Annotated in this window: 50 protein-coding genes (2 of these 50 only partly in view); 22 read left to right on the plus strand and 28 right to left on the minus strand. The window is 68.9% G+C overall.

From position 1 onward, the window contains the following. From LK996_RS08460 to LK996_RS08470, 3 genes are all read left to right on the plus strand, one after another. On the plus strand, positions 1-320 hold the 3' portion of the coding sequence (locus tag LK996_RS08460) for a hypothetical protein (RefSeq protein WP_230526660.1). It extends 508 nt beyond the left edge of the window; 320 of the gene's 828 nt are visible here — the last part of the coding sequence; its start codon lies off the left edge, out of view; it ends in the stop codon at positions 318-320. A gap of 76 nt (positions 321-396) precedes the next feature. Then, the gene (locus tag LK996_RS08465) at positions 397-1,170 is read left to right on the plus strand and encodes an NIPSNAP family protein (RefSeq protein ID WP_230526661.1); all 774 of its coding nucleotides are present in this window, start codon (positions 397-399) and stop codon (positions 1,168-1,170) included. A 27-nt stretch (positions 1,171-1,197) separates the two neighbouring features. Continuing rightward, complete coding sequence (locus LK996_RS08470; RefSeq protein WP_230526662.1) at positions 1,198-1,878, plus strand: helix-turn-helix transcriptional regulator; 681 nt, start codon at positions 1,198-1,200, stop codon at positions 1,876-1,878. 40 nt (positions 1,879-1,918) lie between these two features. Here LK996_RS08470 and phhA read toward each other — a convergent pair whose 3' ends face one another. Beyond that, positions 1,919-2,818: a phenylalanine 4-monooxygenase gene (phhA, locus tag LK996_RS08475; RefSeq protein WP_230526663.1), complete on the minus strand. Its 900-nt coding sequence runs from the start codon at positions 2,816-2,818 to the stop codon at positions 1,919-1,921. 104 nt (positions 2,819-2,922) lie between these two features. Here phhA and LK996_RS08480 point away from each other — a divergent pair, with 104 nt between their 5' ends. Beyond that, positions 2,923-3,591 carry a DUF2238 domain-containing protein gene (locus LK996_RS08480; protein WP_230526664.1) on the plus strand — a complete coding sequence of 223 codons (669 nt, stop codon included), beginning with the start codon at positions 2,923-2,925 and terminating at the stop codon, positions 3,589-3,591. A gap of 48 nt (positions 3,592-3,639) precedes the next feature. After that, a complete protein-coding gene (locus LK996_RS08485) occupies positions 3,640-4,866 on the plus strand; it encodes a hypothetical protein (protein ID WP_230526665.1) in 1,227 nt (408 codons plus the stop codon). Here the strand turns inward: LK996_RS08485 and LK996_RS08490 are convergent. Then, the gene (locus tag LK996_RS08490; protein WP_230526666.1) at positions 4,803-5,483 is read right to left on the minus strand and encodes a rhomboid family intramembrane serine protease; all 681 of its coding nucleotides are present in this window, start codon (positions 5,481-5,483) and stop codon (positions 4,803-4,805) included. The genes LK996_RS08485 and LK996_RS08490 overlap by 64 nt on opposite strands. 56 nt (positions 5,484-5,539) lie before the next feature. On the opposite strand from LK996_RS08490, the gene LK996_RS08495 reads away from it, so the two are divergent. Beyond that, on the plus strand, positions 5,540-6,712 hold the full coding sequence (locus LK996_RS08495; RefSeq protein WP_230526667.1) for a class I SAM-dependent rRNA methyltransferase: 1,173 nt from the start codon (positions 5,540-5,542) through the stop codon (positions 6,710-6,712). Positions 6,713-6,789: 77 nt separating this feature from the next. Then, on the plus strand, positions 6,790-8,154 hold the full coding sequence (locus LK996_RS08500; protein ID WP_230526668.1) for a DNA recombination protein RmuC: 1,365 nt from the start codon (positions 6,790-6,792) through the stop codon (positions 8,152-8,154). A gap of 3 nt (positions 8,155-8,157) precedes the next feature. Here LK996_RS08500 and LK996_RS08505 read toward each other — a convergent pair whose 3' ends face one another. Genes LK996_RS08505 through LK996_RS08530 form a run of 6 tightly spaced genes read right to left on the minus strand, consistent with a single transcriptional unit; the run spans position 8,158 to position 12,387 of the window. Then, positions 8,158-9,258, minus strand: a complete 1,101-nt coding sequence (locus tag LK996_RS08505) for an MlaA family lipoprotein (RefSeq protein ID WP_230526669.1) — start codon at positions 9,256-9,258, stop codon at positions 8,158-8,160. A gap of 60 nt (positions 9,259-9,318) precedes the next feature. Continuing rightward, positions 9,319-9,627: an STAS domain-containing protein gene (locus LK996_RS08510; protein WP_230526670.1), complete on the minus strand. Its 309-nt coding sequence runs from the start codon at positions 9,625-9,627 to the stop codon at positions 9,319-9,321. An 18-nt stretch (positions 9,628-9,645) separates the two neighbouring features. Further along, positions 9,646-10,317, minus strand: coding sequence for an MlaC/ttg2D family ABC transporter substrate-binding protein (locus LK996_RS08515; protein ID WP_230526884.1), 672 nt, complete (start codon positions 10,315-10,317; stop codon positions 9,646-9,648). A 38-nt stretch (positions 10,318-10,355) separates the two neighbouring features. Then, positions 10,356-10,874 carry an outer membrane lipid asymmetry maintenance protein MlaD gene (gene mlaD, locus LK996_RS08520; RefSeq protein ID WP_230526671.1) on the minus strand — a complete coding sequence of 173 codons (519 nt, stop codon included), beginning with the start codon at positions 10,872-10,874 and terminating at the stop codon, positions 10,356-10,358. Continuing rightward, complete coding sequence (locus LK996_RS08525) at positions 10,874-11,626, minus strand: MlaE family lipid ABC transporter permease subunit (RefSeq protein WP_230526672.1); 753 nt, start codon at positions 11,624-11,626, stop codon at positions 10,874-10,876. Before LK996_RS08525 ends, mlaD begins: the two co-directional genes overlap by 1 nt. Next, a complete protein-coding gene (locus LK996_RS08530) occupies positions 11,626-12,387 on the minus strand; it encodes an ABC transporter ATP-binding protein (RefSeq protein WP_230526885.1) in 762 nt (253 codons plus the stop codon). The genes LK996_RS08525 and LK996_RS08530 overlap by 1 nt, the downstream gene beginning before the upstream one ends. Before the next feature lie 222 nt (positions 12,388-12,609). Here LK996_RS08530 and recC point away from each other — a divergent pair, with 222 nt between their 5' ends. The 7 genes from recC (at position 12,610) to LK996_RS08565 (ending at position 24,121) form a co-directional block, all read left to right on the plus strand. Beyond that, complete coding sequence (gene recC, locus LK996_RS08535) at positions 12,610-15,978, plus strand: exodeoxyribonuclease V subunit gamma (RefSeq protein ID WP_230526673.1); 3,369 nt, start codon at positions 12,610-12,612, stop codon at positions 15,976-15,978. Beyond that, entirely contained in the window at positions 15,975-19,511 is a 3,537-nt protein-coding gene (locus LK996_RS08540; RefSeq protein WP_230526674.1) for a UvrD-helicase domain-containing protein, read from the plus strand. Before recC ends, LK996_RS08540 begins: the two co-directional genes overlap by 4 nt. After that, the gene (recD, locus tag LK996_RS08545; protein WP_230526675.1) at positions 19,508-21,262 is read left to right on the plus strand and encodes an exodeoxyribonuclease V subunit alpha; all 1,755 of its coding nucleotides are present in this window, start codon (positions 19,508-19,510) and stop codon (positions 21,260-21,262) included. The genes LK996_RS08540 and recD overlap by 4 nt, the downstream gene beginning before the upstream one ends. Before the next feature lie 181 nt (positions 21,263-21,443). Continuing rightward, on the plus strand, positions 21,444-21,905 hold the full coding sequence (locus tag LK996_RS08550) for a glycine zipper domain-containing protein (RefSeq protein ID WP_230526676.1): 462 nt from the start codon (positions 21,444-21,446) through the stop codon (positions 21,903-21,905). A 158-nt stretch (positions 21,906-22,063) separates the two neighbouring features. Further along, on the plus strand, positions 22,064-22,534 hold the full coding sequence (locus tag LK996_RS08555; RefSeq protein ID WP_230526677.1) for a hypothetical protein: 471 nt from the start codon (positions 22,064-22,066) through the stop codon (positions 22,532-22,534). Between the two features lie 44 nt (positions 22,535-22,578). After that, entirely contained in the window at positions 22,579-23,175 is a 597-nt protein-coding gene (gene folE, locus LK996_RS08560; protein ID WP_230526678.1) for a GTP cyclohydrolase I FolE, read from the plus strand. After that, on the plus strand, positions 23,111-24,121 hold the full coding sequence (locus tag LK996_RS08565) for an NAD(P)/FAD-dependent oxidoreductase (RefSeq protein ID WP_230526679.1): 1,011 nt from the start codon (positions 23,111-23,113) through the stop codon (positions 24,119-24,121). Before folE (LK996_RS08560) ends, LK996_RS08565 begins: the two co-directional genes overlap by 65 nt. Before the next feature lie 27 nt (positions 24,122-24,148). On the opposite strand, the gene LK996_RS08570 is transcribed toward LK996_RS08565, so the two are convergent. Genes LK996_RS08570 through LK996_RS08580 form a run of 3 tightly spaced genes read right to left on the minus strand, consistent with a single transcriptional unit; the run spans position 24,149 to position 26,957 of the window. Then, complete coding sequence (locus LK996_RS08570) at positions 24,149-24,583, minus strand: hypothetical protein (RefSeq protein WP_230526680.1); 435 nt, start codon at positions 24,581-24,583, stop codon at positions 24,149-24,151. Between the two features lie 32 nt (positions 24,584-24,615). Next, complete coding sequence (locus tag LK996_RS08575; RefSeq protein WP_230526681.1) at positions 24,616-25,017, minus strand: hypothetical protein; 402 nt, start codon at positions 25,015-25,017, stop codon at positions 24,616-24,618. Beyond that, positions 25,014-26,957: a TIR domain-containing protein gene (locus tag LK996_RS08580; RefSeq protein WP_343225860.1), complete on the minus strand. Its 1,944-nt coding sequence runs from the start codon at positions 26,955-26,957 to the stop codon at positions 25,014-25,016. Before LK996_RS08580 ends, LK996_RS08575 begins: the two co-directional genes overlap by 4 nt. Here LK996_RS08580 and LK996_RS08585 point away from each other — a divergent pair. Further along, complete coding sequence (locus LK996_RS08585; protein WP_230526683.1) at positions 26,847-28,127, plus strand: TCR/Tet family MFS transporter; 1,281 nt, start codon at positions 26,847-26,849, stop codon at positions 28,125-28,127. The two genes, LK996_RS08580 and LK996_RS08585, sit on opposite strands and share 111 nt — an antisense overlap. A 24-nt stretch (positions 28,128-28,151) precedes the next feature. Here LK996_RS08585 and LK996_RS08590 read toward each other — a convergent pair whose 3' ends face one another. Further along, positions 28,152-29,429, minus strand: a complete 1,278-nt coding sequence (locus LK996_RS08590) for an acetyl-CoA C-acetyltransferase (RefSeq protein ID WP_230526684.1) — start codon at positions 29,427-29,429, stop codon at positions 28,152-28,154. 106 nt (positions 29,430-29,535) lie between these two features. Between LK996_RS08590 and LK996_RS08595 the strand changes: the two genes are divergently transcribed. Continuing rightward, entirely contained in the window at positions 29,536-30,426 is an 891-nt protein-coding gene (locus LK996_RS08595; protein WP_230526685.1) for a hypothetical protein, read from the plus strand. Positions 30,427-30,452: 26 nt separating this feature from the next. Here the strand turns inward: LK996_RS08595 and LK996_RS08600 are convergent, their stop codons facing one another. From LK996_RS08600 to LK996_RS08620, 5 genes are all read right to left on the minus strand, one after another. Continuing rightward, the gene (locus LK996_RS08600) at positions 30,453-30,974 is read right to left on the minus strand and encodes a GNAT family N-acetyltransferase (protein WP_230526686.1); all 522 of its coding nucleotides are present in this window, start codon (positions 30,972-30,974) and stop codon (positions 30,453-30,455) included. After that, on the minus strand, positions 30,971-31,537 hold the full coding sequence (locus tag LK996_RS08605) for a superoxide dismutase family protein (RefSeq protein ID WP_230526687.1): 567 nt from the start codon (positions 31,535-31,537) through the stop codon (positions 30,971-30,973). Before LK996_RS08605 ends, LK996_RS08600 begins: the two co-directional genes overlap by 4 nt. Positions 31,538-31,551: 14 nt before the next feature. Continuing rightward, a complete protein-coding gene (ntrC, locus tag LK996_RS08610; RefSeq protein WP_230526688.1) occupies positions 31,552-32,964 on the minus strand; it encodes a nitrogen regulation protein NR(I) in 1,413 nt (470 codons plus the stop codon). Continuing rightward, a complete protein-coding gene (locus LK996_RS08615) occupies positions 32,957-33,997 on the minus strand; it encodes a two-component system sensor histidine kinase NtrB (RefSeq protein ID WP_230526689.1) in 1,041 nt (346 codons plus the stop codon). Before LK996_RS08615 ends, ntrC begins: the two co-directional genes overlap by 8 nt. 288 nt (positions 33,998-34,285) lie before the next feature. Further along, on the minus strand, positions 34,286-35,818 hold the full coding sequence (locus LK996_RS08620) for an FAD-dependent oxidoreductase (RefSeq protein WP_230526690.1): 1,533 nt from the start codon (positions 35,816-35,818) through the stop codon (positions 34,286-34,288). 153 nt (positions 35,819-35,971) lie between these two features. On the opposite strand from LK996_RS08620, the gene folE (LK996_RS08625) reads away from it, so the two are divergent. Then, positions 35,972-36,589, plus strand: a complete 618-nt coding sequence (gene folE / locus LK996_RS08625; protein ID WP_230526691.1) for a GTP cyclohydrolase I — start codon at positions 35,972-35,974, stop codon at positions 36,587-36,589. Here the strand turns inward: folE (LK996_RS08625) and ung are convergent. The 5 genes from ung to rhlB form a co-directional block, all read right to left on the minus strand. Continuing rightward, complete coding sequence (gene ung, locus LK996_RS08630) at positions 36,582-37,295, minus strand: uracil-DNA glycosylase (RefSeq protein WP_230526692.1); 714 nt, start codon at positions 37,293-37,295, stop codon at positions 36,582-36,584. The two genes, folE (LK996_RS08625) and ung, sit on opposite strands and share 8 nt — an antisense overlap. Beyond that, complete coding sequence (locus tag LK996_RS08635; protein ID WP_230526693.1) at positions 37,292-38,134, minus strand: response regulator; 843 nt, start codon at positions 38,132-38,134, stop codon at positions 37,292-37,294. The genes ung and LK996_RS08635 overlap by 4 nt, the downstream gene beginning before the upstream one ends. A gap of 8 nt (positions 38,135-38,142) precedes the next feature. Further along, entirely contained in the window at positions 38,143-39,108 is a 966-nt protein-coding gene (gene ftsX, locus LK996_RS08640; protein WP_230526694.1) for a permease-like cell division protein FtsX, read from the minus strand. Beyond that, the gene (locus LK996_RS08645; RefSeq protein ID WP_230526695.1) at positions 39,101-39,790 is read right to left on the minus strand and encodes a cell division ATP-binding protein FtsE; all 690 of its coding nucleotides are present in this window, start codon (positions 39,788-39,790) and stop codon (positions 39,101-39,103) included. The genes ftsX and LK996_RS08645 overlap by 8 nt, the downstream gene beginning before the upstream one ends. A 95-nt stretch (positions 39,791-39,885) precedes the next feature. Then, entirely contained in the window at positions 39,886-41,628 is a 1,743-nt protein-coding gene (gene rhlB / locus LK996_RS08650; protein WP_230526696.1) for an ATP-dependent RNA helicase RhlB, read from the minus strand. A gap of 174 nt (positions 41,629-41,802) precedes the next feature. Here rhlB and trxA point away from each other — a divergent pair, with 174 nt between their 5' ends. Continuing rightward, positions 41,803-42,129, plus strand: coding sequence for a thioredoxin TrxA (trxA, locus tag LK996_RS08655; RefSeq protein ID WP_230526697.1), 327 nt, complete (start codon positions 41,803-41,805; stop codon positions 42,127-42,129). Between the two features lie 241 nt (positions 42,130-42,370). Next, entirely contained in the window at positions 42,371-44,038 is a 1,668-nt protein-coding gene (rho, locus tag LK996_RS08660) for a transcription termination factor Rho (RefSeq protein WP_230526698.1), read from the plus strand. A gap of 99 nt (positions 44,039-44,137) precedes the next feature. Here rho and LK996_RS08665 read toward each other — a convergent pair whose 3' ends face one another. Further along, positions 44,138-44,866 carry a DUF3800 domain-containing protein gene (locus LK996_RS08665; protein WP_230526699.1) on the minus strand — a complete coding sequence of 243 codons (729 nt, stop codon included), beginning with the start codon at positions 44,864-44,866 and terminating at the stop codon, positions 44,138-44,140. A gap of 94 nt (positions 44,867-44,960) precedes the next feature. Continuing rightward, positions 44,961-45,767 (minus strand): energy transducer TonB, encoded by an 807-nt coding sequence (locus LK996_RS08670; protein ID WP_230526700.1) that lies wholly within the window; start codon positions 45,765-45,767, stop codon positions 44,961-44,963. A gap of 67 nt (positions 45,768-45,834) precedes the next feature. Between LK996_RS08670 and LK996_RS08675 the strand changes: the two genes are divergently transcribed. Further along, positions 45,835-47,715 carry a monovalent cation:proton antiporter-2 (CPA2) family protein gene (locus LK996_RS08675; protein WP_425493722.1) on the plus strand — a complete coding sequence of 627 codons (1,881 nt, stop codon included), beginning with the start codon at positions 45,835-45,837 and terminating at the stop codon, positions 47,713-47,715. A 133-nt stretch (positions 47,716-47,848) separates the two neighbouring features. Here LK996_RS08675 and LK996_RS08680 read toward each other — a convergent pair whose 3' ends face one another. From LK996_RS08680 to LK996_RS08695, 4 genes are all read right to left on the minus strand, one after another. Further along, entirely contained in the window at positions 47,849-51,145 is a 3,297-nt protein-coding gene (locus LK996_RS08680; RefSeq protein ID WP_230526701.1) for an ankyrin repeat domain-containing protein, read from the minus strand. Next, the gene (locus tag LK996_RS08685) at positions 51,138-51,407 is read right to left on the minus strand and encodes a YcgL domain-containing protein (RefSeq protein WP_230526702.1); all 270 of its coding nucleotides are present in this window, start codon (positions 51,405-51,407) and stop codon (positions 51,138-51,140) included. Before LK996_RS08685 ends, LK996_RS08680 begins: the two co-directional genes overlap by 8 nt. Before the next feature lie 62 nt (positions 51,408-51,469). Beyond that, positions 51,470-52,480, minus strand: a complete 1,011-nt coding sequence (gene cydB, locus LK996_RS08690) for a cytochrome d ubiquinol oxidase subunit II (protein ID WP_230526703.1) — start codon at positions 52,478-52,480, stop codon at positions 51,470-51,472. Beyond that, positions 52,480-53,871: a cytochrome ubiquinol oxidase subunit I gene (locus LK996_RS08695; RefSeq protein ID WP_230526704.1), complete on the minus strand. Its 1,392-nt coding sequence runs from the start codon at positions 53,869-53,871 to the stop codon at positions 52,480-52,482. The genes cydB and LK996_RS08695 overlap by 1 nt, the downstream gene beginning before the upstream one ends. Positions 53,872-54,012: 141 nt before the next feature. On the opposite strand from LK996_RS08695, the gene LK996_RS08700 reads away from it, so the two are divergent. Together LK996_RS08700 and LK996_RS08705 are read left to right on the plus strand one after the other, a co-directional pair. After that, entirely contained in the window at positions 54,013-55,599 is a 1,587-nt protein-coding gene (locus tag LK996_RS08700; RefSeq protein ID WP_230526705.1) for an FAD-dependent oxidoreductase, read from the plus strand. A gap of 85 nt (positions 55,600-55,684) precedes the next feature. Further along, positions 55,685-57,439 carry the 5' portion of a S9 family peptidase gene (locus LK996_RS08705; protein WP_230526706.1) on the plus strand. The gene runs 645 nt beyond the window's last position, so the window shows 1,755 of its 2,400 coding nt (coding positions 1-1,755); its start codon is at positions 55,685-55,687; the stop codon falls past the right edge of the window.

The raw sequence follows: 57,439 nt of genomic DNA on the forward strand, positions 1-57,439 counted from the left end.
ATCCGTCGGCATCGGTCCGCGTATGCGCGTTCGAACTCGCCGAAGGCATGCCGACGTGCATCCGCACCGCGCAAGGCGAGCGCACCTTCCGCCTCGAAGTGCCGCGCGGCGATTACCTCGTGTTCGCGATCCCGGGCGACGTGCCGGAATCGCGCGTGGGTTTCACCGATTGCGAAGGCGACGCCACGGATGCGCCGTGTGCGCATGAGTTGAAGGTCGTCGTCGTGCGCGCGGGCGAAACCACCGAAGGCATCGATCCTTCGGACCTGCGCTCGCGCGACGAAGCGAGCGACTGGCCGCAACCGCCGCCGTCGGACTGAACCACGCCCCCTGCTGACAGCAGGCTGGCAGCAGCCCCCGCGCACGCTGGCGACCTTCCCCGCGAGGAGCGCCGTCGTGATCGTCGAATCGCCCGCAGTCGCAGTCGCATTGCCCCCGGTGTCCCGCCACGAGGCCACCTGCTGCCCCGTCGTCGAGTTGCGCCAGTACACGCTGCATCCGAACCAGCGCGATGTGCTCGTGTCGCTGTTCGAGCGTGAGTTCCTCGAAACCCAGGAAGCGGCCGGCATCCGCGTTCTGGGCCAGTTCCGCGACCTCGATGCGCCGGATCGCTTCGTGTGGCTGCGCGGTTTTCCCGACATGGCCCAGCGTCGCGATGCACTCGCACACTTCTACGAAGGCCCAACGTGGCACGCGCATCGCGATGCCGCGAACGCGACGATGGTCGACAGCGACGACGTGTTGCTGCTGCGTCCGGTCGCGCCCGCGTCGGGGTTCGCGCTCGACCTGTCCGCGCCGTTCGAAGCGCGCGACGACGGCGGGCTCATCGTCGCGACGTTGTATGCGTTCGATGCGCCGGTCGACATGGACTTCCTCGAGTTCTTTGCCGCCGACCTGCAGCCCGCGGTGGCCGCTGCCGGCGCGCGCGTGATCGCGAGCTTCTCGACCGAGTACGCGCGCAACACCTTCCCGCGGTTGCCGGTGCGCGAAGGCGAGCACGTGTTCGCGTGGTTCGCGCGGTTCGAGGACATGGCGGCATATGCGCGCTATCGCGAAAACCTGCTCGGCGCGCCGGGTTGGCGCGCACTCGCGGTCTCGCTGGCGCGCCGACTGCAGGGGCCGCCGCAGGTGCTGCGCCTCGCCCCGACCGCGCATTCCCGCTTGCGCTGAGGGAATCAGCAGGCACGATATGCGCGCATGCGCCGCGCCGACCGTCTCTTCCTCCTCATCCACGCCCTGCGCGGACGCCGCGTTGCGGTGCCCGCGCGCGCGCTCGCGGAGACGCTCGGCGTGTCGCTGCGCACCGTGTATCGCGACGTCGCCGACCTGCAGGTCTCCGGCGTGCCGATCGAAGGCGAAGCGGGCGTCGGCTACATGCTGCGCAAGGGCGCGGACATTCCGCCGCTGATGTTCAACGCCGACGAACTCGAAGCCCTGGTGGTCGGCACGCGCTTCGTGCGCGCGTTCGGCGGTGCGCGGCTCGGAGCGTCGGCAAAGACGGCGTTGCTGAAGATCGAAGCGGTGCTGCCGCCGGAACTGCGCGCGCGCAGCGATCGCAGCCGCATCTTCGCGCCGGAAGTCGCACGCATGGAATCGAGTGGACTGATCGATCGCCTGCATGCGGCGATCGACACAAGGCACGTGCTGCGGCTCGACTATCGCGACCAGGACGGCCGCACGAGCGCGCGCGAGATCGAACCGTTGTGCCTCGCCTTCTGGGGCGGCAGCTGGACGATCGGCGCCTGGTGCCGGTTGCGCGAAGATTTCCGCAGCTTCCGCCCCGATCGCATCGATGCGATCGACGAAACGGGCGAAGTGTTCGACGACGACCCGGCGCGCGGGCTCGACGCGTATTTCCGCAGCGTCGGCGGCGGTTGATCCGACGCCGCTTCAACGTCGCCGCGTCAGCGACGACGCATCAAACGTCGCCGTCGTTGAGCCAGCCTTCGCCCGTGCCGCGGTTGTACACCGTGTCGTTCGGCAACACGTCGCCGGCGGGAATCGAGCCTTCCTTTTCGATCCGCGCGTAGATCGGCGTGAAGTCCGGTCGCGTTTCCTCCATCAACTGCTCGTAGCTGTCGATGACGAAATACGTCTTCTGGAAGGTATCGATGCGATAGCGCGTGCGCATGATCCGCTCGAGGTCGAAGCCGATGCGATTCGGCGCGGCGCTTTCGAGGCAATGGATCGACTCGCCCTTCGAGCTGACGATGCCGCTGCCGTAGATGCGCAGGCCGTCGCTCTGCTTGATGAGCCCGAATTCGACCGTGTACCAGTACAGGCGCGTGAGATTCACCAGCGCCTCGGGGCCGATGCCGTGCGCCTTCACGCCGCCGCGGCCGTAGGCCTCCATGTAGTCGGCGAACACCGGGTTCATCAGCAGCGGCACGTGGCCGAACAGATCGTGGAAAAGATCCGGCTCGCTCAGGTAATCCATCTGCTCGGGCTTGCGGATCCACCAGGTCACCGGGAAGCGGCGATTGGCGAGATGGTCGAAGAAGGTGAGCTCGGGCAGCAGCCCTTCGACACCGACGAGCTCCCAACCGGTCGTCTTGCGCAGCACCCGGTTGAGGTCTTCGAACTTCGGGATGCGGTCGGGCGTCATGCCCATCGCGCGCTGGTTGCGCAGGAATTCGTCGCTCGCGCGGCCGACCAGCACTTGCTGCTGGCGCGCGAAAAGCGTCTCCCACACGTCGTGGTCGGTGGGCGAGTAGCTCGACCAGGGCTGGTCGACGACCGCCGTCGTGTACACCGGCACGTAGCCCTTGTCGGTGAGCTGGTGTTCGACGCGGTTCGGGGTGGCGGTGGTCGAGTTCATGAGGTCATCCTAGTGCGCGGCGGCGCAAGCCGCTTGCGTTGTTGCGTCGATCCTCCGGCCCGCCCGATGATTCCGGCGCGAAAAACCGGTGAAGAAGGGGCGGCATGGACAGCATTGCGAGGGTTTCCCCGGTCAACAACGTCAGGCGGCCGCCGACCCGGGCAGAGGCCTGGGCCCTCGTGACCGTGGTCGCCGGCGCCCTGCTGGCCTCGGCGCTGAACCCCACCGACCGCATGACCTGGTTCATGGAGGTCGTGTGGGTCTTCATCGGCCTGCCGCTCGTCGCGTGGAAGTGGAAGACCTTCCCCCTCACGCTCCTGCTGTCGTGCCTGCTCGCGCTGCATGCGCTCGTGCTCATCCATGGCGGCGCATACACGTACTCGGAGACGCCGATCGGTTTCGCGTTGCGCGACGGTGCGCAAGCGCTCGGGTTCGATGTGGTGCGCAATCCGTGGGATCGGGTCGGCCACTTCATGCAGGGCTTCGTGCCTGCGCTGCTCGCGCGCGAACTGCTCCTGCGCCTCACTCCGCTGCGTCCCGGCGGATGGCTGACCTACCTGTGCATCGCGGCCGCGCTGAGCTTCAGCGCGTTCTTCGAGATGCTCGAATGGTGGGCGGCGCTCGTCTACGGCGCCGACGCCGATGCGTTCCTCGCCACGCAAGGCGACGTGTGGGACACGCAGTGGGACATGTTCCTGTGCCTGTGCGGGGCGATCGTGTCGCTGCTGCTGTTCTCGCGCCAACACGACCGCCAGCTGCGTTCGGGTAACTGAACGACGCATTTCACGAAACGGCAGCGAACGCGACGCGATCATCCGCGCATGGCTCCGCATCCGGCACGCAAACCGCCCACCTCGTCGCGCGACGACGCCACCCGCACCGCCGCTGCACTGATGCACGACTTCGCATTGCGCACGGGCGTCATCGGCAACGCGCCACCGCAGCGCTACCTGTGGACCGACGCCTTCGCGGTTTGCAACTTCCTCGCGCTCGGCGACATCGAGTGCGCCGAACGCCTGGTCGAACAAGTGCACGCGATTCTCGGCAAACATCGCCCCGACGACGCGCGCACCGGCTGGATCGGCGGCATGGACGACCAGACCGCGCGCGAACATCCCACGCGCGGCGGCCTGCGCATCGGCAAGCCGTTGCCGGAGCGCGCGCCCGATGCGCTCGTCGACGCCGAACTCGAATGGGAACGCGACGGCCAGTACTTCCATTACCTCACCCGTTGGATGCACGCGCTCGACCAGTTCTCGCGTTGCACCGGGCAGGCCGACGCCGGTCGCTGGGCGCGCGAACTCGCGCAGTCCGCGCATCGCGCCTTCACCTACGCCCCCGCGCCCGGCGCGCCGATGCGCATGTACTGGAAGATGCGCATCGATCTGTCCGCGCCGCTGGTCGCGTCGATGGGCCAGCACGATCCGCTCGACGGGCTGATCACCGACCTGCAGTTGCGCGCGCATCGCCCGCAGGGCCGGGTCGGATTCGGCCCCGAACTCGACGTCGAATTGCGCGAGATGGCGGCGATCGTCGCGGGCACCAACCTCGCGACCGACGATCCGCTCGGCATCGGCGGCCTGCTCGTCGATGCGTATCGCGTCGCGCAGTTGCTGCGCGTGCGGCCCGGCGACAATCCGTTGCTCGGCCTCGTGGTCGGTGCGGCGGCGAGCGGACTGTCGCGTTACCTGGCGACGCAACCGTTCGCGCGGCCGCTCGCGCATCGCCTCGCGTTCCGCGAACTGGGCCTGGCGATCGGCCTGCAAGCGGTGACGCGCCTGTGGTGCGTGCTCGAACGCGACGCCGCGTCGCTCGACGCGCAACCCGGTTTGCGCAAGGCGCTCGACCATCTCGTTGCGCAGGTGCCGCTCGCGCGCAAGCTGATCGACACCTGGAGCGATGTCGAACGCAGCGGCGACCCGCATTGGCGCGCGCACGAAGACATCAACGCAGTGATGCTGGCGACCGCGCTCGTGCCGTCGGGTTACATCGAATTGGAGGCGTCGTCGATGTCGTCGGCCGCTTCTTCCTCGAGCTCCCAGCTGTAACGGTGCCGCGGGGCGGGCGGGTCGCTGTAGCGGAACGCGAATGCGGAGATCACGCCGCCGATCGCGCCGCCGAGGTGCGATTGCCACGACACCGTCGGATCGTGCGGCAACACCGCCGCGAGCATGCCGCCGGAGAAGGTGAACGCGATCATCGCCGCGGCGACCGACGCGCGATCGCGACGCAGCACGCCGAGCGTCGCGACGAGATACGCCAGGCCCTGCAGCACGCCGCTCGCGCCGAGGTGATGCGAACCCGCATCGCCGAGCAACCAAGCCGCCAGGCCCGAGGTCAGCCATGCGATCGGCAGCATGCGCACCGTCGCGCGCGGATAGACCGCGCCGGCGAGCGTGCCGAGCAGGGCGAGCGCGAGCAGGTTCGACACCAGGTGGTCGGGCGAACCATGCAGCAACGGCGCGGTGAGCACGCCCCACAGGCCCGCGGCCGACCACGGCGTCACCGCCAGCGCATCGACCGGCAACCACTGCTGGCACGCGAAGACGATGCACAGCGCGAGCGCCGACCCGATCGACCACAGCACGGCCCGCTGCAGTCGGCGCTTGTCGCGCAGGCGTTGTGAGGGCAGGTCGTCGGGGAGCGCGTCGGTCGGCAGGTGCATGCACGCGTGATGGCGCCGGCCGGCCGCCGGCACAAGGGGGCGGGTAAAATGCGCGGATGGACGCCCCCGCACCCACCACCGTCCGCCTGCGCAACGCCTGGCGGTCGTCGCATCCCTGGATCTTCCAGAAACTCGTCGAAAAGCCCGCCGTGCGGCCCAAGCCCGGGAGCATCGTCGATGTGATCGGCGTGGAAGGCGACTGGATCGGCCGCGGCTTCTACAACGGCCATTCGCGCATCGCGGTGCGTCTGCTCGAGTCGAATCCGGACATCGCCGTCGACGCCGCATGGTTCGCGCGCAAGATCGCCGCGGCCGTGCACCTGCGCCGCGACGTCCTGCAGCTCGACAAGGTCAGCGACGCCTGGCGCGTGGTGCATTCGGAAGGCGACGGCCTGAGCGGCCTCGTCGTCGATCGCTACGCGGATTTGCTCGTCGTCGAGTTCTTCAGCGCCGGCATGTTCCGCCATCGCGAGTGGATCTACGACGCGCTGCGCGAACAGTTCCCCGGCTGCCGCTTCCATTCCTTCGCCGACGAACACGTGCAAAAGCAGGAGTCGTTCGACTTCCGCGGCAGCGAGCCGGCGGCGCCGGCGATCATCACCGAACACGGCATCCGCTTCCGCGCCGACCCCGCGGGCGCGCACAAGACCGGCTTCTTCGCCGACCAGCGCGACAACCGCGAGTGGCTCTCGCACCTGTGCCAGGGCCAGCGCGTGCTCGACCTGTGCTGCAACACCGGCGGCTTCGCCGTGTATGCGGCGGCGCGCGGCGCGAGCGAAGTCGTCGGCATCGACATAGACAACGACGTCATCGAGATCGCCAAGGGCAACGCGAAACTGAATAACGTGCGCCCGCGCTTCGTGCAGGCCGACATCTTCCCGTGGCTGCGCGATGCGTCGAACAACGGCGAGCAGTTCGACGTCGTGATCCTCGACCCGGCCAAGATGACGCGCGACCGCGAGCAGGTGATCCCCGCGCTCAAGAAGTACCTCGACATGAACAAGCTCGCGCTCGGCGTGGTGAAGCCGGGCGGTCTGTTCGCGACGTTCTCGTGCACGGGCCTGGTGAGCGAGGAACAGTTCCTCGACATGCTGCGGCGCGCGGCGTTCTACGCGAACCGCACGGTGCAGGTGCTGAAAATCTCCGGTGCGGGTCCCGACCATCCGTTCCTCGCGCAGGCGCACGAGTCGCGTTACCTCAAGGCGGTGTTCTGCCGCGTGCTCGACTGAGGTTTTTCCCGGCGGTCGCAGCCATTGAGATGCGCGCGGCGCATTACACTGGCCACGCCTGACCGGAGGACCTTCGCATGACCGCCACCCTGATCCTGAGCTGCGTGCTCGCACTGGCGGTGGGGCTCGCGATCGGCGCGCTGGTCCTGCGGCGCAAGCCCGCCGCCGACATCGACGGCCAGGTTCGCGCCGCGGGCCTGGAAGGCGAGCTCGCCGCGCGCACCAGCGAACGCGACACCCTGCGCTCCGAAGTCGAGCGCCTGCGCGAACGCACGCGCGAGGACGCCGTCGCCATCGAGCGCGCCCGCGCCGAGGCCGACCAGGCCCAGCGCGCGCGCGCCGACACCGAAGCCTTCGTGCGCAACGCGCAGGAACAACTCTCCGCGAAGTTCACCGAACTCGCCGGCAAGGCCTTCACCGAACGCGGCCAGCAATTCGAACACAACGTCCGTCAGGCGACGGGCCAATCCAAGTCGGACATCGAGCTGCTGCTCAAACCGTTCTCCGACCAGCTCGGCGCCTTCCGCCAGCGCATCGACACCGTGTACGGCGACGAAGCGAAGGAACGCGCGTCGCTGCTCGGCGCCGTGCAGGAACTCAAGACGCTCAACCAGGACATGGCCATGAAGGCCGATTCGCTCACGCGCGCGCTGAAGGGCAATGCCAAGGTGCGCGGCGACTGGGGCGAGCTGATGCTCGAGAGCGTCCTGCGCAGCTCCGGCCTGGAAGAAGGCGTGCACTTCGACCGGCAGCAGTCGAGCACCGACGAAGAAGGCCGCCGCCTGCGCCCCGACGTGATCGTGCGCCTGCCCGACGACCGCCGCATCGTCGTCGACAGCAAGGTCAACCTGATCGCATGGCAGGAGGCGGTGAACGCCGACACGCCCGAGGCCCAGCAGGAGGCGATGCGTCGCCACGCGATCGCGCTGCGCCAGCACGTGCGCGACCTCGCCGACCGCAACTACCCGCGCGCGGTCGGCGCGAGTGCATTGGAAGTCACCATCGCGTTCGTGCCGATCGAAGGTGCGCTGTCGGCTGCGCTCGGCACCGACGATACGTTGCAGACCGACGCGTTCGAAAAGGGCGTCGTGTTCGCCTCACCCAACACGCTGATGGCGATGCTGCGCGTCGCCGATCGCCTGTGGACGCGCGACAAGTTGCAGAAGCAGGCGATGAAGATCAGCGAGACCGGTGGGCACCTGCTCGATTCGGTCATCGCGTTCCTGGCCGACTTCACCTCGGTGGGCGCGGAACTCGAGAACGCACAGAAGGCGTGGCGCGCCGCGCGCAATCGCCTCGAGGATTCGCCGCAGGCAGTCATCCCGCGCGCGCGTCGCCTCGCGGAGCTGGGCGTGAAGGGGAAGAAGAAGTTGCCGGCGGCCCTGGAGCCGGAAGACGACGATGAAGCGCTGGCGTTCCCGCAGCGCGAAGGCGGCGATTGAGCGTCAGCCGCCATCCATCGGCGTGACCGGGATCGCGTCGATCGGCACGGTCGGGTTGTTTTCTTCGCGCAGGTAGTCGGGCAGCGTCGAGTCGTCGTCGAGCTGGCGGTCGCCCCAGATCTGGTAATTGCGGCGCTGCAGCCACGCGTCGCGCACGAGGACGTAGTCGTCGGTCGCGCCTTCGCGCATCGCATCCACCGACAGCAGCTGCGTGCGCACGTCGACCAGCTGCAGGCCCTGCAGGAAGATGCGCAACTTGTCGTCTTCGACACCGCGCAACAACCCGAACGGTGCATCGCCGCTCATGCCGAACACGTCGCGCACGGTGCGGGGACCGAACAGCGGCAACTCGACGTAGCGCGAGTTCCGCCAGCCCCACACGCCGAGCGTCTGCCCGAAGTCTTCGCTGACGTGCGGCAGCCTGGCGTCCGACGCGGGGTCGAAGATGCCGCCGATGCCGAGCGTCATGTTCATCGCGAAACGGCCGAGCGCCTGGCCCGCCTGCTTCGGCTTGCCCTGCAGCAGGCTGTTGATCGCGCTGAGCGGCTGGTAGAGATTCGAGAAGAAGTTGCTGACGCCGAGGCGCAGCGGACGCGGCACCACCGCGACGTACGCCTTCGCCAACGGCCTGGCGATCGTGCGATCCACCGCGTTGTTGAACGAATGCATCCGGCGGTTGAAGGGTTCCCACGGATCGAACGCCTGCGGCAATTCGGCGGGCGTCGGCAGGGTCGGGTCGCCGTACTGCGCGTAGTCCGTGCCGTAGATCGCGTCGAAGTCTTCTTCCGCGCTGGTCGGTGCGTCGCTCGTTGCCGCATCGGCCGACACGGGTGCCGCGCTCGTCGAAGACGACGGCAACGCGATCGAAGATGCGACCGGCAATACGACAGAGGATGCGACCGGCAACTCGATCGACGCGGGCGTCGCGATCGACACCGGCGTCGCCACGCTCGTCGGCGCGGCAACGGACACCGGCGCCGCAACGGTCGCCGGCATCGCGATCGAAGACGCAACCGGCGGCGCTTCCTGCGCGAACACCAACGGCGTGCAGGCGGCGAGCACGCCGGCCAGCAGCGCGCGAAGGGGGACGAGGGGGCGATCCATGCCGGGCAGTTTAATGGGCGGTTCGGGGGGCGCGCTGGGACGGTGTGTCCTGAACGGACGTCAGGCGCTCGCGAAGGCGAGCGAATCGTCCAGCCGGTAGGCCGCGCGAAGATCGGCCAGGCCGGCCGGGTGTCCGACAACGGTCACGCCGCCGCCCGCGCGGGCGGCGAGCTCGGCGAGCAAGGCCATGCCCGCGCTGTCGACTTCCGCGACCTGCGCCAGATCGATGCGACGCACGCCGGCGATCAGCGGCAACGCCCGCGTCCACGCACCGGCGACCGCGGCGCGCACGAGCGCGCCGCTGACGACCAGCATGTCGCCGTCGCGAACGACGGCAACGGGCGCTGCGTTGCGGGCCGCTTCCTTCATCGCCGCTTCCATCAGGCGTTACTGCGCCTGCGCCTGGAGCTTGCCGGCGCGCAGGTCGGCGGCGACCTGCTTGATGCTCTTGTTGGACAGCGGCGCATCGAACTGCGTGCGGAAGGTCTGCACGAACGACACGCCCTCGACCATCACGTCGAACACCTGCCACTGCGCACCGGTCTTGCGCATCAGGTAATCGACCGGCGTCGCCTGGCCGCCGGCGCGGATGAACTCGCTCGACACCTTGACGATCGCGCCGCCGCGCAGCGGCGTTTCGCTCTTCACGCGCACCTTGAGGCCGGTGTCGAAGCTCAGGAGCGCCGAGCCGTAACGCGACATCAGGCTGTCGGACAACGCATCGGCGAACACCTTCACGTCCGCCTCGGCGGCGCCGCGGCCGTGGCGGCCGAGCACCAGGCGCGCCGCGTACTCGCGATCGAACATGCGATCGAATTCGGTGGCGATGAACTTGTTCAGCGCGGCCGGGTTGGTCTTGAACTCGTCGCGGCGCTTTTCGAGCGTGGCGACGATGCGCGTGCTGTTGGCGAGCACGAGCTGGCTCGGCGAGCCCTGCATCGCGGCGGCGGCGTTGGCGGCCGGGGCCGCGGGCGCCGCGTTCTGCGCGCGCACGATGGGGGAAGCGGCGAGCGTCAGGGCGACCACGACGCCACCGGCGACGAGCGCCTGCTGGAGCATGCCGCGCAACGATGCGCTGGCAGCGGACTGGTTTCGCTTCATGGGATCTCTTCCGTGGGGGTGGCGGAGGTGGAGGCGGCGGCCGGGGCGGTCTTCTCGCCACCGCCGGCGAACATGTACTTGCCGACCAACTGCATGAGGTCGACCGCGGACTGGGTCAAGGCGATCTCGTCCCCGGCCTTCAGGGTTTCGACATCTCCGCCCGGGGTCAGGCCGATGTAGCTCTCGCCGAGCAAACCGCTGGTGAAGATGCCTGCCGAGGTATCGGCGGGCAGGTCCTTGTAGCGGCTGTTGATCGAGAGCGTGACGATCGAGTCGAACTTCTGCGGATCCAGGCCGATTTCCGACACCTGGCCGACGACCACGCCGCCGATCTTCACGGGCGCCGCGACGCGCAGCTGGCCGATCGTGGAGAAGCGCGCGGTGAGCGGATAGGAATCGCCGCCGAAGCCCCACTTGTTGTTGGTCGAGGCGATCGCGAGGACCAGCAGGCTCGCCAGGGCGAGCAGCAGGAACGCGCCGACCGCGAATTCGAGACGGGGACCACGCATGGTCATCAACTCCTGAACAGCAATGCGGAAAGGACGAAATTGAACATCAGCACCAGCAGCGAGGCGTTCACGACCGCGCGGGTGGTGGCGACCGAGGTGCCCTCGATCGTCGGTTCGGCATGGAAGCCCACGTAGGCGGCGACCAGCGCGGACACCGCGCCGAAGAGCGCGGCCTTGATGAAGGCGACGAGGAAGTCGTCGTGGAAATCGACGCTGTCCTTCATCGTCTGCCAGAACGTGCCCGAGTCGATGCCGATCACGTGCACCGCCTCGAAGTAGCCGGCCGCGATCGCCATGCTGATGAAGAAGGCGGTCAGCAGCGGCACGCAGAGCACCGCGGCCCAGAAACGCGGCGCGACGGTCTTGGCGACCGGATCGATCGCCATCAGGCCGAGCGCGGTGATCTGGTCGGTCGCGCGCATCAGGCCGAGTTCCGCCGCGATCGACGAGCCCGCGCGGCCGACGAACAACAACGCGGTCAGCACCGGCCCGAGTTCGCGATACAGGCCGAGGCCGAGCAGCGCACTCACCTGGCCGGTCGCGCCGTAGGTCTCGAGCGCGCGATAACCGAGCAGCGTCACCGACAGGCCCACGAACGCACCGCCCGCCGCCACGATGGGCAGCGAGCGCGCGCCGATCTTGTAGATCTCTCGCGTGAGTTCGGCGAAGAAGTCGCGCGTCGGCTTCGACGCACGCAACACCGAGAGCGCGAAGAGACCGGCGGCGCCGAGCGAACGCGTGGCGGCGACGAAGGGCATCAGGCGGCCTCCGGCGCGCGCGCCGTCATGTCGAAGGGAATGGGACCGTCGGGCTGCCCTTCGAGGAACTGGCGCACGAGGGGATCGCGCGTCGCGTCGAGTTCGGCCGGCGTGCCGGAGAACACGATGCGGCCGTTCGCGATCACCACCGCGTGGTCGGCCACCGGCATCGTCTCGTGGACGTGGTGCGTGACCACGATGCTCGTCATGCCGAGCGTTTCGTTGAGGCGGCGCACCAGGCTCATGACCACGCCGCTCGCGATCGGGTCCAGGCCCGTCAGCGGTTCGTCGTACACCATCAGCGGCGGATCGAGTGCGAGCGCGCGGGCGAGCGCGACACGGCGCGCCATGCCGCCCGAGAGTTCGCGCGGGAACAGGTCCGCGGCCGCGCGCAGACCCACCGCATGCAGCTTCATCTCGACCAGGCGACGGATCACCGCATCGGGCAGATCGGTGTGCGTTCGCAGCGGAAGCGCGACGTTCTCGGCCGCCGTCAGGTCGGTCAGCAGACCGTTGCCCTGCAGCAGCACGCCGATCCGCTTGCGCATCGCGAGCAGGGGCTTCTGCGCCTGCGGCACCGATTCGCCGAACACTTCGACACGACCCGCGGCGGGCGCCAGTTCGCCCGTGAGCGCGGCGAGCAGCGTCGACTTGCCGCTGCCCGACGGACCGAGCACGGCCGTCACGCTGCCGCGCGGCACGACGAAGTCGACGTCGCGCAGGATCGTGCGGCCGCCGCGATCGAGGCGGAGACCGGTCATGCGCACGGCGGGTTGGTCGGAAGTCGTGTTCACGCGATCCGGAGTGAAGGTCTGAAGTCGAAAAAACGGCGCAGCTTGGCCATCCGGCGCTGAATGCCAGCGTAGCGAAAGCCGCAAACGTGAAAGGGTGACGCCGCGCATTGTCGCAAACGTCGGGCATCAAGCGGCGGTCGGCGCGATCCAGTCTCGGAGAATGCGACGCCGTCCGGCATCATTCCGTCCATGCAAGGACGCCCCGACTTCCGCCTTTACCACGGCAACGCACTGGACGTGCTCGCCGGCCTGCTGGCCGCCGAAGTCGCACGCATCCCGGACGATGGCGACTGGTTGCGGCCCGATGTCGTGCTGGTCCCGCAGTTTTCGATGCGCCGCTGGCTGCAGCAGGCGCTCGCCGAACAGGCCGGCATCTGCGCGAACCTGCGCTTCCTGACGCCCGGCGAGTTCGTCGACTTCGCGCTCGACGCGAACCTCGGCCCCGCGCCCGCCGCCGACCGCCTCGAGCCCGAGACTCTGCGATGGCACGTCCTGCGTGAACTCCAGCGTCGCCCGCCCGCCGCGCTCGCCGGCTTCCTCGGCAACGAGACCGACCCGCGCAAGGCCTGGTCGCTCGCCAACGCGCTCGCCGACACCTATGAGAAGTACCAGGCCTGGCGCCGCGACTGGCTGCTCGGCTGGGAGCGCCGCGCGCCGAAGGACGATTGGGAAGCGACGCTGTGGCGGTCGATCGCGCGCGACCGGGCGCATCGCGCGCGGCGCATCGGCGATTACCTCGAACGATTCGGTCCGGAGGGGCGCGAGGCGCCGGCGCAATTGCCGCCGCGCCTGTTCGTGTTCGCGTGCCAGAACGTCTCGCCCGACGTGCTGCAGGTGATCGCGAGCCAGGCGCGCGCGGGCACGCAGCATTTCTACCTGCATTCGCCCGCGCGCGGCTTCTGGGGCGACCTCGGGCGCTGGTCCGCGTACACGCCGTCGCTCGACGATGCGTATCTCGCGGCCGACGACACGCCGCCGAATCCGCTGCTCGGCGCCTGGGGCCAGGCCGGCCGCGATTTCGTCGCGATGCTGGTCGGCGGCGAGATCGCGACGCCGTCGTTCGACCTCGCGCCCTTCGCCGAACCCGTGCGCGACACCCTGCTCGGCCGCATGCAGGCCGACCTGCTCGACAATCGCGCGCCGATGCACGCGAACGTCGACGACGCGTGGCCGCGCGCGCAGGTCGATCGCTTCGACGCGAGCCTGCAATTCCACGCCTGCCACACGCGCCTGCGCGAAGTGCAGGTGCTGCACGACCAGTTGCGCGCGCTGCTCGAAACGCGACGCGAAGGCGAACCGCAGCTGCAGCCGCGCGACATCGCCGTGCTCGCGCCCGACATCGACGCCTATGCGCCGCACATCGAAGCGGTCTTCGGTGGCGCGCTCGGCACCGCGCGCGAGTTGCCTTTCACCATCGCCGACACGAGCCCGCTCGCGAGCGCGCCGATCGCCGAAGCATTCCTGCGATTGCTCGAGCTGCCGCTGCACGCGCCATCGCTCGCCGACCTCCTCGATCTGCTCGCGGTGCCCGCGATCGCCGCGCGCTTCGGCCTGGAAGACGCGGACCGCATGCGCGTGCAGGATTGGCTCGAATGCGCGGGCGCGCGCTGGGGCCTCGACGCGAACGACCGCGCGCGCCATGGCGCGGACGGCGACGCGTACACCATCGAGTTCGCGATCGAACGTTTGCTGCTCGGTTACGCGAGCGGCAGCGAGGAAGACATCGCCGGCATCGCACCGTGGTCCGAACTCGAAGGCCAGGCCGCGGAAGCGCTCGATGCGCTGTTGCGCTGCGTGGCGATGTTGCGCGAAATGCGCTCGCGCCTCGCAGGGCCGCATGCGCCCGCGACCTGGGCGACGCTCCTGCATCGCCTGCTCGACGAAGCCTTCGCGCCCGCGCGCGACAGCAGCGACGCCAGCATCCTGCGCCGCCTGCGCGATGCGGTCGGCCGGTTCTCCGAGGGCGCGGCGCGCGCGGACTACGACACGCCGGTCGAACACGCGATCGTGCTCGAACAACTCCGCAGCGAACTCGAAACCGCCGATGCGCGCGCACCGTTCCTCTCCGGCGGCATCTGCTTCGGCCGCATGGTGCCGATGCGCCTGATCCCGTTCCGCGTCACGTGTTTGCTCGGCATGGACGCGGACGCCTTCCCCGCGCGCGAAGGGCGCGATCCGCTGAATCGCATCGCGAACGCACTCGGCACGCCGGATCGGCGCAAGGGCGATCCCTCGCGGCGCGATGCGGACCGCTATCTGTTCCTGCAGCTGTTCGCATCCGCGGGCCGCGTGTTGTCGCTGAGCTGGTGCGGCATGGACCCGCGCGACAACTCGCGGCGCGAACCGTCGACGCTCGTCGCAGAACTGCTCGACGCGGCCGCGGCGTACCACGACGGCGACAAAGCACAGGTGCGCGAAGCGCTCGTCGTGCGCCACGCATTGCAGCCGTTCTCGCCGGCGGCGTTCGGCGCGGCGCACGCGGGCGAACGATTGCCTGCCGATGCGAAGATCGAACCGCGCCGCTTCAGTTACGACGCGCGCTGGCAGGCGGCGTCGAACGAACCGGCGGGCATCGAGGATGCGCCGGTCTTCGCGCCGGCCGAACTCTGGTTGCCGCAGCGCGAGACGTCGCGCGGTCCGTTGTCGCTCGACCGCCTGCGTCGCTCGCTGATGCGGCCGCAAGCCGTGTACCTGCAGGAAGGTCTCGGTCTCCGCCTGCCGGAAGACGAGCCGCCGCTCGCCGAGCACGAGCCGCTCGGCGCCCCCGATGCACTCGACCAGTACACGCTGCGCCACGCCGTCTTCGACGCATGGATGCGCGCGAACGGGCGACCCGATGCGCATGCGCTGCACGCACGCCTGCTCGCACGCGCGCTCGTCGCACCGGGTGCGGATGGACGCGCACAGATCGCCGATCTCCTCGAAGACATCGCGCCGTTCGCGCAGTTGGCGCTCGACAAGGGCTTCGGCGACGTCGCGACGCGCGCGTCCTTCGCGCACGAGTCCGCCGCGGGTGCGTTGCGCGGCACACTCGACGGCGTGCATCGACCCGGCGTGTTGCGCGTGGTGCTGCGTCCCGATGGCCTGCATGGCGGGCACGCGGTGCGTCACGGCCTCGAACGCTTGTGCGCGTCGCTGCTCGGCCTCAGGTTCTTCGAGCTCGCACGCCCGGAAAAAGATGCGCCGCCGGTGTGGAGCGACCGCAAACTGCCCACGCCGAAGCGCGCCGCCGCGACGCTCGACGCGTTCTTCGCGTGGCATGACGCCGCGATGCGCACGCCGCAGGTGTTCCTGCCGAAGAGCGGCCACTGCTTCGTCGAGGTGTTGAAAGAGAAGGACGCCGATGCCGCGATCAACGCCGCACGCAACACCTGGATGGGCACGTCGTATGACGGCGGCCGCGCGGAAGCCACGCCTGCCACGCGCGTGGCCCTGCGCGGGCGCGATCCGTTCTACGACGGCGACGAAGACGCGCTGAAGCGTTTCGCGCAACTTTCCGTGGCGCTGTTCGCCGCGCTCGAGAGCGGCGAGCCGCTCGACGCCGGGGTGTTCGCATGAGCGCCACCGTCTTCGACACGCCGCTCGACGCGCGCAGCCTGGTCGAGGCCAGCGCCGGCACGGGCAAGACGTACGCGCTCGCGGGGTTGTTCGCGCGCGCGGTGATCGTGCAACGCCTCGACGTGCCGCAGATCCTCGCGGTGACCTACACCGTCGCCGCCACCCAGGAACTGCACGAGCGCGTGCGCCTGCGCCTGCAGGCCGCCGCGCAACTTGCTGCGCAATGGCAGGAAGGCGACGGCGCCGAACGCGAAGGCGACGATGCGGAAACCGCGCTGCTTCGCCGCCTGCTCCACGACGCCCTGCACGACGCGTCGCGCGAATCGTTGCCCGCCTTGCGCCTGCGCCTGCAGCGCGGCGTGCGCGACCTCGACCTCGCCGCGATCACCACCATCCACGGCTTCTGCCAGCGCCTGCTCGCAGAACACGCGCTGCTCGCCGGCCAGCCGCTGCTGCGCACCGACATCGAGCCCGGCAACGCCGCGCAGCGCAGCCGCCTCGCGGTGGTGTTGTGGCGCACGCATGCGCGCACGCCGGAAGGCGCGGACTTCCTGCAGCGGACGTTCCGCGATGTCGATGGCCTCGCCAATTTGCTGCGCGATCTGCTGCCGCTCGAGCCGCTGCTTCCACCGCCGCCGGGAAGCGAGGCGATCGACGCGCGCGCCGATGCGTGGCGCAATGTGCGCGGTCTCTTCCTCGCGGAAGGCGAAGCGACCTTCGAAGCACTGCGCGGCGCCGTCGCGACCGGCGTCCTGAGCAAGGCGAAGAACAAGGCGATCCCGCTCGACGCGTTGTGGGCTTGGTTTTCCGCGCAATCGGACGCGCCGCCGCATCGCACGCATCCGCAACTCGATCGGCTGACGCCTGCATACCTCGAAGAGATCGTACTGCGCAGCCAGTACGCGCGCATTCCGCAGTCGGCGCTGGGCGACGCGGTGCAGCGTTACCTCACGGCCGACGACGCTGTCGACCTGCTGCGCCTGCATGCGCTGCGCGACGACGCGCGTCGCGAAGACCAGGCGATCAAGCGCGACGCGCACGTGCGCGACTTCGACGATCTCGTCGACGCGGTATTCGCGGCGACCGACGATCCGAACGTCGCAACGGCGCTCACCGACGCATTGCGCGAACAGTTCCCGCTCGTCCTGGTCGACGAATTCCAGGACACCGACGCGCGCCAGTGGGCGATCTTCTCGCGCCTGTTCGGCGACGGCGGCCTGTTGCTGGTCGGCGATCCGAAACAGGCGATCTATCGTTTCCGCGGCGGCGACGTGCAGACGTACCTGGAGGCGCGCGCGACCGCATCCATCGCAGCGCCGCTCGATCGCAACTTCCGTTCACGCCCGTGCGTGCTCGCGGCGGTCAACCGCTTGTTCGATGCCGCGCCCGCGGCCGATGCGCTGCTCGGCGAAGGCATCGTATTCGCGGCGACGCAGCCGGGCGGTCGCGCGCTGGATGCGGACCTGCGCATCGACGACTGCGATGCGCCGGCAATCACGCTGCAACTGTTGCCGGCCAAGCCGAACAGCAAGAAAGAATGGTCGAAGGACGAATCCATCGACCTCGCCGCGCGCACGTGCGCGCGCGCCATTCGCGATCTGTTGATGCGTGCGCGCTTCGAACGGGCGACACGTAGGGACGGCGCGGGCCATCGACCGATCGAACCGCGCGACTGCGCCGTCCTCGTGCGCAGCCACCGCGAAGGCATCGCGATCCGCGATGCGCTCACGCACCTCGGCGTGCCCGCGGTGAGCGCCGGTCGCGGCAGCCTCTACGAATCCGATGAAGCGCAGCAGTTGCTCGCACTCTTGCTCGCCTTGTCGACGCCGGGCGACGAGCGCCGCCTGCGCGCGGTGCTCGCCACGCCGTTGTTCGGCTACGACGCCGCCGCGTTGCAGGCGCTCGAAGCCGACGGCGAACAACGCCGCCGCTGGCAACAGGACCTGGCCGACTGGCGCCTGCGCTGGGAAGCGCATGGCCCGCAGCCGATGCTCGCGGATGTCGTCGCGCGCGAAGCCGCGCGCATGCTCGCGTTCGCGGATGGCGAGCGACGCATGACGCACCTGCTCCAACTCGGCGAGCAACTGCAGGAAGCGCGCGCGCGTCGGCTCGGTCCGCAGGGCCAGGTCGATTGGTTGCGCGCGGCGATCGCGCATTTCGACCGCGAAGACGAAACCCAGTGGCCCAACCTGGAATCGGACGCGAGCCGCGTGCAGATCCTCACGCTGCACAAGAGCAAGGGCCTGGAGTTCCCGCTCGTGTTCCTCCCGTTCGCGGCCATCGGTCGCGCCAACGGCAGCAAGGCGCGCGTCGTGCAGTACCACGATGCGACCGGGCGCCGCGTCCGCCAGTGGAAGACGCGCCAGCCGCAACCCGGTGCGCCGTCCTGGGACGAAGCCTGCACGTTCACGAAGCGCGAAGACGTCGCCGAAGACATGCGCCTGCTGTACGTGGGCCTGACCCGCGCGCGCGACGCGTTGTGGCTGGCGACCGGCCCGCTCGCGTCGAATACGCAGTCGTCGTTGCATCGCCTGTTCGGCGGCATGTTGCCGAACGACGCAGCGCAGGACGTGTTGTCGATGCGCGAGCCCGGGGAAGGCGACAACGCGCGTCTTCCGCCCGCGATCCCCGATGCGATCCCGGCGCCGCGTACGCCCGAACGCCGCCTGCGCCGCGACTGGTGGATCCACAGCTTCAGCCAGTTGCATCGCCAGCACGCGCACGGCATGCAGGCGCTCGCCGACGAAGCGCCCGCCGACGACGAGCGTCCGCTCGCGCCGATCGATCCGCAGGAAGCGGTCGCGCCGCGCTTCGCCGGCACGCGCTTCGGCAATGCGTTGCACCACGCGCTGGAGCATGTCGCGTTCGCCGAATGGCGCGATCTCGACGGCACGAACATCGATGCGAAGCAACGCGCGATCCTCCGCGATGCGTTGCGTTCGCAGGACTACCCGGAGTCGGATTTCGACGCCGGCGTGCAAGAACTCGCGCCGCTGATCGCGCGCACGCTCAACGCGCCGTTGCCCGAAGGCGTGCGCCTGGCCGATGTCGACGATGCCGCGCGCGTCGCCGAACTCGAATTCCACTTCACGCTCGCCGACGCGGACGTGCCGGCGCTGCTGGCCGTGCTGCAGGCGCACGGCATCGCGACGGGACGCCGCGACTTCGGCACATGGCCGCGCCTGTCGGGCCTGATGACCGGCAAGATCGACCTCACCTATCGCGTCGACGGGCGCGTGTACGTCATCGACTACAAGTCCAACCGCCTGCCCGGGTGGGATGCGGCGTCGCTCGCGCAGGCGATGGCGGCGAGCGAGTACGACCTGCAGGCCCTGCTGTACGCGGTCGCCGTGCATCGCTGGTTGCGCATGCGCCTGGGTGGACGCGATGCGGCGACGCAGGCCTTCGGCGGTGTGCGCTACCTGTTCTGTCGCGGGCTCGATGCGGGAGATCCCGCGCGCGGCGTCGCGACCCCGGCACTTTCGCCGGAATTGATCCATGCGGTCGACGATCTGCTGGGAGGCATTGCATGAGTGCGCAACGCGACGACGCTCCGCGCGCCTTCGACCTGGCCTTCGCGCAAGTGCTCGCGCGACGCGAGCCCGGCGCCGATCCGCGCGTCGTGGATGCCATCGCACGTGCGTCCTTCGCGATCGCGCAGGGCCATGCGGCGCTCGACCTCGATGGCGATGCCACGTTGCGCGATGCGCTCGCGACGTCGCGCTGGGTCGCGCGTCCGGCGGCCGATGACGAGGCCGACAGCGCAATGCCGCTCGTGCTCGAAGGCGACCTGCTGTATCTGCGCCGCTATCGCGAATACGAACGGCGCCTCGCCGCGGGCCTGCGCCGGATCGCCGCCGCGGCGTTCGACGCGGGCGACATCGATGCGCTCGCGCCGGTGTTCGATCTCCTGTTCCCGCGCGGTGCGCGCGACGCGCACCAGGCGCGCGCCGCCGCGCTTGCGTTGCGGCATCCGTTGTTGCTGGTCACCGGCGGACCCGGCACCGGCAAGACGACGACGATCGCGCGGTTGTTGCTGCTGGCCGCCGCGCAGGCGCACCTCGCGCAGCGTCCGTTGCGCATCGCGCTCGCCGCACCGACCGGCCGCGCCGCCGAACGCATGGCGCAGAGCCTGCGCATCGCCGTCGACCGATTGCGCGAAGCGGGTCTCGATGCCGCACTGTGCGATGCGTTGCCGACCGATGCCGGCACGCTGCATCGCCTGCTCGGTGCGATTCACGATCGTCCGCAGTTTCGCCACGGCCCAGATCTCCCGTTGCCGCACGACCTGATCGTGGTCGACGAAGCCTCGATGGTCGACTTGCCGCTGATGTGCAAGCTCGTCGAAGCAGTGCCGGACGGCGCGCGCCTCGTGCTGCTCGGCGATCGCGACCAGTTGCCTTCGGTGGAAGCCGGCGACGTGCTCGCGGCGATCGTCGATGCGGCGACGACGGTGGCCGACGATGCGCATGGCGAAACCCTCGCCGAACTCGCCGCGCCCATCGCGACGCCCGCGCGCTTCGCAGGCCTGCGCGTGGCGTTGCATCGCACGTATCGCCAGGCCGATGCATTCGACCTCGCGCCGCTCGCCGCCGCGATCCGCGACGGCGACGCCGACACCGCGCTTGCCCTGCTGCGCGGCGGCGAACTGCGCGGCGTGCATTTCCACGAAGACACGACCGACACGCTGGCCTCCACGTTGCGCGAACCCCTGCTCGCGCCGTGGCGCGTGCTCGGCGCCGTCGACGCCGACGCGCCCGATGCGATCGAAGCCGCGCTCGTCCTCGCGCAGCAGGCCCGCCTGCTCACCGCGCTGCGACATGGACCGCAGGGCGCAGTCGCGCTGAATGCACGCATCGAGGAAGCGCTCGCCGGCGCACAACGCGATCCGTATTTCCACGGGCGTCTCGTCGCGATCACCGAGAACAGCTATCGCCACGGGCTGTTCAACGGCGACCTCGGTCTGTGCCTGCGTGGCGAAGATGGCAGCGTCGTCTGGTTCCGCACCGCGGCGGGCCTGCGTCCGTTCCATCCTGCCGCCCTGCCCGCGCACGCCGGCGCGTTCGCGATGACGGTGCACAAGGCGCAGGGTTCGGAGTTCGACACCGTGTGGCTGCAATTGCCGAAGCAACCCGCGCGTACGCTCTCTCGCGAACTCGTCTACACCGCGATCACGCGCGCACGCGACACGTTGCATGTGTGCGCGTCGGAGAGTGTGTTGCGCGCCGCGTTGTCGGTGCGCGCGCAACGCGTGTCGGGTCTTGCGCAACGCCTGCGTGCCTGACGCGTGCAACGCGCGTGACGAAAAACATTTCGTCGAACAAGCTGAATTCGCCGCGGCGTCGTTGTTGCCGAACATTCAACTTCAAGCGGAAATTCTTCACTGTCGCTGCACCGCGTAATGCCTAAGTTGCGCAGCGTCGCGTCGCGCTTCGACGCGTCGTCCCCACGACAGGAGCAGCAAGATGAGCGATATCAAGAAGGACCACAGCGTTGGTGAAGGCACGGGTGCGGTGACGGGTGCGGTCACGGGCGCGGCAGTTGGTTCGGCGGGCGGTCCGGTCGGGACCGTGGTGGGTGCGTTGGCTGGCGGCGTCCTCGGCGCGAAGGCCGGCGGCAAGATCGCCGAAGCGGTCAACCCCACCGAGTACAACGACCACTTCAAGAACTCGTACCGCGACACCGCGTACTACAACAGCACGCGCGACTGGAGCGATTACGAGCCGGCCTACAAGTACGGCTACGACACCTATGGCCAGTATCGCGGCCAGCGTTTCGACGACGTCGAAGGCGATCTCGAGCGCGGCTGGGAATCCGGCAAGGCGAACTCGCGCCTGGCCTGGAACGAAGCCAAGGGCGCCGTGCGCGATGGCTGGCACTACGTCGAACGCGCGATGCCGGGCGATGCCGACCGCGACGGTCGCTGATCCCGTGCCGCAACGACTCGCGGTGCGAACGCATCGCTAGACGAGCCGGGGCAACCCGGACGCAGGGGCCGCCGATGCGGCCCTTGCTTTTTTCACCGGCATTGAACGCCTCGCCGCAGAGCATGGCATCGACAGCCGCCCCACCAGGAGTCGACGCGATGAGCATCCTGAAGAAAGACCACGTGGTCGGAACGGGCGGCGCAGCACTCGCCGGCGGCGCCGCGGGCGCCGCGCTCGGCGCGGTGGTGGCGGGTCCGCCCGGCATGGCCATCGGCGGGATCGCCGGCGTGGCGCTGGGTGCGACGGTCGGCGACCGCGTCGCCGAGTCGCGCGACCGACGCGAGAACCTCGGCCACTTCGAACAGATCTACCAGTCGATGCCCTACTACCGGGCCGGCTACACCTGGCACGACTACGGCCCCGCCTATCGCTATGGCCTGGACACCTACGAACAGCACGGCGAGGCGGGCTTCGCCGAAGCCGAGTCGATCCTGCAGGGTGCGTGGGAGGCGAATGCCCACTTCGGGTCGCGGATGGCGTGGCTCGAGGCCCGCCCGGCGGTCGAGCACGCATGGCGTTCGCTCGACGAAGCGCTCGGCAAGGCCGAGCACATGCCGCGGCCGCGCTGAACAGCCGGTACCATGGCGGCCCCCGCATGCAGGGCCGCCCCGCGATGAGCGATTCCCGCAACAACGTTTCCCGCGCCGACGCCGAAGCCGCCGTCCGCACGCTGCTGCGCTGGTCCGGCGAGGACCCCGCGCGCGAAGGCCTCCTCGACACGCCCAAGCGCGTCGTCCGCGCGTACGAAGACTGGTTCAGCGGTTACGCGCTCGATCCCGACGACTATCTTGCGCGCACGTTCGAGGAAGTCGAGGGCTACGACGAGCTGATCGTGCTGCGCGACATCCAGTTCGAGAGCCATTGCGAACACCACATGGCGCCGATCATCGGTCGCGCGCACGTGGGTTACCTGCCGAACGGCAAGGTCGTCGGCATCAGCAAGCTCGCGCGCGTGGTCGAAGCCTATGCGCGCCGTTTCCAGGTGCAGGAGAAGATGACCGCGCAGATCGCGGGTTGCATCCAGCGCGCGCTGAATCCGCTCGGCGTCGGCGTCGTGGTCGAAGCCGCGCACGAATGCATGACCACGCGCGGCGTGCACAAGCGAGGTGTGAGCATGGTGACTTCGACCATGCTCGGGACCTTCCGTGAAGACGCACGCACCCGCGGCGAGTTCCTCCAGTTCATCTCCGTCGGCCACGCGCACCGCTGAGCTCGACTGCCTCGTCGTCGGCGCCGGTCCCGCCGGCCTGACGGCGGCCACGTATCTGGCGCGCTTCCATCGGCGTGCGGTCGTCGTCGACGCCGGACGCAGCCGCGCGCGCTGGATTCCGACGAGCCACAACTGTCCGGGCTTTCCGTTCGGCGTCGCCGGCCCCGCGTTGCTCGAGAAGTTGCGCGCGCAGGCGGTCGGCTACGGCGCGGAGATCGTGAGTGGACGCATCGCCAGGCTCGAACGCGACGGCGACGCCTTCATCGCCTGCGCCGACGACGGCACGCGATGGACCGCGCGCTACGTGATCCTCGCCACCGGCATCGTCGACCAGATGCCGTCGATGCCCGGCCTCGAAGACGCGATCGCGCGCAACGTCGTGCGCATGTGCGCGGTGTGCGATGCGTACGAAGCGAGCGACGATCGCATCGCGGTGTACGCGCCGGCCGACGTCGCGATCCGCCACGCGGTGTTCCTGCGCACGTTCTCGCGCAACGTCGTGGCGGTGCGATCGGAGGCGGGCGAACCGAGCGACGCATGCGCGCGCCTTGCGCAGGAAGCGCGCGTCTCGGTGCTTCCCGTTGCACGCTCCCTCGAACACGACGGCCGTTGCTGCGTGTTCCGCCTGGAAGACGACAGCGTGCATCGCTTCGACACCGTGTATCCCGTGCTGGGCTGCAACGCGCAGTCGGAGCTGGCGACCGCGCTCGGCGCGCAGGTCGACGAGAACGGCGAGTTGCACGTCGACGGACATCAACAGACGAGCGTCGACGGCCTGTTCGCCATCGGCGACATCGTCAGTGCGTTGAACCAGATCAGCGTCGCGGTGGGCCACGCCGCGATCGCGGCGACGTCCGTGCACAACCGCCTGCCGCCGAACTTCCGCGAGGATCCGGAAGCCCAGCCGCCGAGTGCGGCCGAGCTTCCGAGTCCGGGTGGTGCGTGATTACGACTTCGACGCCACGCGGACTGCTCAGCTGTGGACGATGCGAGGCTGCGCCATCATGGCCATCGGCGTCTTCGGATCGTTCTTGATCATCGGATCGCAGAGGATGGTGGTGTTGCCGACGCTGTCGGCGACGACGACGCAATAGTCGGCGGTTTCGGCGACCGTGTTGATGTCGGTGATCGTGGCCGCGCTGGTCGACCCGATGCTGCGCGTGAGTTGGTTGTTTCCATCGCCGGTGAATACGACGTCGGAGATGCTGTAGCGATTGTCGGTGCTGAGGCTGACGTTGATCGTCGCCGTGCCCTGCCCGACCTGGGTTTCCAGGCCGCCGTTGTTGTTCGCGCCGCCCGAGTACTTGAACGCATAGACCTGGCCATTCGCGGCGATGACCTCGGTCCACCCTTGGCCGGGTTGCGGGCCGAACTTGACGTTGAGGTTGACACTCTCCTGGTTGGGCATGGCAAAGCTCCGTCGTTGAAGTTGGGGGAAAATCAGGAAGGGGGTCTCGGGTCGTTCTTGATCATCGGATCGCACGGGATTTGCACAGCGCCGTCCCTGGTTTCGACGATCACGCAGTAGTAGCCATCCATGCCTTCGGTGTTCGCGTCGTCGATCACAAGGCGGTTCGCATTGGACTTCTTCTTGTCCATCCACAACTGGTCGCCGGAGTTCTCGAACGTCACGTCGTGCATGCGGAAGTCGCTGTCGGCATCGAGCCGCACGGTGAACTCCACGGCCTTCTCGTTCTTCCGCGCGTGGAAGACGCCGTGTCCGCCTTCCCCGCCGTCGAAGTGGTACCAGTACTCCTTGTCGTCGCTGCCCATCGTGGGCGTCCAGTCCTTGCTTGCGGGCTCGCGTGCGACGTGCAGCGTCGCGATCTTGTCGTTGCTCATTGGAGGGCCACCTCCTGCCGGGCCAGGTTGGATTCGAGCTTGCGGGTGCGCTCGAGCCACTTCGACACGCGCGTGTCGTTGGGCTCTGCCTTCAACATCGTTGCGAACATCTGTTCGGCTTCCTTCGCGATCGGCATCGCGCGGCGCGGCTGGCCGATGCCGTCCAGCGCCGCGCGCCAGTAACGTGCGATCGCCTGCTGGCTCGCCCACGTACGATTCTCGGGATCGTGGCGACGAAGTGCGTCGGCCTCGCGATTCGCGGCTTCCATCGCGACGCGTGCATTGACGAAGTCGCCGTTGTCGAAGCGCGCCTCGGTGAGCAGCAACTGCGCGTCGACCCAATCGCGGCGCCATTCGGCGACATCGGGTTCGGCCTTCCGGCGCGCGGTCGCGGAGTCGAGCAGCGCGGCGAACCATGTCTCCGCTTCGGCGTCGCGTCCCTGGCGCTTGGCGTTGGTGCCGAGCCAGGAAATGATCACCGCCTCTTCTTCCTTGAGCTTCTGGTCGTTCGGGCGTTGCTTCACCCAGCCGCGGAACAACTCGAGCTCGCGCTTCATCGCATGCTCGGCGGCCTCGTGGTGGCCGCGCGTTTCCTGCATCACCGCGAGGTTGTGGTAGCCGTACGCGGCTTCCTTCTGCCAGTCGAAATTCTTCGGGTCCATCGGCGCCAGTTGCAGCGCACTGTCGCGATAGCGCGTCAGCCAGCGCTCGGCTTCGTCGAGGTTGCCTTCCTGCATCGCGACGTAGCCGATCCAGTATTCGGTCTGCGCACGATCGAACAGGCGCTGGCCCTTGCTCGTGTCGCGTTCGTACAGCGCGCTCGTGCGTTCGTGCGCTTCGCGGAACGCGGTCATCGCCGCCTTGTAGTTGGTGGCTTCCAGGCGCACCTGGCCGATGCCGGTGAGCGAGCGCGCCTGTTCTTCCAGCGCGGTGTCGCTGAGATCGCGCGGATCGAGTTCGGCGAAGTAGGTCGTCGCCTTGTCGTCGACCGTACGCATCAGGTCGAGGCGGCCGACCGTCGTGAGCTTCTGCCGCAGGTCGCCGAGCATGAAGCCGAGCAGGTCTTCGGCCTGCGCCTGCCGGCGTTGCGCATCGTTGCGCGCGAGATGCGCGGTGATCGCGAGGCTCGAGGTGATCGCCATGCCCGCGACCGAAGCGGCGGCGACCAGGGCAAGCCGACGATTGCGCCGCTGCGCTTCGCGTTGCACCAGCGTGTCGTAGCCGACGCCGAGCAATCCGGCGATCAGCTTGAGAACCGCGCGATCCTTGCCGTCGCCTTCCGCGCGCGCATCGGCGGCGAGCGGCTCGCGTCCGTCCTCGATCGTCGACGGCGGGAAGCAGTTGTCGACCGTCGGTTCGCCGTCGACGATGAAGCAGAACACGCGATCGGCACGGCCGTTGGCGAGGAACGAGCGCACTTCGGCGTCGACCCACTGCGATCGCGCAGACGCTGGCGAACACACCACCACCAGTGCGGCGGATTCGGACAACGCTTCCTTGATCGTCGTGCTGAGGTCGCCCGCGGTCGGCAGCTCGTCGCGATCGCGGAACACGACGCCGAGGCGCGCGGGAATCGGCCCATCGCGTCCGTGCGTGCCGACCAGCCGCTTCGGCACGCGGTACGACTCGAGCTTGCGCATCAGCCATCGCGCCCAGTGGGCGTCGTTGTGGCTGTAGCTCAGGAATACGCAATAGCGCACGGTGGCGCGGCCCGGAGATGGGCCGTTCTCGGGGGACGTTGGACGAACGCTCCGGCCCGCTACCAGCGGACACCATGCCGACGGACGGTCTAGACTGGCCGCCGCAGTTTTCCCGGAAGTCCGCCCCCCGTGACCGCCAACGCCCTGCCCGGCGCGCGCAAGGCCGCGCTCGCCTTCATCTTCATCACCGTCCTGATCGACATCCTCGCGTTCGGCCTCATCATCCCGGTGTTGCCGCACCTGCTGGTGGAGTTCACCGGCGGCGACATGGTCGAGGCGGTCGGTTGGGTCGGCGTGTTCGGCGTGTTGTTCGCCGGCATCCAGTTCTTCAGCGCGCCGATCCAGGGGGCGTTGTCGGATCGATTCGGGCGGCGGCCGGTGATCCTGTTCTCGTGCCTGGGGCTCGGCGTCGATTTCATTTTCATGGCGGTCGCGCAAACGCTGCCGTGGCTGCTGGTCGGACGCGTGGTGTCGGCGATCTTCTCGGCGAGCTTCACCACCGCGAACGCCTACATCGCCGACGTCACCGAACCGTCGAAGCGCGCGCAGGCCTACGGCATGATCGGCGCCGCGTTCGGCCTGGGCTTCATCATCGGCCCGGCGATCGGCGGCCAACTCGGTCACTACGACATCCGCCTGCCGTTCTGGTTCGCGGCGGCGCTCGCGCTGTTGAACTTCGCGTACGGGTGGTTCGTGCTGCCCGAATCGCACCCGGTCGAACGCCGTACGCCGAAGTTCGACGTGCGCAGCGTGCATCCGTTCGCCGCACTCGGGCTGTTGCGCAGGTACCCGGCGATCTGGGGCCTGGCCGCGGTGGTCTTCCTCGTGAACCTCGCGCACTACGTGTATCCGAGCGTGTTCGTGCTGTTCGCCGACGTCGCGTACGGCTGGGACGAACGCATCGTCGGCTACGTGCTCGGCGTCGTTGGCGTGCTGAGCGTGATCGTCAACGCGGTGCTGGTGAAGAAGATCGTCGGCGCGATCGGCGAGCGCCGCGCGTTGTTGCTCGGCCTGGCGTGTGGCGTCGTCGGTTTCACCATCTACGGCTTCGCGCCGACGGGCACGATTTTCCTGATGGGCATGCCGATCATGGCGTTCTGGGCGCTCGCGATGCCGTCGACGCAGGCGATGGTGACGCACCAGGTCGAACCGGAAATGCAGGGCCGCATGCAGGGTGCGCTCACGAGCCTGGCGAGCCTCGCGGGTGTCGCCGGTCCCGCGGTCTACACGTCGGTGTTCGCGTTGTTCATCAGCGATCACGCGCCGGCGAAGTTGCCGGGCGCGCCGTTCCTGCTGGCGGGCGTGTTGCTTGCCGCAGCGGCGTTGGTCGGCTGGCGTTTCGCGCGTGTGCGTACCGAAGCACGCCATCCGCGCGAAGGCGGAGAACCGGAAGTCGCCAGCGAGCCTTGATCCCCGCTCTCGCGGGGATGGTGCTTAGCGCTCGAGGATCGCGACGACGCCCATGCCGCCGGCGGTGCAGATCGACACGAGGCAGCGACCGCCGCCGCGTTCCTTCAGTTCCTTCGCCGCCGTGGCGACGATGCGCGCGCCGGTGGCCGCGAACGGGTGACCGGCCGCGAGCGAGGAACCGTTCGGATTGATCTTTGCGGGATCGATGCGACCGAGCGGCGCCTCGAGGCCGAGGCGCGTCTTGCAGTATTCCTCGCTCTCCCACGCGCGCAGCGTGCATAGCACCTGCGCGGCGAACGCTTCATGGATTTCGTAGAAGTCGAAGTCCTGCAGCGTCAGGCCGTTGCGGCGGAGCATCTCGGGCACGGCGATCGTCGGCGCCATCAGCAGGCCTTCGCCATGCACGAAGTCGACCGCACCGACGTGCGCATCGCGCAGGTGGCACAGCACTTCGAGATCATGCGCGGCTGCCCATTCGTCCGTCGCGACCAGGCACGCGGACGCGCCATCGGTGAGCGGCGTGGAGTTGCCGGCGGTCAGCGTGCCGCGGCCCGACGTCTTGTCGAACGCGGGCTTCAACGTCGCGAGCTTCTCGATCGACGTATCGGGACGCAGGATGTTGTCGCGCGCGACGCCGCGGAAACTCACCACGAGATCGTCGAAGAACCCGCGGTCGTACGCCGCGGCGAGCTTGTGGTGCGAAGCGACTGCAAGTTCGTCCTGCGAATCGCGCGAGATGTTCCACTGCTTGGCCATGTCCTCGCAGTGGTCGCCCATCGACTTGCCGGTGCGCGGTTCCGCGACGCCGGGGAAATCGGGCTTGAGTTCGCGGAAGTGGAAGCCCTTGAACGCGGCGAGCTTGTCCTTCGTCGTCTTCGCCATCGCGGCGGCGAGGATGCGGCGGCGGAGCTTCTGGCCGTAGACGATCGGCACGTCGGACGTGGTGTCCGAACCGCCGCCGACGCCCACGTCGATCTGGCCGGTCGCGATCTTGTTGGCGATGTGCACGACCGAATCGAGCCCCGTGCCGCACGCACGCTGCAGCGTGATGCCCGGCGTCAGCGGCGACAGGCCCGACGATAGTGTCGCTTCGCGCCCGAGGTTCCAGTCGCTGGAATGCTTGATGACCGCGCCGAGCGCGACTTCACCGAGCTGTTGCCCGTGGAGGCCGTATTTTTCGACGAGGGCCCCGAGCGTGCGTACCGACATGCCCAGGTTCCCGACATCGGCATACGCCGTGTTCTGCTTGCAGAAGGGGATGCGGACGCCGCCGAGGATGGCGACGGGACGGCCGTGCAGCATCGGACTACCTCGTCGATCGCGGCCCGGCGCGCGAGCCGCGCGGGCATAATGCGACGCAGTGTAAACCCCACCCCCATCGGGGCCAATCCACGTTCCCGGACCCCAGATGAACGACACGACGCCGGATCTGCAGTTGCTCGGCGCATTGGCGCTGGAGCTGGCGCCCGGCACCCACGCCGAACGCGAGGCGTTGCCCCAGGCCGACGCGGGCGCGCTCGCGCAGCGCATGGCGCAGGACCTCGCGGGCTTCGCCAGTGAGGCCGACGCCTTGCAGCTGGTGACCGTCGGGGCGCACTACGACGTTGTCGAACTCCTGCGCCCGGGCTGGTCGCTGCATCGCGAGCTCGATCAGCTGGCCGCGCGTGCGCCCGGCGACGCGAGCGGACGCGTGATCGCCTTCGGTGCGCACGACGACAAACTGCCGGGCGCCCTCACGCCGCAACCCGAACATGCGGGCGGGCCGTTGCGCCTGGTGCCGTTCGTGCTCGGCGGCGACGGCGCGATCGCCGCGCGCGTCGGCGACGTATTCGAGCGCGACCTCATGGAACGCGGCATGGCCGGCGCCGCGACTGCCCTGCTCGCCCAGGATGCGTTCGGCATGCGCGTCGAACACGCGCGTTACCTCACGCTGCACGACCTGGCCGCGATGATGGCGCTGCAGTACGAACACGCGGGCCTGGCGCCGCTGTGGCCCGTGGTCGAAGCCGCGCTGCTCGAGCCCGATGCGGAAGAATGGCTGGAAAGCGGCCCCGAACCGGTCGTGCATTACGCCGATCGCGAGGCGCGCATCGCACTGTTCACGCCGCAGGCCTGGCGCGAACGCTACGCCGCGCAGGCCGCGCACGAAACGACGAGCGAATGCGACAAGCTCGAACGCGCGTTCGAACATTTCCAGGCACGCCAGCGCCAGTTCGCCGCGGTGCTCGAAGCCCACGGCATCCCGGTGACCTTCGTGCATTGCGACAAGGACAACGACGCGCACGCCGAGTTGGCGTAAGCGTCGCGCGCTTCACGCGAGGCGCGTCATTCCCGCGGAGGCGACAGCCCCGGCACATTCGCAAGCAACGCGTGGAAGACCTTGTACCCCTCGTCTTCCATCCCGAGCGATTCATACGTGCGCTGCGCGTTCTCGTTTTCGCGCTCGACGCACAAGCGCAACCCGATGACGCCCGGCGTGTCCTTCGCCATCGCCTCGACATGCCGGTACAACGCCGAGAACACGCCCTTGCGCCGATGTTCCGGCGGCACGTACACGCTCTGGATCCACCACCACGCGCCGTTGCGCCAGTCGCTCCACTCGCTGGTCAGCATGAGCGTGCCGACCGGCACGCCCAGCACTTCCGCACCGGCGATCGGCGCGTCTTCCATCGCGACGAAGTAACGCGCCTTCGCCGGATCGGCGATGCCGCTGGCCACGCCCGCGCGCACGGTGGCGGAATCGAGCGTCTTGCCTTCGGTTTCCTTCGCCATCGCCGCGTTCCAGTCGGCGATCAGCGTCGCGTCCGCGGCATGCGCGGGGCGGATGCGGAAGGCGTGCGCGGTCATCGAATGATCTTGATCGGTGCGCAGGCCACGCGCGCACCCGAGTTGCCCGCAGGCTGCGAGGTGTAGTCGTCCGCCGCCGCGTGCACGACGAGCGCGCGGCCCGCGATGTCGTTCGCCGCGCCGCCGCCGAGCGACACGCCCGCGAGGTGGATGTTGAGGTTCGCCTGTCCCTGCGGGTCGGCGACGATGTTGTCCATGTCGCCCGCGTGGTGCGCGGCCGCGCTCGACTTGCCGTGCGGCTGGCCGGTCGGATTGAAATGACCGCCCGCGCTGCTCGCATCCGCCGCGGTGCAATCGCCCTTCTCGTGCACGTGGATCGCATGCACGCTGTTGGGAAGGAAGCCGCCGATGGTGCCGGTGAGATGCACGCCGTCGCCCATCGGCGACAACGTCACGCGACCGCTGACCAGGCTGCCCGATGCGGACGCGAGATTGGCCTGCCCTTCCTGCGCGGTGCTCGGCGTCGGCGGCGGCGCCGGTGCGGGCGGCGGTGCGCTGGCGCACGCGGCGAGGGTCAAGGTCGCGGCAACGACGAGTGCGTGGCGGTTGAGTGCGTGGCGCATGAGGGTCTCCTTTCCTATGGGCGCTTGCGGCCTGGGCCGAGCTTGCGGGTGAGCGTGTTACGACCGAGTCCAAGCCGTTGCGCGGCCTCGCCGCGATGGCCGTGGGTGTGTTCGAGTGCGGCATCGAAAAGCACGCGATCGAAGCGTTCGCGTGCGTCGGTGTGCAGGTCGGCATCGCCTGCGGCGAGGCGTTCGCGGGCCCAGCGCGCGAGCGCCGCTTCCCAATCGTCGCCCTGCGACGCCTCGCCCGTCGACGGCGCGAACGCGGCATCGAGCTCTGCAGTACCGATCGTGTCGCCCGGCGCGAGCGCGGCCAGGCGCCAGCAGAGGTTCTCGAGTTCGCGCACGTTGCCCGGCCAATCGTGCTTGCGCAGGCGTTCGAGCGCGGGCTTGGCGAAACGTTTCGCGGGTGCGCCGAGCTTGCGCGCGGCCGCGGCGAGGAAGCGTTCGGCGAGCGCGGGCACGTCCTCGCGGCGTTCGCGCAGCGGCGGCAGGTGCAGGCGCACGACGTCGAGGCGATGCAAGAGGTCCGCGCGGAACTTGCCTTCCGACACGAGGCGTTCGAGTGCCTGGTGCGTCGCGGCGATCACGCGCACGTCGACGCGGATCAACTCGCGCCCGCCCACGCGGAAGAACTCCCCTTCCGCGAGCACGCGCAGCAATCGTGTCTGCAGCGACAATGGCATGTCGCCGATTTCATCGAGGAACAACGTGCCGCCGTCGGCTTGTTCGAAGCGTCCGACGTGGCGTTTCGTTGCGCCGGTGAAAGCGCCGGCCTCGTGGCCGAACAACTCGCTCTCGAGCAATTCGGCGGGAATCGCGGCGGTGTTCAAGGCGACGAACGGCCGATGCGCGCGCGGCGACTCACGATGCAACGCGCGTGCGACGAGTTCCTTGCCCGTCCCCGTTTCGCCGGTGATCAGCACCGACAACGGCGCCTGCGCGAGACGCCCGATGCTGCGGAACAACGCGCGCATCGCGGGGGTATCGCCGATCAGTTCCTGGTTGACCGCGGCCGGCACGGGCGCGACGGGCGCGGCGCCGTTGCCGGCGTTGGGCATCGCGCGGCCCGCGAGCGCGACGGCGGCATCGAGGTCGAACGGCTTCGACAGGAATTCGTAGGCGCCGCCGCGGAATGCGCCCGCGGTGCTCGCGATGTCGGTGTACGCGCTCATCACGATGACGGGCAACTGCGGCGCGGCGGCCTTCAGGCGTTCGAGCAATGCGAGGCCGTCTTCGCCGGGCATGCGCACGTCGGTGAACAAGAGGTCGGGCGCGCCGCGCGAACGCAAGGCGTCGAGCGCATCGCGCGCATTCTCGAAACCGTCGACGGCATACCCCGCTTCGCGCAGCGCGGTTGCGAGCACGAAACGCACGGCGCGATCGTCATCGACGATCCACACGCGCGACGGACGGACGTCAGCCATCGGGCGTCTCCTCTTCTTCCAGCCATAGCGGCAACAGCAGCGTGAACACCGTGTGCCCGGGGCGCGAGCGATACGCGAGCGAGCCGCGATGTTCGCGCGCGACCTGCTGCGCGAGCGCGAGGCCCAGGCCCGTGCCCGCCGCATGCCCGCTGACCAGCGGCAGGAAGATGCGTTCGGCGAGTTCTTCAGGCACGCCGCGGCCGTCGTCGATGATCTCCAGGCGCAGCGCGATCGGATGCAGCGTGTCGCCGATGCGCACGCCATGTTCGGCGCGCGTGCGCAGCGTGATGTTCGCGGCGCCCGCGTCGATGGCGTTGCGCGCGAGATTCCACACGGCCTGCGTCAGGCGATCCGCATCGCCGAGCACATCCGGCAACGACGGGTCGTAATCGCGCACGAGGCGCACGGCCCAGCCCGCGTCGCTTTCGGCCAGGCGCAGCACGCGTTCGAGCACCGCGTGGATGTTCAGCGGCTCGAACGGACGCGGCGGCGCGGGCGACAACAAGCGATCGAGCAACCCGGTGAGGCGATCGACTTCGGATTCGATCAGCGAGACGAGTTCGGTCGCGGTCGCGTCGTCGACGATGCGACGGTCTAGCAACTGCGCGGCGCCCTTCAGACCCGCCAGCGGATTGCGCAGCTCGTGCGCGAGACCCTTCAACGCGGCCGACAACGCACTCGGCAGCAACTGCGCGGGATCGTCGCCGGGGAACTCGTCGACCGGGTGCGCCTCGATCCACCAACCCCCATGCTCGCGCGGCGTCAGCGTCACATCTGCGAAGCGCGGCGCCTCCGCGCCGGGGAACGCGAGCGGCACGCGCCGCAGCCGAGCCCCCTCCCCTTGCCCCGAAATGGCGCGAATGAAGGCATCGCCCTCGAACTCCAGCGCCGCGAGCGGCATGCCTGCCAGGCGCTTCGCACTGACCCCGAGCCAACGCGCGCAGGCGGCATTGGCGCCGAGAATCCGGCCATCGGCGGCGGCCCACGCGATGGGCGTGGCGAGCAGATCGAAGGCGGCGTCGGGGGAGTTCATTGCACCAATGTAGTGCAGATTTGCGCGGGGAGCACGGGATACCTTTGGTCTCCTGTGACCGAAGGTATCGGGTCGTCAGGCTTCCCCGTGTTCCAGCCAGCGAGCCATGCGTACTCGTGCATCCGCGTGCGTGTGGATGCGGTCCGCGAGGACGGCAGCCTCGCCACGGAAGACGCCTTCATGTATTGCGCGTCGCTCTTGCGGATCCTCGCCGTCATGCGGCAAGGACTCTGTCGTTTCAATGCCGGGCGGGGTCGTCATGCTCCAATCGTACGGCCCACGCGGAAGCTATCGCTCTCGATCACGCAGGGACTCTTCGATCTCCAGGTTCTCCAAGTCGCGACCAACGGATGCCGCGGCAACCAGCTTCCCGCCGCGGTAATAGCGCGCGGTGAAGTCCTGGCCTTGCAGGTCGCCATCGATCCGCACGTCGTCCCACTTGCCGGCGTATCCGCAGTAGCGCACTTCGACGCCCTGGTGGTGGGTCCAGAAGTAGGGCACGTCGTCGAAGGCGTGTTGCGCGCCGAGGATGTTGGCGGCCGCGGCCTGGCCCATGCGTTCGGCGTGGACCCAGTGTTCGATGCGTGCGTGCTCGACGCCCGCGTGTCCGTCGCCGATGGGGAAGCGCGCGACATCGCCGGCGGCGAAGATGCCGGGCGCGGAGGTCTGCAGGAACTTGTCGACCACGATGCCTTCGTCGACGTTGAGGCCTGCCGCTTCCGCGAGCGATGTGCGCGGCGCGACGCCGGTGCCGACGAGCACGAAAACGACGTCGATGCGGTCGCCGCTTTCGAGTGCGAGTGTGTTTCCGTCGAAGCTCGCGGGCTTCTGGCCGAGGTGGAACTGCACGCCTTTTTTCGCGTGAAGCGATTGCACGAAGGCGCCGACCTCTTTGCCGAGCGCGCGTTCCAGCGGCACGGCATCGGGCGCGACGACATGCACGTCGAGACCGCGTTGTCGCAACGCGCCCGCGGCTTCCATGCCGATGAAGCCCGCGCCGATCAGCGCCACCGACTTCGCGTTCGCGCACGCCGCGATGATCGCGCGCGCGTCGGCGAGCGAGCGCAGCATGAAGACGTTGCTCGCGTCGAAACCGGGCAGGCGGAGCGGGCGCGGGGCCGCGCCGGTCGCAAGCAACAGCGCGTCGTAGGGGATGCGGTCGCCTTCGCGCAACTCGACTTCGCGCGCGTCCGGGTGAATCGCGACGACCTTGCTCGCGGTGCGCACGTCGATCTTCCGATTCGCGTAGTGCTTCGCGCTCGACAGCGGAATCCATTCCTCCGGTGCGGTCCCGGCGAGGTAATCCTTCGAGAGGTTGGGGCGGTCGTACGGCGCGTCGCTGTCTGCGCTGAGCATCGTCAGCGTGCCGGCGTGGCCCAGTTCGCGCAGGCGCTCGGCCGCCGCGAATCCGGCAGCGCCGCCGCCGATGATGACGACGTGCTCGCGCGTCGTGCGTGGCGTCGGCGCGGGCTTCGCCATCTTGGTCTTCTCGCGCACGAACACCTGGTCGCCGACGACTTCGACCTTCCAAGTCGCCAGCGTGCCGAACGCCGGCGCTTTGCGCGCGCGGCCGGTGCGCAGGCTGAAACACGCGTGGTGCCACGGGCAACGCACTTCGTCGCCGACGACGAGCCCTTCGCCCAGCGGGCCGCCGTAATGCGTGCATCTGCCGTCGACGGCATGCAGTCCGTCGTCGAGGCGCGCGATCAGTACCGCATCGCTGCCGACGCGACCCGCCAACACGCCGCTCGCCGGAATGCTCGCCAACGCGACGCCCTGCGACAAATCGGGGCCGGGCGGAAGCTCATCGGTATGCGCCATGCATCACCTCCTGTCGAACGCGCATCTTGCGCTCCAACCCGTGGATGCGCGCGAAGGCGCGGCGTTCCCGCAATGCGTCGCGCGGGAACCTCGCACGCGCCGCCGCATCTGCTGGATATCCCACCGGAACACGCTCGCAGGAGTCACGCACCCATGCTCGACGCTCGCCTCCAGGTCATCGACACCGCCGCCGCGCCCGCCACCGACGACGCGCCCCCGTCGCGCCACGAGGCCGAAGCCGCCATTCGCACGCTGATCCGCTTCGCGGGCGATTCGCCGTCGCGCGAAGGGCTGCAGGACACGCCGGCGCGCGTCGTGCGCGCGTACGAGGAATGGTTCGGCGGCTATGCGATCGATCCCGACAAACTGCTCGAACGCGACTTCGAAACCGCCGGTTACGACGACGTTGTGCTGCTGCGCGACATCCCCGTGCGCTCGATGTGCGAACACCACATGGCCGCGATCCGCGGTGTCGCGCATGTCGCGTACCTGCCGAACGAACGCGTCGTCGGCATCTCCAAGCTCGCGCGCCTCGTCGACGCCTACGCGCGTCGCTTGCAGATCCAGGAACGCCTCACCTGCGAGATCGCCGAGACGCTCGACCGCGTGCTGAAACCGCGCGGCGTCGCCGTCGTCATTCGCGCGACGCACGAATGCATCGGCTCGCGCGGCATCGCGATGCAGGGCGTGGGGATGGTGACACGACGCCTGGTCGGCGAATTCGAACGGGAGCCGTGGCGCAGCGAATTGCTTGCGACGCTGGCTACGTAGCCGCGGGCAAACGCCAATCGATCGGCGCCATCCCGTGCCGCACGAGATACTCGTTCGTCTTCGAAAAATGCCCGCACCCGATGAACCCGCGGTGCGCACTGAGCGGGGAAGGGTGGGGCGCCTTCAACACGCGGTGCTTCGACGTGTCGATCATCTTGCCCTTGGCCTGCGCGTAAGCGCCCCACAGCAGGAACACGAGGTGTTCGCGCTCGCGGTTCAGCGTTTCGACGACGTGATCGGTGAAGCCTTCCCAGCCCTTGCCCTGGTGCGCGCCGGCCTTGCCTTCCTCCACCGTCAGCACGGCGTTGAGCAGCAGCACGCCTTGTTCGGCCCAGTGCGTGAGGCAACCGTGCGAGGGCGGGGCGATGCCGAGGTCGCGCTGCAGTTCCTTGTAGATGTTCTGCAGCGACGGCGGCACCGCGGTGCCGTGCTGAACCGAGAAGCACAGGCCATGCGCCTGGCCGAAGCCGTGATAGGGATCCTGACCGAGGATCACCACTTTCACCCTGTCGAACGGCGTGGCGTCGAGCGCGGAGAAGATCTGCGCCGGCGGCGGGAATACGTGCGCACCTTTCTGCATCCGCTCGCGCAGGAACACGCGCAGCGCCTGCATGTCGTCGCGCTTGAGGTAGTCGCCGACGCGCGCTTTCCAACCCGGTTCGAGGCGAACGCGATCGCCGTTGTCCGCGGCGGCCGCGTCGGTCATGCGTCGATGCTGCGTTGTTCGGGCAACCGCGCCACGCGCAACTGGAACAGCGTCTTGGTGACGAGCAGGCGCTCTTCGATGGGCTTGAGCACGAGATCGTTGGCGCCTTCGCGCAACAGGCCGGACTGGTTGTCCTTGTTCTCGTCGCCGGTCATCACGAGCACCGGCAGCTGGCGCTTGTTGTAACCGTAGTCGTTGCGGATGCGATCGAGCAGGTCGCGGCCGCTGAGTTCGCCCTTCAGGTAAACGTCGGTCAGCACGAGGTCGGCGCCGGGATCTTCGCCGCCGCGGAACGTATCGAGATGCTTGAGCGCATCTTCCGCGCTGATCGTGTGCACGACGCTCAGGCCCTGGCGTTCGAGCATGCGCTTGGTCGCCATCGCGACGACGCGGCTGTCTTCGACGTACAGCACGCGCGCGCCGGCGATCGCTTCAGGCTGCACGTAGCCGCGGATGAACGCGGCGAGCGCCTGGTGGCCGAGGCCCTTGTCGAAATAGTCGGTGACGTCTTCGCTGAAACTGCGGTCTTCCAGGCGCGCCTGCGCTTCGCCCGACACCACGATCACCGGCACGTAGGCCTGGCCCGACGCCGCGCGCACTGCCTTGGCGAGCGCGAGGCCATCGCCGTCGGCGAGGTTGAGCGCCGTCGTGACGAGATGGAACGGACCGGTCGCGAGCGCGGTCTTCGCGTCTTCGAGACCCGCGCAGCCGACCACTTCGACGTTCGGCAATTCCTTCACCAGCACGTCGCCGATCAACTTGCGCACGAGCTTCGAGCCATCGACGACCATGACGCGCGGCGCGTCGCTGATGAGATGACGGAGATCCTGGTTGCCCATGCGCGCGCTCAGTGGGTGGGGCGCGTCTGGCGCAGGAAGTGGCCGGTGACGACGCCAGCGCCGATCCAGCCGATCAGCGTCGCGCCCGCGAGCACGATCGCGGCCTGCGTCGCATCGACGCCCTGCAACGCGAACGCACTGCCGTAGCTACCGGCGAGATCGGCGAGCGGTGCGCGCAAGGCGATCCACGCGGCGGTGAGCAACGCGAGTGCGAGGGCGCCCGCGGCGAGGCCGTACCACACGCCGAGATACAGGAACGGCCGGCGAATGAAGCCGTCGGTCGCGCCGAGCAATTGCAGCACGCCGATTTCGTCGCGGCGCGACTGGATGTCCAGGCGCACGGTGTTGCCGACGACGAGCAAGGCGCCGAGCCCGAGCAGCCCCGCGAGCACGAGCGCGACGCGGCCGCCGAAGCGCAGCCAGTTGTCCAGGCGCGCGCGCCACTGTGCGTCGTGCTGCACGAGGTCGGCTTCGGGCAGCGCGCGCAACGTTTCGGCGAGCGAGAGTTCGTCGCCGCGCGGCGTCACCACCAGCAGCCACGGCAAGGGATTCGATTCGCCGGTCGCGGCGAGCGCGTCCACGGCGTCGCCGAGCCCGTCGCGATCGCGCAGCGTCTTCAGTCCCTGGTCCGGCGAGCGCACGTCGACCGACGCGACTTCCGCGCGCTGGCGCAGCGTGCCGGCGATCGCGTTCGCGCGCGCAGCGTCATTGCCTTGCTTGAGGTACACCGAGATGTGGCGCGAAGTCTGCACGTCGCCGGCGAAACGCTGCACGTTCGACAACACGACCCACAGGCCGAGCGGCAACGCGAGCGCCACCGCCATCACGCCGATGGTCAGCAGCGTGGCCCACGGCTTGCGGAACACGCGGCCGAGGCTCGCGACGAAGCTGTAAAGATGATGGTCGAACCACGCGCCGAGCCCTGTCGAATGCACGCGACGATCGCGCACGGCGCCCCCCGGTTGATCAGGCATCGGCGAGCTCCTGCGGCGAGATGTCGTCGGCGAGCTTGCCCTGGTCGAGCACGAGCACGCGCTTGCGCATGCGCTTGATCAGGCCGAGGTCGTGGCTGGCGACGAGCACGCTGGTGCCGCGTTCGGGCAGGGCCGCGAACAGCGCCATGATTTCCGCCGACAGCGTGGGATCGAGATTGCCGGTGGGTTCGTCGGCGACGAGCAGGTCGGGTTCGGCGACCAGCGCGCGTGCGATGCCGACGCGTTGCTGCTCGCCGGCCGAGAGCTGCGAGGGCAGGGCCTTCTCGCGCGCGCCGAGGCCGAGGCGGTCGAGCATCGAGCGCACGCGCTTGCCGATCTCGCCGCGCTTCATGCCGCGCAGGATCAGCGGCAGCGACACGTTCTCGCCGACCGTGCGGTCCATCAGCAGCTGGTGGTTCTGGTAGACGACGCCGACCGAACGCCGATGCAGCGCGACCTTGCCGCCGCGCACCTTCGCAAGGTTCTTCTCGCCGAACAGCACCGCGCCGCGCGTCGGGCGCTCGGCGAGCTGGATCAGTTTCAGCAGCGTGCTCTTGCCCGCACCGGAGTGGCCGGTGACGAACAACATTTCGCCGGGCGCGACCGCGAAGCTGACCTCCGTGAGCGCGACGTGGCCCCCGGGGTATTGCTTGCTGACGTTGTCGAAGCGCAGGACCGTCATGGCGGCGAGTATGGCCCGTCACGTCATTCCCGCGAAAGCGGAAATCCATGAAGTTGCGCAGTCGTACAGGATCCCCGCAGTCGCGGGGACGACGATCAGTGCTGCGAGCGCGGTGCGCGTGTCACCAGTGCCTTCAGGCCCTTGCCGATGCGCGCCAGCAACGACGGTCGAACGTCGGAGGGTGTGGCCGGTGCGGCGGCGCCCTGCGGCGACGACACCTGCGCCTGCAGCGCATCGCCTTCGAGGCGACGGCCGCCGCGACGGCGACGGCGCTTGCGCGGTGCGCGTTCGGCGTCCGGGCCTTCGCCGGCCTGGCCCTGGCCGTGGGCCTGGGCCTGCGGACGCGGCGGGCGCGGGGGCTTCGGTGCGGCGGCGACTGCCGCCTCCCCATTGCCGTTGACGCGCGCGGCATCCGCGACGACCGCTTCGCCTTCGCGCTTGCGCGGCGGACGCGGACCGCGCTCGCGGCGTTCGCCGCTGCGGCCTTCGCCCGGACGACCTGCGCCGGAACGGCCGCCACCGGGGCCGCCCTTGCCGCGGCCACCGCCGCGACGCTGTTCGTCGGCGGCGCGCTGCTCGCGCGCTTCCTTGAAGATCGAACCGATGCTTTCTTCCTCGCCCTCGGCCTCGCCTTCGACCACCGCACGCGGCGCGCGCGGCACCGCGACGAGCATTTCCGGCGTCACGTGCTCGCCGGGGATCTTCTGGTCGATGTAGGCCTCGATGTCGGGCAACGACATGCCGTAGCGCTCGCAGGCGAAGCTGATGGCGTCGCCTTCGGCGCCCAGGCGCGCGGTGCGACCGATGCGGTGGACGTAATCCTCGGCATCGAAGGGCAGGTCGTAGTTGTAGACGTGCGACACGCCGTCGATGTGCAGGCCGCGGGCGGCGACGTCGGTCGCCACGAGGATTTCGAGCTGGCCGGCCTGGAACTTCTTCAGCAGCGATTCGCGCTTCTTCTGCGGCACGTCGCCGGACAGCACGCCGACGCGGTAACCGCCCTTCTCGAGGGCACGGGCGACGCGTTCGACGAAGGCTTTCGTGTTCACGAAGACCATCGTGCGCGCGCCTTCGCTGCGCGAGAGCAGGCCGAGCAGGAGCGGGATCTTCTCTTCGTCGGCCGGGTAGTAGACCTTCTGGCGCACGCGTGCGGCGGTCACCGATTCGGCTTCGACGACTAGCTTTTCCGGCTCGTTCATGTGTTCGTACGCCAGCTCCAGCACGCGGTGCGAGAGCGTGGCGGAGAACAGCAGCGTCTGCCGCGTCGTGCGCTCGGGCATGCGGCGCAGCAGGAAGCGGATGTCCTTGATGAAGCCGAGGTCGAACATGCGGTCGGCTTCGTCGAGCACGCACGTTTCGCAGGCGTGCAGCGAGACCACCTTGTGCTGCTTGACGTAGTCGATCAGGCGGCCCGGGGTCGCGATGATCACGTCGGCGCCGGCCTGCAGCAGCGTGCGTTGCTTGTCGTAGTCCACGCCGCCGTAGACGAGCGCGAACTTCAGGCCGAGGTCGCTGGCGAACTTCACCGCGTCCTTGTGGATCTGGATCGCGAGCTCGCGCGTCGGCGCGAGGATCAGCGCGCGCGGATCCTCCGGCCGGCGTTCGGCGAGCGCCGGGCGCGTCAGCAGGCGATTGATCACGGCGATCAGGAACGCGAGCGTCTTGCCCGTGCCGGTCTGCGCCTGGCCGGCGAGATCGCGGCCGGCGAGTGCGATCGGCAGCGTCAGCGCCTGGATCGGCGTGCAGCGGTTGAAGCCCGCGGCCTCGAGTCCCGCGAGCAGCGCGGGGTGGAGGTCGAATTCGGAGAAAGCAATGTCGGTTAAGGGTTTGTCGCTCATGCGTCTGCAAGTCGTCCATGGGCGCCGGGTCGCCCTTGCGCCGGGGGGCGCCTGCGAAGCAGACTGCCGGCTCACTGAATCCGGGTGCGGGGCGGGGCTTGAAGCCGCGCCGGAAGCGCCCAAGTCTAGCAGCAGCCCGCGGACCCCCGCGGCTTTCCTTCACGAGGACGCACCATGAACGACAACGTCATCCACGCCACCGACGCCGATTTCGACTCCCAGGTGCTCAACGCCGACGGTCCGGTGCTGGTGGACTTCTGGGCGACGTGGTGCGGGCCCTGCAAGATGATCGCCCCCGCGCTCGACGAACTGGCCGCCAGCTATGCCGGTCGCGCCAAGGTGGTGAAGGTCGACATCGACCAGAACCGCAACACCGCCCTGAAGTACCACGTGCGCTCGATCCCGACCCTGCTGCTGTTCAAGGGCGGCCAGGTCCAGGCGACCCAGATCGGCGCGGTCGGCAAGGCGCAGCTGGCGCAGATGCTCGACAAGGCGCTCTGATCGCCCCACACGCTGACTGGCCCGCAGGCCGGCAACACCCGGCGGCGCGCCTTCGCGCCGCCGACACCTTCGCAATTCCACACTACCCGGTGTCGCGGCACGCTTGCCGCCGCGCCGGGGCAGTGCTAGTTTTCATCGAACCCGGCGCTGCACTGCGTGCGCCGCACCCTTCTGAAACCCTCTTTTCCGTAAACCCGCTCGCGCAACCGCGAGCGCTCGCCGCTTAGCGAGGATCCCCAGCTTGTCCGATAACAACACCGAATCCGGCGAAGTCGCCGGCAAGCGCGTGCGTAAGCCGCGCGCCGCCGCCAGCACCGACGCCGCAGCCACCGCGGTCGCCACCCCGCCCGCACCGCCCGCGCCTGTCGAAGCCGCGCCCCCGCCGCCCCCGGCCCCCGCGCCGCAGGCCGACGCCGGCGGCGGCGATCGCAGCGACCAGGGCGGCGGCGGCCAGGAATCGCAGGAGGGCGGCCAGCGCAACGAGCAGCGCTTCGGCAACAACCGCCGCGACCGCTTCCGCAACCGCCGCGAGCGCCAGCGCGAGCGCTACCGCGAAGACGGCATGCCGCAGGACAACGGCGGCGAACAACAGAACTACCCGCAGCAGCAGAACCGCCCGCTGCCCAGCGTCCCCGAAGGGTTCCCGCAGTACTCCCTCAGCGACCTCAAGGGCATGCCCGCGCCGAAGCTGCTGGAGATCGCGGAACAGCTGAACATCTCCGAGGGCGTCGCCCGCGCCCGCAAGCAGGACGTGATCTTCGCCCTGCTGAAGGTGCTGACCCGCCACGGTGAAGGCGTTGCCGCCGACGGCGTGCTCGAAATCCTCCCCGACGGTTTCGGTTTCCTCCGCGCGGCCGAGGCGAGCTACCTCGCCGGTCCGGACGACACCTACATCTCGCCGAGCCAGATCCGCCGCTTCAACCTGCGCACCGGCGATCACCTGTCGGGCCGCATCCGCTTCCCGAAGGACGGCGAACGCTACTTCGCCCTGTCGGTGGTCGACACGATCAACGGCGAACCGCTCGAAGCGTCGAAGAACAAGGTCCTGTTCGAAAACCTGACGCCGCTCTTCCCGCGTCGCCGCTTCACGCTCGAGCGCGGCAACGGCAGTACCGAGGACATCGCGGGCCGCATCCTCGATCTCATGGCCCCGCAAGGCAAGGGCCAGCGCGCGCTGATCGTCTCGCCGCCGAAGGCGGGCAAGACGATGATGCTGCAGCAGGTCGCCACCGCGATCACGACCAACCATCCGGACGTGCACCTCATCGTGCTGCTCATCGACGAGCGCCCGGAAGAAGTCACCGAAATGCAGCGCACCGTGCGTGGCGAAGTGATCTCGTCGACCTTCGACGAACCCGCCGCCCGCCACGTGCAGGTCGCCGAAATGGTGATCGAACGCGCCAAGCGCCTCGTCGAGCACAAGAAGGATGTCGTCATCCTGCTCGACTCGATCACCCGCCTGGCCCGCGCGTACAACAACGTCGTCCCGAGCTCCGGCAAGGTGCTCACCGGCGGCGTCGACGCCAACGCGCTGCACCGCCCGAAGCGTTTCTTCGGCGCGGCGCGCAACGTCGAGGAAGGCGGTTCGCTGACCATCATCGCCACCGCGCTGGTCGAGACCGGCTCGAAGATGGACGAGGTGATCTACGAAGAGTTCAAGGGCACCGGCAACTCGGAAGTGCACCTCAACCGCCGCATCACCGAAAAGCGCGTCTACCCGGCGATCGACATCAACCGTTCGGGCACGCGCCGCGAAGACCTGCTCATCGAACCGGACCTGCTGCAGAAGATCTGGATCCTGCGCAAGCTCCTCCACCCGATGGACGAGATCGCCGCGATGGAATTCCTGCTCGACAAGATGAAGAACACGAAGTCGAACGACGAGTTCTTCGCCTCGATGAAGCGCTGATCTTTCTCGCGCAACGGCGCAGCCCGGAAAACGGGTTGCGCACCCGCGTGAAGCAAGCGCATCATCGCTGCAAGTGGGTTGGGGGTTCCCGGCCGGCGTCTAGCCTCGGCGTTTTCGCCGGGGCTTTTCGCTTTCTGGAGGCGGGAAACGCTTGTCGGCCAAGACGCCCAATGCGCGGTTCGGCTGCCCGGGCCGAAACACGGCGATGCCGAGCGGACGCGCGACGAGATCGGCGATCTGAAGGCCCGGCGAATTGATTTTCTTGTCCGCAAAGACCAACTCGAAGGGCAGCGACGCTCCCCAACGGTTCGCGCCGTTGCAGATACCGCGGAAAGCCTCCCCCAAGCTTCGGTCTTCCTTCGCGCCCCGGCATTCGACGACCACGTGGGTGACCCTTGTTTCGCTCGAGCGTTCGTCGATGAATTCGTGCAGCGATTCCAGGCACGTGCGGAGCGCGAGGGTGTATGGGTTGTTCTTCTCGCGCTGTCGGCCTGCGAGCCTGCGCTTGTCGATGACGCCACTGATCAGCGTGAAGTTGCCTGAGTCGATGATGTCCGTCAGTTCAGCGAGGAACGCCTGCTTGTGCAGTCGATCGTCGAACCGGAACGCCCCCTTTTCCTTGCGTATGTCGTGCTCGTGCAGCACGACGGCATCGTGCCCGAAGTGGCGAAACTTGAAGGCCTCGATCGAAGGGGCGAGTTTCGCCACGTAGTGCGCCTTGCGGAACACGCAGAAGGCCAGCGCGAAGATCGGATATTCCGGGTCGATACGCTCGACCCCATGATCACCGCTCTCGTCGACGTAGACGATGTAATCGCCGAATCGCATTGGCCAGCGCCCATGGGTGAGCCCCGGATGCTAATGGTCGGCGCGGGTCGCAACCATGCGCGCGCGACCATTCGGACGGAGGAAACGCCTCGCGTCAGAGCATCTTGCCGACGACGTCCGACTGCAGCGTCACCGGCTCGTCGCGCATGGCGAAGGCGCTGCCCGACGCCAGCGTCGCGACATCGGGCATCTTCGGTTGGTCGTCCGCCGGGAGCCACGGGATCCGCTTCATCTCGCGGAAGAGGTGGTCGTCCGCGTCGTCCGCCGCACCACCGGATCCTGCGATTCGATAGTGGATCGGCAGGAAGTAGGTGTCGTCCGCCTCTTCGCCGTAGGCGAGCTCGGCGGGGCGGAACTTGGACTTCCGTACAGCCTTCCTGATCTCGTCGCCGATCATGTTGCGGCGGACCGGATCGATCTGCTTGCCGCGCGTGTTGGCGATCGAGACGACCAGGGCGTCGGCCACGTTGCCTTCGGCGTCGAGTCGCAAGGCGACGAGCACGTCCATGCGCGTGTTGAGTTGCGGCAGGACGATGCGTGCATTCCGCGCGCGTGCCTGCGCGAATGCCAGGCGCGTGACGCGCAGCTTGTAACCGCCTTCGACCGGAACGCCTTCCAGGTCCAGCGTCATCGCCGTTCGCACGGGCGTGGGAACGCCGTCGCGCAGGACCGGTTCGAAGCGCCAGTGCTTCACGGCCGCTTCGACGATCGGCTTGAGTTGCGCCGGTGTTTGCTCGTCGACCGTCGCGCGATCGACCGTGCCGTCGGCTGCGAGGTAGAGATCGCCCATGACCTGCACGGTCTTCCTGTCGGGCGCCTGCGCGAACGCGAGGCCTGCCGCGAGCACGGCGAGTGCGCAAAGCCCGCCCATCACCCTTGAAATCCGGTCGAATCGACGCATCCCTGTTTCCCCATCGGGGTCATCCCCCCGTCCGGGCGATCCTACATAATCGGACGAGGAGGTGGTCATGCACGGTGGCGGGCTCGAACTGGCGTTGGTGTTCCTGCTGGCCGCGGTGGTCGCGGTGCCGGTGTTCCGGCGCTTCGGGCTGGGCGCGGTGCTCGGCTATCTCGCGGCGGGCGTCGTGCTCGGTCCCTTCGGGTTGCGGGTGATCCGCGATGTCGAACCGGTGCTGGCCGCCAGCGAAATCGGCGTCGTGATGCTGCTGTTCGTGATCGGCCTGGAGTTGTCGCCTGCGCGCCTGTCGGTGATGCGCAAGCCGGTGTTCGGCGCCGGCGGGTTGCAGATGCTGGTCACCGGCATCGCGCTCGCGGGCATCCTGCTCATCCGCAACCTCGAATGGGCGGCCGCGATCGTGATCGGTCTCGGCATGGCGTTCTCTTCGACGGCGGTCGGCCTGCAGCTGCTCGCCGAACGCAAGACGCTGACCTCCGGGCATGGGCGCCTCGCCTTCGCGATCCTGTTGTTCCAGGATCTCGCGGCGATCCCGCTGCTCGCCGCGATCCCGCTGCTCGGCGGCGCGCATGCGGCCGAAGAAGGGATCTCGTGGCTCGCGGTCGGCAAGGCGATCGGTGCGATCGCGGCGGTGGTGATCGGTGGCCGGCTGTTGCTGCGCCACCTGTTCCGTTTCGTCGCGCGCATCGACATGCCGGAAGTGTTCACCGCCACGGCGCTGCTCACCGTGCTCGGCGCGGCGTGGTTCATGCAGCTCGCGGGCCTGACGATGGGCCTCGGCGCGTTCCTCGCCGGCGTGCTGCTCGCCGATTCGGAATTCCGCCACGAACTCGAAGCGCAGATCAAACCGTTCGAGGGCCTGCTGCTCGGCCTGTTCTTCATCGCCGTCGGCATGACGATCGATATCGCGGCGGTGCGTTCGGATCCGTGGTTCGTGTGGGCGGGCGTGACCTTGCTGATGTCGGTGAAGTTCGCGCTGCTGTACGGGATCGGCCGGCTCGCGGGCGGGTTGCAAACGCGCGATGCGTTGCTGCTCGCGTGCACGCTCGCGCTGGGCGGCGAGTTTGCGTTCGTCGTGTTCGGCGATGCGTTGCGCGCGGGGCTGATCACGCCGGAACTGCGTGGGCATCTCGTCGCGATCGTCGGTGTGTCGATGGCGCTCACGCCGCCGCTGTACATCGCGATGTCGCGGTGGCTGTCGATGAAGAAGGCGCCCGAACCCGAGAAGTTCGACAAGATCGAATTCGACGAAGAACCGAGGGTGCTGATCGCCGGCATGGGCCGTTTCGGCCAGGTGATCGCGCGCCTGCTGGCGGCCCAGCGCATCCCGTTCCTGGCGATCGAACACAGCCAGGAGCAGGTGGAGTTCATGCGCCGCTTCGGCAGCAAGATCTTCTACGGCGATCCGGCGAACTCCGAGTTGCTGCGCTCCGCGGGCGCGCAGCACGTGAGCGTGTTCGTCATCGCGATCGACGACGTCGAATCGAGCCTGCGCACCGTGCGCACCATCCGCCGCCTGTATCCCGAAGCCACGGTGTTCGCGCGCGCGCGCAATCGCCGGCACGCGTGGGAGTTGATGGACCTCGGCGCGAAAGTCGTGCGCGAGACATTCCATTCGAGCCTGGTGATGGGCGAGCGCGTGCTGGTGAAACTGGGCCTGGAACCCGAAGCCGCCGCCTCGCGCGCACGCGCCTTCCGCAAGCACGACGAAGCGCTGCTGCGCCAGCAATACCTCGTGCAGGACGACGACCAGGCGATCCTGCAGACCGTGCAGCAATCGCGCATCGAACTCGAAGCGTTGTTCGGCGCCGACCGCGGCGAAGGCGTGCTCGGCGGCCTCGGCGACCCGCGCGCCGAAGGTCGCGCGACGGCGGCGGACGAAGGCGCGATGACGTCGGAAGACGAAGCCTCGATCCGGCCCGGCGACGCTTGAACCCCAACCCGGTGCACCTGAATGTGTAACAGCCCCTCTTAGTAAGAGGGGCGCGCGTCAGCGCGGGAGATTGGCATGCAACCCCTTGTCCGAAGTTTGCGCAGCAAACTTCGGCTTCCTGAGAGTGCCGCGCTTAGCGCGGCTCTCTCAGGAATCGCGCCATCGAGACGCCACCGGGCGTCGCGGGCACGAATTCCGCCGCAACATCCACGAACCCGCGCATCACCGCGATCTCGCGCGCGCTGCGGTTCAAGCCATCGCGCAGGTCGGGATCCGCACCCGCGCGCAGCAAGCGCTGCACGACCTGCAACAGGCCGTGCAACGCGGCGAGATGCAGCGGGCCGAAGCCGCGCGGATCGCGCGCATCGAGGGCGACGGTTTCGTCGAGCAGGCGTTCCAGGCCGGCGAGCACGACGTCTTCGTCGCACGCCGTGCCGGGTTCCGCGCGCGCGCCGAGCAACAACAGCAGCGGCGTCACGCCGCCGGCCGCGGGCTGGTCGGCTTCCGCGCCGGCGAGCAGCAACGTATCGAGCAACGCGACGAGGCGAGGGCGTTCGCGCGCGGTGAATCCGTAGAGCGCGGCGCAATGCAGCGGCGCGAGGCCCTGCGCGTCGCCCGCGTGCACGTCGGCGCCCGCGGTCAGCAGGCGCGCGACGAGATCGGGCAGGCCGAGCGCGGCCGCGAGCATCAACACGGTGACGTCGCCCGGCAGGCGCTGTTCGAGCGGCGCGCCCGCGGCGAGCAGGCGTTCGACGATGTCGACCTGGCGCATGCTCACCGCCGCCGACAACGGCGTCGCGCCGGAACGCGCGGCAAGTTTCGGATCCGCGCCGCGTTCGAGCAGCAGGTCGACCACCGCGCGATGACCGCCGCCGGCCGCGCGCAGCAGCGCGGTGCAACCCTGCGAATCCGTCGCATCGACGGCCAGGCCGAGGTCGAGCAGGCGACGCACCGCATCGGCTTCGCCGACGATCGCGGCGGACGGCAAGTCCGCCGCGACGAGCGGACGACCCGGCAACGGCCAGCCGCGCCAATCGAGCCAATCGGCGAGGTCGCGCCGGCCCGACGACAACGCGACACCGAGCGGCGTCTGTCCGTCGGCGGCACGCATGTCGGGATCGGCGCCGTGCGCGATCAGCGCCTTCAACGCCGATTCGCGACCGAGCGCGGCGGCGAGATGCAGCGCCGTCATGCCGTGCGAATCGCGCGCATCGAGGTCGACGCCCTGCGCGACGAGGCGTTCGACGACGCGCAACCATCCCAGGCGCACCGCGAGCGCGAGCGGCGGATCGCCCGCGGAGGAAGGCGTGAACGCATCGGCGCCGCGTTCGAGCAGGTCGATCGCGAGCAGTTCGAGGCCGCGGCCCGCGTGGTCGCTCGCGACGCATGATGCGAGGAAACGCGCGAGGCCGCCGGCGCCCGCGGGCGACACCGCGCGGCGCAGCAGCGCCTGCACCGCGGCAGCCGCCACCGGGCCTTGCGCGAGCAACGCGAACATCGCGTTGTCTTCGAACCCTTCGCGCACGTCGGGATCGGCGCCTTGCGCGAGCAACCAGTCGATGCGCGCGGTGACGTTCGCCGGTGCGTTGGGACCGGCGAGCGGAATCTCGCGCAACTCCGCACCTAGTTCGCGCGGCGACAGCAACCCGATGACGGTGTGCATGTCGTCGAAGCGACCCTCGCGGATCGCATCGCGCAACAGCGCGACCGGTGCGCGATCGACCTGGGTCGTCGCCGTGCCTGCGTCCATCACGGCGGCGGGCAGGGGATACGCCGGATCGAGCACGGCCACGATCGTCCAGCGACCGGCCGACGCGGCGTGTTCGGCGGCGCGGCGGCCATCGTTGTCTGCGCGCGCGGGATCCAGTCCCAGTTCGAGCAGGCGGCGCACGAGCGCAGCCGACGCGTTGTCCGCGGTGCTCGCGAGCATCAGCGCATCGCGACCGTCGTGGTCGGCGATCGCGAAGTCGGGGCGATGCGGCAGCAGGCGTTCGAGCACTTCGAGGTGGCCGCCGCGCGCGGCGTCGAGCCACGGCGTGCGGCCGTCGATGTCGCGCGCATGCACGTCGGCGCCCGCGGCGAGCAATGCGTCGACGATCTCGACGTGGCCGCAGCGCGCGGCTTCGTGCAATGCGCCGCGACCGCGCGCGTCGCGCGCATCGGCCTTCGCCTTGTGGCGGAGCAGGAGCTGCACGCCGGCGACGTCGTCTTCCTCGGTGCCGGCGGCGGCGAGCAACGCGGGCGCCGCGCCGGTCAGCTCGGGCTTCGCACCGCGTTCGAGCAGGAAGCGCGCGAGGCGCCAGTTGCCGGCCTGGCAAGCGATGCCGAGCGGCGTGATGCCGTCGCGGTTGATCGGATCGATGTCGGCGGCCGCATCGCGCAGCAATGCGGCGACGCCCGGATCGGAACTGCGCGCGGCGTGATGCAGCGGGGTGTTGCCGTCGTTGTCGGCGACGCGCGGGTCGGCGCCGTTCGCGAGCAGCGTCATCACTGCTTCGGGCCGGCCGTGCCAACTGTCGCGCGTCGCGGCGAGCAGCGGTGCCATGCCGCCGTGCGCCGCATTCACATCGACGCCGTGCTGGATCAGCGTGCGCAGCAATCGCAGGTCCGGGAGGATCGCGGCCAGCATCGGCAGCGTGCGCTGGTCGCGTTCGTCGACGGGCGGCAGCGCGTGCGGGTTCGCGCCCATGTCGAGCAGCGACATCGCGCGATCGACGCGGCCACCGCGCGCGGCGGCGTAGAGCGCAACGTCGAGGTCGTCCTCGGTGGAAGACATCGCATCGGCGACGTCCGCTTCCGGTTCCATCGCCGCGAGCAGGGATTCGATGGGCAGCGGCGTCGCGGCGGGCACGCGTTGCAGCAGCGCGTGCAACACCGGTGCGAGCACGGCCAGCGCGATGACCATCGGCCAGCGCAAACCGTCGGCCACGAGGCCGGGCCACGCGAGCGCGAGCACCGCGCCGATCAGCGTGGCGACGATCGCCGCGACGCCGAGGCCGCGCCACGCCCACGCTTCGACTTCCGACAATGCGCGCCACAACGCGGCGAGTGCGCCGCCTTCGCGTTCGAGCGTGTGCCAGGTCGGCCACGTCTGCCACAGCACGAGCAACACGATGCCGGCCACGATGCTCAGGCCGATCACCGCCGAAAGACTGCCGGTTTCGCGCAGCGCCGCGAGCGGCCAGGCCACCAGCGCGCCGACCGCGATCACGCCGACGACCCACGTCGCGGCGAGCGCCGCCGCATCGCGCGGCCACTTGCCCGACGTGCGCGTGCCGCGCCACCACGAGACCGCGAGCGCGAACGCGGGTTGCGCGACTGCACCGGCCAACGCGGCCGGCCACGCATCGATCGCGAGCAGCAAGGTCAGTGCGATGCCCGCCAAGGCCGCGCCGCCGATCCGGCCCCAGGGGCGCGTCGGATCAGGCATCGGTGCCCCAGTCCTCGGTCATCGGATCCAGGCGGGTCGGCGGGAATTGCACATGGAACCCGCGCGAGGCGAGGTTGTTGCGCACCACCTCGGGATCGGCCTGCGCGAGCTTGCGATCGGGCGTCAGCGCGACCTCGAGGACGAACTGCAGTTTGCCGAGTTGCGTGAGCAGCGGCGGCGGCAGCCGCGCGAAATCATCGCGCTGGGCCAGATACACGTACGTGTCGGCCTGCCGGAGGCTCTTGTAGACGTAGGCTTGCATCGCGGACTCGGCGGGATTCGCCGCGATTGTGTCGGAAACATCGGTGTGACGAAACCCACAGTTCAGTGGTAGCCGGCATCCGCCGACACCTTTCCGCGAAACACCGAGTACGACCAGTACGTGTAGCCGAGGATCGCGGGCAGCAGCACCAGCAGCCCCGCGCCCACGAAAATCTGCGAGGACTGCGCTGCCGACGCCTCCCAGATCGTCATCGACGGCGGCACGATGTTCGGCCACAGCCCGAGCACCAGGCCCGCGAAGCCCAGCGCGAAGAATGTGAGGGCGAGGATGAATGGCGCGCCGTCGCGCCCTTCACGCATCGCCGCGCGCCACAACGCGAATGCGTTGACGAGCGCGAGCAGCGGCACCGGCGAGAGCCACCAGAAATTCCCGCCCTCGAACCAGCGCGCCATGATCCGCGAGTCGAGGAACGGCAGCCACGCGCTGACCAGCCCCATGAACGCGACCACGACCAGCACCAGCGGCCGCGTCAGCACGCGCGCGATGGCCTGCAGCCGGCCTTCGGTCTTCAGGATCAGCCACGTAGACCCGAGCAGCGCATAGCCGAACACCACCGACACGCCCGTCAGCATCGAGAACGGGCTGAACCATCCGAACGCACCGCCGACGTACTTGCCTTCCTGCAACGGCATGCCTTCGACCAGCGCGCCGAGGATCACGCCCTGCGCGAACGCCGCGAACATCGACCCGAGCGCGAACGCCGCCCCCCACCACGGCTTGCCGCGCTTCTGCGCCTTGAACCGGAATTCGAACGCGACGCCGCGGAACACGAGTGCGATCAGCATCAGCAACACCGGCAGGTACAGCGCCGACAGCACCGTCGCATACGCCTTCGGGAACGCCGCGAGCAGGCCCACGCCGCCGAGCACGAGCCAGGTTTCGTTGCCGTCCCAGATGGGCGCGGCGGTATTCATCATGTGGTCGAGCTGGTGCTCGTCCTCCGCGAACGGCGCGAGGATGCCGAGGCCGAGCACGAAACCGTCGAGCAGCACGTACATCAGCACGCCGAAACCGATCACGCCGAACCACGCCACGGGCAGCCAGTACTCCATCACACGGCCTCCTTGTTGCCGACCGACAGCGGCCGCGCGGGCGTCTTGTCGCCGGCTTCGGTGTCGGGTGCGGGTTCGTGCGCCGCCGGGCCCTTGATCACCAGGCGCGTGAGATACCAGATGCCGGCGCCGAACACGATCGCGTACACGACGGCGAAGGTGATCAGCGACGTCCACACCGTGCTCGCCGCGAGCGTCGGCGTCAGCGCATTCGCGGTGCGCAGCGCGCCGTACACGACCCACGGCTGGCGCCCGATTTCCGCGACCCACCAGCCCGACAGCATCGCGATGAAGCCCGCGGGCAACATCCAGTTCCACCCGCGCAGCAACCACTTCGATTCGAACAACCACCCGCGCCGCAACGCGAACAACGACACGAGCGTGAGCACCAGCATCAACGTGCCGATGCCGACCATCACCCGGAACGCGTAGAACACCGGCGCGACCGGTGGACGATCGTCGGGGTGGAACGCCACGAGCGGCGTGATCTGTCCGTCGAGCGTGTGCGTGAGCACCAGGCTGCCCAGCTTCGGCAGCGCGATCTCGTAGTCGTTGTGCTGCGCGGCTTCATTGGGAATGCCGAAAATCACGAGCGGCACGCCGCCCGGTTCCTCGCGCCAATGCCCTTCGACCGCGGCGAGCTTCGCCGGCTGGTGCTCGCCCATGTTCAGGCCGTGCTGGTCGCCGACGAAGACCTGCGCCGGCACCGCGATCGCGGCGAACAGCACCGCGAGTCGCAGCATCCGCTTAGCTTCCTCGACGTGCGCGCCACGCCGCAGATACCACGCCGATACCCCGCCGATCACGAAACACGTCGTGATGAACGCCGCGAGCACCATGTGCGAAAGGCGATACGGGAACGAGGGATTGAAGATGATCGCCCACCAGTCGGCGGGCTGGAACACGCCCTGCGCATCGATCACGTGCCCCTGCGGCGTCTGCATCCAGCTGTTCGCCGCGATGATCCAGAACGTCGAGAGCAGCGTGCCGAGCGCGACCATGCACGTGGCGAGGAAATGCAGTTGCGGCTTCACCCGCTTGAGCCCGAACAGCATCACGCCGAGGAACGTGGCTTCGAGGAAGAACGCGGTGAGCACTTCGTAGGAGAGCAGCGGGCCGAGGATGTTGCCGGCGCGTTCGCTGAGCACCGACCAGTTCGTGCCGAACTGGAAGCTCATCACGATGCCGCTCACCACGCCCATGCCGAAGGACACCGCGAAGATCTTCAGCCAGAACTTGTAGATCTCCAGCCACATCCCGTCGCGCGTGCGCAGCCAGCGCCATTCGAGGAAGGCGAGCCAGCTCGCCAGGCCGATGGTGAAAGAGGGAAACAGGATGTGGAAAGAAATGACGAACCCGAACTGGATCCGCGACAGCAGCAGAGCATCCACGTGCCAGTGCCCTCCGCGACGCGCTGTGGGGGGACGACTGCGCCGCGCGGCGTAGTGTGCGCCTGTCGCGTTCAACTTGCATCACGACGCGCGTTTCACCCGTTCGGGCGCAGGCCCGGGCTGCGCGAAAGGATGGCCGCGATGAACGAGACGATCTCGAACCGCGATGGCGCCAGTACTTCCCTGTGGATGGCGACGGCCGACGCGCCGGTGTTCGCACCCCTCGATGCCGATGCGCATGCGCGCGTGGTGATCGTGGGTGCAGGGATCGCGGGATTGACCACGGCGTGGCGCCTCGCGCGAGCGGGCATCGATGTCGTGGTGCTGGAAGAACACGACCTGCACGGCGGCCAGACCGCGCGCACCACCGGTCATCTTTGCGACGCGCTCGACGATCGCTACTACGATCTCGAACACCTGCATGGCGAACATGGCGCGCGGCTGGCCGCGCACAGCCACGGCGTCGCAGTCGACACGATCGAACACATCTGCCAGGAGGAACGCATCGCCTGCGGCTTCCAGCGTTGCGACGGGTTCCTCGTGCGTGGCGAAGGCGACGGGGATGCGGACGTACTGGATCGCGAATTCGAAGCCGCGCGCCGCGCCGGACTGCAAGTCGAACGCATGGCGGCGCCGCCGGGCGCGATGCGGCGCTTCGGCCCCGCGTTGCGCTTCCCGCGCCAGGCGCGCTTCCACGCGCTCGAATACACCGCGGGCCTCGCGCGCGCGATCGCGCAGCTCGGCGGGCGCATCCACACGCATTCGCGCGTCGTCGACGTCGACGGCGGCGCGAACGCAGGCGCGACGCTCGGCAACGGCGCACGCGTGCAGGCCGAGCATGTCGTCGTCGCGACCAACGTGCCGTTCAACGATCGCCTCGCCATCCATACGAAGCAGGCGGCGTATCGCACGTATGTTGTCGCGCTGCGCCTGGATCCGGGCTCCGTGCCCGACGCCTTGCTGTGGGACACGCTCGATCCCTACCACTACGTGCGCATCGCGCATGCGCGCAACGGCACGTGGTTGCTCGTCGGCGGCGAAGATCGCAAGACCGGGCAGGACGACGCGCCGCTCGTGCATTACGAAGTGCTCGAATCCTGGGCGCGCGAACATTTCCCGATGGCGCTCGACCTCGGTTATCGCTGGTCGGGGCAGGTGCTCGAAACGATCGACGGGCTCGGCTTCCTCGGCCGTAACCCGGGTTTCGCGCACAACGTGTATGTCGCCACCGGCGATTCGGGTAACGGCCTCACGCACGGCACGATCGCGGGCCTGATCGTCGCCGACCTCATCGTCGACGGCGAATCGCCGTGGCGCGCGCTGTATGCACCGAATCGCCGCACCCTGCGCGCGGCCGACACCTACCTCAAAGAGAACCTCAACTTCGTCCCGTATTACGGCGACTGGGTGAGCGCTGGCGAAATCGAAGGCCTCGATCTGCTGCAGGCAGGAGAGGGCGCGGTGTTGCGGCGCGGGTTGCACAAGATCGCCGCGTTCCGCGATGACGGTGGCGAACTGCACCTGCACACCGCGACATGCCCGCACCTGGGTTGCGTCGTGCACTTCAACGAAGCCGAGCGCAGTTGGGACTGCCCGTGCCACGGCTCGCGCTTCGATGCGCGCGACGGCAGCCGGCTCAACGGGCCGGCGATGCACGGCCTCGCGGCGGTCGACGTCCCGGTACAAGCACCCGAAACCGCGCACGATCGCCCGTCGGTCCGCATGTAACGACGCTTCCGCATGACCTTCGGCCCGGTCGCCGGTGGGCCGGGCTGGTACCCTGCGCGCTTCCTTTTTGTAATCGAATCGACCGATGCGCCTTTCCGTCGCGCTCCTCCTGGCCCTCGCGCCGCAAGCCTTCGCACAGCAGCCCGCCACGGAACCGGCGCCGAGCGATCCGAACGCGCCGATCACGCTCGCGCAGGCGATGGCCGATCCCGACTGGATCGGCACGCCGATCGAAGCGGCGTGGTGGTCGTGGGACGGCCGGCGCGCTTACACACAGCGCAAGCGCCGCGGCGCGACCATCCGCGACACGTGGGTGCAGCCGATCGCGGGCGGCACCGCGGCGGCGCTGGACGGCGCGGCGCTGGGCGACATCGACGCGGCCGATCCGGTGTTCGACGCACAACGCACGCGCATGGCCTTCGTGCGCAACGGCGACGTGTTCGTGCGCGACCTGCGCAGCGGTGCGTTGCAGCAACTCACGCGCACCAACGACGACGAGTCGCAGCCGCAATGGGCGAACGACGGCGGCCTCGCATGGCGCGTCGGCAACGATTGGTATCGCTGGACCGCCGCGGGCGGCGTGCGCCAGGCCGCGTCCGCGCGCGCCGAGAAGGCGCCCGATGCGAAGCCCGCCGCCGACGATCTGCGCGATCGCCAGCTGCGCCTGATCGAAACGCTGCGCAACGATCGCGCGAAGCGCGAGGCCGCGCAGGCGCAGGACAAGGCGTGGCAGCGCAACGATCCGACGCGCGCGCCGGTGCCCGCGTATCTCGGCGACAGCGTCGAGATCGCCGACACCGCGATGTCGCCCGACGGCGCGTGGATGCTCGTCATCACCACGCCCAAGGGCGCGGACGCCGGCAAGGGCGGCAAGATGCCGAAGTACGTGACCGAATCGGGCCACGAGGAATTCGAGGACGTGCGCACGCGCGTGGGTCGCAACGATCCGATCGCGCAGACGCTGTGGCTGGTGAAAGTCGCCGACGGTTCGGTGAAGGAACTGAAGTACGACGTGCTGCCCGGCATCAAGGACGACCCGCTCGCCGCGATGCGCAAGACCGCGAAGAAGCCCGCGCTCGAAGGCAACCGTCCGGTGCAGGTGCTGCTGTCGGGCGACAACAGCGGCACGTCCGCGATCCACTGGTCGAACGACGGCCGCCGCGCCGCGGCGATGATCCGCGCGATCGACAACAAGGATCGCTGGCTCGCCTCGATCGACCTCGCCAACGCGACGCTGCAGCCGCGCCATCGCCTCACCGATCCGGCGTGGATCAACTGGACCTTCAACGACTTCGGCTTCGCGCCCGACGGTGCGTTGTGGTTCCTGTCGGAAGAGAGCGGCTTCTCGCACCTGTACGTGAGCGAAGGCAATGGTGCGCCGCGCGCGATCACCTCGGGCAAGTGGGAAGTCTCGCAGCCGAAGCTCGCCGCCGACGGCCGCCGCTTCACCTTCCTGTGCAACCGCGAATGGCCGGGCGACTACGAAGTCTGCGAAGTCGACCGCAACGGCGGCGCGGTGCGCGAGATCACCGCGCTCGACGGCGTCGAGGATTACGTCGTTTCGCCCGACGAAACGAAGCTGCTCGTGCGCCATTCCGACAGCTACGTTCCGCCGCAGCTCGCGGTGGTGAACCGCAACGGCGAGGGCCTGGCCGAACTCACCGACACGCGCACGCCGGAATTCAGGGCGCGCACGTGGGTCGCGCCGGAATACGTGCAGGTGCCGTCGAAGCACGGTGCGGGCACGGTCTGGGGCAAGTATTACGGCCCGAAGAACCCCGAGCCGGGCAAGCAGTATCCGATCGTGATGTTCGTGCACGGCGCGGGTTACCTGCAGAAC

The organism is Noviluteimonas lactosilytica, from assembly GCF_020866925.1.
Classification (GTDB): domain Bacteria; phylum Pseudomonadota; class Gammaproteobacteria; order Xanthomonadales; family Xanthomonadaceae; genus Noviluteimonas; species Noviluteimonas lactosilytica.

Bases quoted from the DNA above. Each gene is read 5' to 3' on its own strand.
- recD (WP_230526675.1), top strand. From the start codon at position 19,508: ATGAGTGCGCAACGCGACGACGCTCCGCGCGCCTTCGACCTGGCCTTC.
- folE (WP_230526691.1), top strand. From the start codon at position 35,972: ATGCTCGACGCTCGCCTCCAGGTCATCGACACCGCCGCCGCGCCCGCC.
- LK996_RS08645 (WP_230526695.1), bottom strand. From the start codon at position 39,790: ATGACGGTCCTGCGCTTCGACAACGTCAGCAAGCAATACCCCGGGGGC.
- LK996_RS08490 (WP_230526666.1), bottom strand. From the start codon at position 5,483: ATGCACCTGCCGACCGACGCGCTCCCCGACGACCTGCCCTCACAACGC.
- ung (WP_230526692.1), bottom strand. From the start codon at position 37,295: ATGACCGACGCGGCCGCCGCGGACAACGGCGATCGCGTTCGCCTCGAA.
- LK996_RS08515 (WP_230526884.1), bottom strand. From the start codon at position 10,317: ATGCTCCAGCAGGCGCTCGTCGCCGGTGGCGTCGTGGTCGCCCTGACG.
- folE (WP_230526678.1), top strand. From the start codon at position 22,579: ATGAGCGATTCCCGCAACAACGTTTCCCGCGCCGACGCCGAAGCCGCC.
- LK996_RS08485 (WP_230526665.1), top strand. From the start codon at position 3,640: ATGGCTCCGCATCCGGCACGCAAACCGCCCACCTCGTCGCGCGACGAC.
- LK996_RS08530 (WP_230526885.1), bottom strand. From the start codon at position 12,387: ATGACCGGTCTCCGCCTCGATCGCGGCGGCCGCACGATCCTGCGCGAC.
- LK996_RS08525 (WP_230526672.1), bottom strand. From the start codon at position 11,626: ATGCCCTTCGTCGCCGCCACGCGTTCGCTCGGCGCCGCCGGTCTCTTC.
- LK996_RS08700 (WP_230526705.1), top strand. From the start codon at position 54,013: ATGAACGAGACGATCTCGAACCGCGATGGCGCCAGTACTTCCCTGTGG.
- LK996_RS08500 (WP_230526668.1), top strand. From the start codon at position 6,790: ATGACCGCCACCCTGATCCTGAGCTGCGTGCTCGCACTGGCGGTGGGG.
- LK996_RS08505 (WP_230526669.1), bottom strand. From the start codon at position 9,258: ATGGATCGCCCCCTCGTCCCCCTTCGCGCGCTGCTGGCCGGCGTGCTC.
- rhlB (WP_230526696.1), bottom strand. From the start codon at position 41,628: ATGAGCGACAAACCCTTAACCGACATTGCTTTCTCCGAATTCGACCTC.
- phhA (WP_230526663.1), bottom strand. From the start codon at position 2,818: ATGAACTCGACCACCGCCACCCCGAACCGCGTCGAACACCAGCTCACC.
- LK996_RS08670 (WP_230526700.1), bottom strand. From the start codon at position 45,767: ATGCGTCGATTCGACCGGATTTCAAGGGTGATGGGCGGGCTTTGCGCA.
- LK996_RS08510 (WP_230526670.1), bottom strand. From the start codon at position 9,627: ATGAAGGAAGCGGCCCGCAACGCAGCGCCCGTTGCCGTCGTTCGCGAC.
- LK996_RS08480 (WP_230526664.1), top strand. From the start codon at position 2,923: ATGGACAGCATTGCGAGGGTTTCCCCGGTCAACAACGTCAGGCGGCCG.
- LK996_RS08540 (WP_230526674.1), top strand. From the start codon at position 15,975: ATGAGCGCCACCGTCTTCGACACGCCGCTCGACGCGCGCAGCCTGGTC.
- LK996_RS08470 (WP_230526662.1), top strand. From the start codon at position 1,198: ATGCGCCGCGCCGACCGTCTCTTCCTCCTCATCCACGCCCTGCGCGGA.
- LK996_RS08635 (WP_230526693.1), bottom strand. From the start codon at position 38,134: ATGGGCAACCAGGATCTCCGTCATCTCATCAGCGACGCGCCGCGCGTC.
- LK996_RS08590 (WP_230526684.1), bottom strand. From the start codon at position 29,429: ATGCTGCACGGCCGTCCCGTCGCCATCCTCGGCGGCGTCCGCATCCCC.
- LK996_RS08575 (WP_230526681.1), bottom strand. From the start codon at position 25,017: ATGAGCAACGACAAGATCGCGACGCTGCACGTCGCACGCGAGCCCGCA.
- recC (WP_230526673.1), top strand. From the start codon at position 12,610: ATGCAAGGACGCCCCGACTTCCGCCTTTACCACGGCAACGCACTGGAC.
- LK996_RS08595 (WP_230526685.1), top strand. From the start codon at position 29,536: ATGAACGACACGACGCCGGATCTGCAGTTGCTCGGCGCATTGGCGCTG.
- LK996_RS08605 (WP_230526687.1), bottom strand. From the start codon at position 31,537: ATGCGCCACGCACTCAACCGCCACGCACTCGTCGTTGCCGCGACCTTG.
- cydB (WP_230526703.1), bottom strand. From the start codon at position 52,480: ATGGAGTACTGGCTGCCCGTGGCGTGGTTCGGCGTGATCGGTTTCGGC.
- LK996_RS08615 (WP_230526689.1), bottom strand. From the start codon at position 33,997: ATGAACTCCCCCGACGCCGCCTTCGATCTGCTCGCCACGCCCATCGCG.
- LK996_RS08665 (WP_230526699.1), bottom strand. From the start codon at position 44,866: ATGCGATTCGGCGATTACATCGTCTACGTCGACGAGAGCGGTGATCAT.
- trxA (WP_230526697.1), top strand. From the start codon at position 41,803: ATGAACGACAACGTCATCCACGCCACCGACGCCGATTTCGACTCCCAG.
- LK996_RS08570 (WP_230526680.1), bottom strand. From the start codon at position 24,583: ATGCCCAACCAGGAGAGTGTCAACCTCAACGTCAAGTTCGGCCCGCAA.
- ftsX (WP_230526694.1), bottom strand. From the start codon at position 39,108: ATGCCTGATCAACCGGGGGGCGCCGTGCGCGATCGTCGCGTGCATTCG.
- LK996_RS08620 (WP_230526690.1), bottom strand. From the start codon at position 35,818: ATGGCGCATACCGATGAGCTTCCGCCCGGCCCCGATTTGTCGCAGGGC.
- mlaD (WP_230526671.1), bottom strand. From the start codon at position 10,874: ATGACCATGCGTGGTCCCCGTCTCGAATTCGCGGTCGGCGCGTTCCTG.
- LK996_RS08680 (WP_230526701.1), bottom strand. From the start codon at position 51,145: ATGCCTGATCCGACGCGCCCCTGGGGCCGGATCGGCGGCGCGGCCTTG.
- LK996_RS08685 (WP_230526702.1), bottom strand. From the start codon at position 51,407: ATGCAAGCCTACGTCTACAAGAGCCTCCGGCAGGCCGACACGTACGTG.
- LK996_RS08555 (WP_230526677.1), top strand. From the start codon at position 22,064: ATGAGCATCCTGAAGAAAGACCACGTGGTCGGAACGGGCGGCGCAGCA.
- LK996_RS08550 (WP_230526676.1), top strand. From the start codon at position 21,444: ATGAGCGATATCAAGAAGGACCACAGCGTTGGTGAAGGCACGGGTGCG.
- LK996_RS08675 (WP_425493722.1), top strand. From the start codon at position 45,835: ATGCACGGTGGCGGGCTCGAACTGGCGTTGGTGTTCCTGCTGGCCGCG.
- LK996_RS08600 (WP_230526686.1), bottom strand. From the start codon at position 30,974: ATGACCGCGCACGCCTTCCGCATCCGCCCCGCGCATGCCGCGGACGCG.
- ntrC (WP_230526688.1), bottom strand. From the start codon at position 32,964: ATGGCTGACGTCCGTCCGTCGCGCGTGTGGATCGTCGATGACGATCGC.
- LK996_RS08495 (WP_230526667.1), top strand. From the start codon at position 5,540: ATGGACGCCCCCGCACCCACCACCGTCCGCCTGCGCAACGCCTGGCGG.